The sequence below is a fragment of the Olleya sp. Ti.3.14 genome (assembly GCF_038154885.1).
Lineage (GTDB): Bacteria > Bacteroidota > Bacteroidia > Flavobacteriales > Flavobacteriaceae > Olleya.
The window spans coordinates 115343-173013 of the sequence record NZ_JBAKAO010000004.1 but is presented as its reverse complement, the minus strand read 5'-3'; the positions used below and the strand labels follow the sequence as shown (position 1 = coordinate 173013).

The 57671-nt window shown below is 30.3% G+C and carries 58 protein-coding genes (2 of these 58 running past the window's edge); 53 read left to right on the top strand and 5 right to left on the bottom strand.

Annotated features, from left to right (window positions below; all coding sequences use genetic code 11):
• The 3 genes in view from V6251_RS08145 to V6251_RS08135 are tightly spaced (at most 37 nt apart) and all read left to right on the top strand, a layout consistent with a single transcriptional unit that may run on beyond the window.
• Nucleotides 1–885 carry the 3' portion of a phosphoglycerate kinase gene (locus tag V6251_RS08145; RefSeq protein WP_341587818.1) on the top strand. The gene continues 303 nt to the left of window position 1, outside the view, so only the last 885 of its 1188 coding nucleotides appear in the window; its start codon lies beyond the left edge, outside the window; it ends in the stop codon at nt 883–885.
• A gap of 37 nt (nt 886–922) precedes the next feature.
• Nucleotides 923–2506, top strand: a complete 1584-nt coding sequence (locus tag V6251_RS08140) for a lytic transglycosylase domain-containing protein (protein ID WP_341587817.1) — start codon at nt 923–925, stop codon at nt 2504–2506.
• Nucleotides 2507–2531: 25 nt separating this feature from the next.
• Nucleotides 2532–3509, top strand: a complete 978-nt coding sequence (locus tag V6251_RS08135) for a DUF4837 family protein (protein ID WP_341587816.1) — start codon at nt 2532–2534, stop codon at nt 3507–3509.
• A 66-nt stretch (nt 3510–3575) separates the two neighbouring features.
• Here V6251_RS08135 and tatA read toward each other — a convergent pair whose 3' ends face one another.
• On the bottom strand, nt 3576–3752 hold the full coding sequence (tatA, locus tag V6251_RS08130) for a twin-arginine translocase TatA/TatE family subunit (RefSeq protein WP_341587815.1): 177 nt from the start codon (nt 3750–3752) through the stop codon (nt 3576–3578).
• Between the two features lie 116 nt (nt 3753–3868).
• Between tatA and V6251_RS08125 the strand changes: the two genes are divergently transcribed.
• From V6251_RS08125 to V6251_RS07980, 30 genes are all read left to right on the top strand, one after another.
• Nucleotides 3869–4738 (top strand): M23 family metallopeptidase, encoded by an 870-nt coding sequence (locus tag V6251_RS08125; protein WP_341587814.1) that lies wholly within the window; start codon nt 3869–3871, stop codon nt 4736–4738.
• The gene (locus tag V6251_RS08120; RefSeq protein WP_341587813.1) at nt 4738–6240 is read left to right on the top strand and encodes a GH3 auxin-responsive promoter family protein; all 1503 of its coding nucleotides are present in this window, start codon (nt 4738–4740) and stop codon (nt 6238–6240) included. The genes V6251_RS08125 and V6251_RS08120 overlap by 1 nt, the downstream gene beginning before the upstream one ends.
• A gap of 28 nt (nt 6241–6268) precedes the next feature.
• On the top strand, nt 6269–7960 hold the full coding sequence (locus V6251_RS08115; protein ID WP_145004939.1) for a DUF6909 family protein: 1692 nt from the start codon (nt 6269–6271) through the stop codon (nt 7958–7960).
• A gap of 13 nt (nt 7961–7973) precedes the next feature.
• Nucleotides 7974–9029, top strand: coding sequence for a hypothetical protein (locus tag V6251_RS08110; protein ID WP_341587812.1), 1056 nt, complete (start codon nt 7974–7976; stop codon nt 9027–9029).
• A 25-nt stretch (nt 9030–9054) separates the two neighbouring features.
• Entirely contained in the window at nt 9055–10113 is a 1059-nt protein-coding gene (locus V6251_RS08105) for a hypothetical protein (RefSeq protein ID WP_341587811.1), read from the top strand.
• Nucleotides 10103–11113 (top strand): dTDP-glucose 4,6-dehydratase, encoded by a 1011-nt coding sequence (gene rfbB, locus V6251_RS08100; protein ID WP_341587810.1) that lies wholly within the window; start codon nt 10103–10105, stop codon nt 11111–11113. The genes V6251_RS08105 and rfbB overlap by 11 nt, the downstream gene beginning before the upstream one ends.
• A 20-nt stretch (nt 11114–11133) precedes the next feature.
• Nucleotides 11134–11997, top strand: coding sequence for a glucose-1-phosphate thymidylyltransferase RfbA (gene rfbA, locus V6251_RS08095; RefSeq protein ID WP_292948139.1), 864 nt, complete (start codon nt 11134–11136; stop codon nt 11995–11997).
• Nucleotides 11998–12000: 3 nt separating this feature from the next.
• Complete coding sequence (rfbC, locus tag V6251_RS08090; RefSeq protein WP_341587809.1) at nt 12001–12546, top strand: dTDP-4-dehydrorhamnose 3,5-epimerase; 546 nt, start codon at nt 12001–12003, stop codon at nt 12544–12546.
• Complete coding sequence (rfbD, locus tag V6251_RS08085; protein ID WP_341587808.1) at nt 12543–13400, top strand: dTDP-4-dehydrorhamnose reductase; 858 nt, start codon at nt 12543–12545, stop codon at nt 13398–13400. Before rfbC ends, rfbD begins: the two co-directional genes overlap by 4 nt.
• A 128-nt stretch (nt 13401–13528) precedes the next feature.
• Complete coding sequence (locus V6251_RS08080; protein WP_341587807.1) at nt 13529–14800, top strand: nucleotide sugar dehydrogenase; 1272 nt, start codon at nt 13529–13531, stop codon at nt 14798–14800.
• Nucleotide 14801: 1 nt separating this feature from the next.
• On the top strand, nt 14802–15809 hold the full coding sequence (locus V6251_RS08075; RefSeq protein ID WP_341587806.1) for an SDR family oxidoreductase: 1008 nt from the start codon (nt 14802–14804) through the stop codon (nt 15807–15809).
• Between the two features lie 5 nt (nt 15810–15814).
• Entirely contained in the window at nt 15815–17134 is a 1320-nt protein-coding gene (locus tag V6251_RS08070) for an O-antigen ligase family protein (protein WP_341587805.1), read from the top strand.
• Nucleotides 17125–18285 (top strand): hypothetical protein, encoded by a 1161-nt coding sequence (locus V6251_RS08065; RefSeq protein WP_341587804.1) that lies wholly within the window; start codon nt 17125–17127, stop codon nt 18283–18285. The genes V6251_RS08070 and V6251_RS08065 overlap by 10 nt, the downstream gene beginning before the upstream one ends.
• Nucleotides 18272–19732, top strand: coding sequence for a lipopolysaccharide biosynthesis protein (locus tag V6251_RS08060; protein WP_341587803.1), 1461 nt, complete (start codon nt 18272–18274; stop codon nt 19730–19732). The genes V6251_RS08065 and V6251_RS08060 overlap by 14 nt, the downstream gene beginning before the upstream one ends.
• Nucleotides 19723–20691: a glycosyltransferase gene (locus V6251_RS08055; RefSeq protein ID WP_341587802.1), complete on the top strand. Its 969-nt coding sequence runs from the start codon at nt 19723–19725 to the stop codon at nt 20689–20691. Before V6251_RS08060 ends, V6251_RS08055 begins: the two co-directional genes overlap by 10 nt.
• A 2-nt stretch (nt 20692–20693) precedes the next feature.
• The gene (locus V6251_RS08050) at nt 20694–22070 is read left to right on the top strand and encodes a phenylacetate--CoA ligase family protein (RefSeq protein WP_341587800.1); all 1377 of its coding nucleotides are present in this window, start codon (nt 20694–20696) and stop codon (nt 22068–22070) included.
• Nucleotides 22071–22148: 78 nt separating this feature from the next.
• Nucleotides 22149–22661 (top strand): hypothetical protein, encoded by a 513-nt coding sequence (locus V6251_RS08045; RefSeq protein ID WP_341587798.1) that lies wholly within the window; start codon nt 22149–22151, stop codon nt 22659–22661.
• 56 nt (nt 22662–22717) lie between these two features.
• Nucleotides 22718–23839 (top strand): hypothetical protein, encoded by a 1122-nt coding sequence (locus V6251_RS08040; RefSeq protein ID WP_341587796.1) that lies wholly within the window; start codon nt 22718–22720, stop codon nt 23837–23839.
• Entirely contained in the window at nt 23820–24974 is a 1155-nt protein-coding gene (locus V6251_RS08035; protein WP_341587794.1) for a glycosyltransferase family 4 protein, read from the top strand. Before V6251_RS08040 ends, V6251_RS08035 begins: the two co-directional genes overlap by 20 nt.
• Entirely contained in the window at nt 24967–25569 is a 603-nt protein-coding gene (locus V6251_RS08030) for a sugar transferase (protein WP_341587793.1), read from the top strand. The genes V6251_RS08035 and V6251_RS08030 overlap by 8 nt, the downstream gene beginning before the upstream one ends.
• Before the next feature lie 6 nt (nt 25570–25575).
• On the top strand, nt 25576–26217 hold the full coding sequence (locus tag V6251_RS08025; RefSeq protein WP_341587791.1) for an acetyltransferase: 642 nt from the start codon (nt 25576–25578) through the stop codon (nt 26215–26217).
• Between the two features lie 4 nt (nt 26218–26221).
• Nucleotides 26222–27349, top strand: coding sequence for a DegT/DnrJ/EryC1/StrS family aminotransferase (locus tag V6251_RS08020; protein ID WP_341587789.1), 1128 nt, complete (start codon nt 26222–26224; stop codon nt 27347–27349).
• A 98-nt stretch (nt 27350–27447) separates the two neighbouring features.
• Nucleotides 27448–29409, top strand: coding sequence for a polysaccharide biosynthesis protein (locus tag V6251_RS08015; RefSeq protein ID WP_341587787.1), 1962 nt, complete (start codon nt 27448–27450; stop codon nt 29407–29409).
• Nucleotides 29410–29423: 14 nt separating this feature from the next.
• Nucleotides 29424–30722, top strand: a complete 1299-nt coding sequence (locus V6251_RS08010) for a UDP-glucose dehydrogenase family protein (protein ID WP_341587785.1) — start codon at nt 29424–29426, stop codon at nt 30720–30722.
• Nucleotides 30723–31712, top strand: a complete 990-nt coding sequence (locus tag V6251_RS08005) for a UDP-glucuronic acid decarboxylase family protein (RefSeq protein ID WP_341587783.1) — start codon at nt 30723–30725, stop codon at nt 31710–31712.
• Between the two features lie 6 nt (nt 31713–31718).
• Nucleotides 31719–33128 carry an exopolysaccharide biosynthesis polyprenyl glycosylphosphotransferase gene (locus V6251_RS08000; RefSeq protein WP_341587781.1) on the top strand — a complete coding sequence of 470 codons (1410 nt, stop codon included), beginning with the start codon at nt 31719–31721 and terminating at the stop codon, nt 33126–33128.
• 2 nt (nt 33129–33130) lie between these two features.
• Nucleotides 33131–33907 carry a glycosyltransferase family 2 protein gene (locus V6251_RS07995; protein WP_341587779.1) on the top strand — a complete coding sequence of 259 codons (777 nt, stop codon included), beginning with the start codon at nt 33131–33133 and terminating at the stop codon, nt 33905–33907.
• Nucleotides 33908–34256: 349 nt separating this feature from the next.
• Nucleotides 34257–34556, top strand: a complete 300-nt coding sequence (locus V6251_RS07990) for a hypothetical protein (RefSeq protein WP_341587777.1) — start codon at nt 34257–34259, stop codon at nt 34554–34556.
• 66 nt (nt 34557–34622) lie between these two features.
• The gene (locus V6251_RS07985) at nt 34623–35456 is read left to right on the top strand and encodes a GLPGLI family protein (protein ID WP_341587775.1); all 834 of its coding nucleotides are present in this window, start codon (nt 34623–34625) and stop codon (nt 35454–35456) included.
• Between the two features lie 2 nt (nt 35457–35458).
• Nucleotides 35459–38116 carry a carboxypeptidase-like regulatory domain-containing protein gene (locus V6251_RS07980; protein ID WP_341587773.1) on the top strand — a complete coding sequence of 886 codons (2658 nt, stop codon included), beginning with the start codon at nt 35459–35461 and terminating at the stop codon, nt 38114–38116.
• Nucleotide 38117: 1 nt separating this feature from the next.
• On the opposite strand, the gene V6251_RS07975 is transcribed toward V6251_RS07980, so the two are convergent.
• Nucleotides 38118–39425 (bottom strand): phenylacetate--CoA ligase family protein, encoded by a 1308-nt coding sequence (locus tag V6251_RS07975; protein ID WP_341587771.1) that lies wholly within the window; start codon nt 39423–39425, stop codon nt 38118–38120.
• A 112-nt stretch (nt 39426–39537) separates the two neighbouring features.
• On the opposite strand from V6251_RS07975, the gene purD reads away from it, so the two are divergent.
• The gene (gene purD, locus V6251_RS07970; RefSeq protein WP_341587769.1) at nt 39538–40809 is read left to right on the top strand and encodes a phosphoribosylamine--glycine ligase; all 1272 of its coding nucleotides are present in this window, start codon (nt 39538–39540) and stop codon (nt 40807–40809) included.
• Nucleotides 40810–40812: 3 nt separating this feature from the next.
• Here the strand turns inward: purD and V6251_RS07965 are convergent, their stop codons facing one another.
• Nucleotides 40813–41040 carry a DUF6341 family protein gene (locus tag V6251_RS07965; protein WP_341587768.1) on the bottom strand — a complete coding sequence of 76 codons (228 nt, stop codon included), beginning with the start codon at nt 41038–41040 and terminating at the stop codon, nt 40813–40815.
• 46 nt (nt 41041–41086) lie between these two features.
• Here V6251_RS07965 and V6251_RS07960 point away from each other — a divergent pair, with 46 nt between their 5' ends.
• Complete coding sequence (locus V6251_RS07960; RefSeq protein ID WP_341587767.1) at nt 41087–42010, top strand: DUF6427 family protein; 924 nt, start codon at nt 41087–41089, stop codon at nt 42008–42010.
• Here the strand turns inward: V6251_RS07960 and upp are convergent.
• On the bottom strand, nt 41999–42658 hold the full coding sequence (gene upp, locus V6251_RS07955; RefSeq protein ID WP_341587765.1) for a uracil phosphoribosyltransferase: 660 nt from the start codon (nt 42656–42658) through the stop codon (nt 41999–42001). The genes V6251_RS07960 and upp overlap by 12 nt on opposite strands.
• A 111-nt stretch (nt 42659–42769) precedes the next feature.
• Here upp and V6251_RS07950 point away from each other — a divergent pair, with 111 nt between their 5' ends.
• Both V6251_RS07950 and V6251_RS07945 read left to right on the top strand, forming a co-directional pair.
• Nucleotides 42770–43378, top strand: a complete 609-nt coding sequence (locus tag V6251_RS07950; protein WP_341587764.1) for a DUF4254 domain-containing protein — start codon at nt 42770–42772, stop codon at nt 43376–43378.
• 36 nt (nt 43379–43414) lie between these two features.
• Nucleotides 43415–44440: a glycosyltransferase family 9 protein gene (locus V6251_RS07945; protein ID WP_341587762.1), complete on the top strand. Its 1026-nt coding sequence runs from the start codon at nt 43415–43417 to the stop codon at nt 44438–44440.
• 197 nt (nt 44441–44637) lie between these two features.
• Here V6251_RS07945 and V6251_RS07940 read toward each other — a convergent pair whose 3' ends face one another.
• Complete coding sequence (locus V6251_RS07940; protein ID WP_341587760.1) at nt 44638–45693, bottom strand: ferredoxin--NADP reductase; 1056 nt, start codon at nt 45691–45693, stop codon at nt 44638–44640.
• A gap of 110 nt (nt 45694–45803) precedes the next feature.
• Between V6251_RS07940 and V6251_RS07935 the strand changes: the two genes are divergently transcribed.
• From V6251_RS07935 to atpH, 16 genes are all read left to right on the top strand, one after another.
• On the top strand, nt 45804–46142 hold the full coding sequence (locus V6251_RS07935) for a PadR family transcriptional regulator (RefSeq protein WP_028282474.1): 339 nt from the start codon (nt 45804–45806) through the stop codon (nt 46140–46142).
• A 1-nt stretch (nt 46143) separates the two neighbouring features.
• The gene (locus tag V6251_RS07930) at nt 46144–46794 is read left to right on the top strand and encodes a hypothetical protein (RefSeq protein ID WP_341587758.1); all 651 of its coding nucleotides are present in this window, start codon (nt 46144–46146) and stop codon (nt 46792–46794) included.
• A 2-nt stretch (nt 46795–46796) separates the two neighbouring features.
• Nucleotides 46797–47420 carry a hypothetical protein gene (locus V6251_RS07925; RefSeq protein WP_341587756.1) on the top strand — a complete coding sequence of 208 codons (624 nt, stop codon included), beginning with the start codon at nt 46797–46799 and terminating at the stop codon, nt 47418–47420.
• Nucleotides 47421–47423: 3 nt separating this feature from the next.
• Nucleotides 47424–48104 carry a hypothetical protein gene (locus tag V6251_RS07920; RefSeq protein ID WP_341587754.1) on the top strand — a complete coding sequence of 227 codons (681 nt, stop codon included), beginning with the start codon at nt 47424–47426 and terminating at the stop codon, nt 48102–48104.
• Nucleotides 48105–48110: 6 nt separating this feature from the next.
• On the top strand, nt 48111–48827 hold the full coding sequence (locus V6251_RS07915) for a hypothetical protein (RefSeq protein WP_341587753.1): 717 nt from the start codon (nt 48111–48113) through the stop codon (nt 48825–48827).
• Nucleotides 48824–49513: a hypothetical protein gene (locus V6251_RS07910; RefSeq protein ID WP_341587751.1), complete on the top strand. Its 690-nt coding sequence runs from the start codon at nt 48824–48826 to the stop codon at nt 49511–49513. The genes V6251_RS07915 and V6251_RS07910 overlap by 4 nt, the downstream gene beginning before the upstream one ends.
• A gap of 53 nt (nt 49514–49566) precedes the next feature.
• Nucleotides 49567–51045 carry a DUF5687 family protein gene (locus tag V6251_RS07905; RefSeq protein WP_341587749.1) on the top strand — a complete coding sequence of 493 codons (1479 nt, stop codon included), beginning with the start codon at nt 49567–49569 and terminating at the stop codon, nt 51043–51045.
• Nucleotides 51046–51066: 21 nt separating this feature from the next.
• Nucleotides 51067–51777, top strand: coding sequence for an ABC transporter ATP-binding protein (locus tag V6251_RS07900; protein WP_341587748.1), 711 nt, complete (start codon nt 51067–51069; stop codon nt 51775–51777).
• Between the two features lie 146 nt (nt 51778–51923).
• Nucleotides 51924–54470 (top strand): type IX secretion system periplasmic lipoprotein PorW/SprE, encoded by a 2547-nt coding sequence (gene porW / locus V6251_RS07895; RefSeq protein WP_341587746.1) that lies wholly within the window; start codon nt 51924–51926, stop codon nt 54468–54470.
• A gap of 11 nt (nt 54471–54481) precedes the next feature.
• Entirely contained in the window at nt 54482–54868 is a 387-nt protein-coding gene (locus V6251_RS07890) for a bactofilin family protein (RefSeq protein WP_145004814.1), read from the top strand.
• A complete protein-coding gene (locus tag V6251_RS07885; RefSeq protein ID WP_145004811.1) occupies nt 54837–55079 on the top strand; it encodes an AtpZ/AtpI family protein in 243 nt (80 codons plus the stop codon). The genes V6251_RS07890 and V6251_RS07885 overlap by 32 nt, the downstream gene beginning before the upstream one ends.
• Nucleotides 55072–55443, top strand: a complete 372-nt coding sequence (locus V6251_RS07880; RefSeq protein WP_339807553.1) for a DUF6168 family protein — start codon at nt 55072–55074, stop codon at nt 55441–55443. The genes V6251_RS07885 and V6251_RS07880 overlap by 8 nt, the downstream gene beginning before the upstream one ends.
• Nucleotides 55444–55578: 135 nt before the next feature.
• On the top strand, nt 55579–56694 hold the full coding sequence (atpB, locus tag V6251_RS07875) for a F0F1 ATP synthase subunit A (RefSeq protein WP_341587742.1): 1116 nt from the start codon (nt 55579–55581) through the stop codon (nt 56692–56694).
• 40 nt (nt 56695–56734) lie between these two features.
• Complete coding sequence (atpE, locus tag V6251_RS07870) at nt 56735–56923, top strand: ATP synthase F0 subunit C (RefSeq protein ID WP_090837241.1); 189 nt, start codon at nt 56735–56737, stop codon at nt 56921–56923.
• Nucleotides 56924–57015: 92 nt separating this feature from the next.
• Complete coding sequence (locus V6251_RS07865) at nt 57016–57516, top strand: F0F1 ATP synthase subunit B (protein ID WP_145004803.1); 501 nt, start codon at nt 57016–57018, stop codon at nt 57514–57516.
• 9 nt (nt 57517–57525) lie between these two features.
• Nucleotides 57526–57671, top strand: partial view of an ATP synthase F1 subunit delta gene (gene atpH, locus V6251_RS07860; RefSeq protein ID WP_341587737.1) — the start only. 391 nt of this gene lie beyond the right edge of the window; only the first 146 of its 537 coding nucleotides appear in the window; it begins with the start codon at nt 57526–57528; its stop codon lies beyond the right edge, outside the window.

The following is a 57671-nucleotide window of genomic DNA, read 5'->3' as shown; positions in this document are numbered from 1 at the left end:
GCTAACCTTGAACCAGGAAAAATACTTATTTTAGAAAATTTACGTTTTCATGAAGAAGAGTCTAAAGGCGATGTCGCTTTCGCGGAAAAACTAGCCAAACTAGGAGACATATATGTAAATGATGCGTTTGGTACAGCACACAGAGCGCATGCGTCTACAACAATAATCGCACAGTTTTTTCCAGAAAAAAAATGTTTTGGTTACTTATTAGAGCAAGAAATTAAAAGTATTGATAAAGTAATGAAAACTGGCGAAAAACCAGTATTAGCAGTGCTTGGAGGTGCAAAAGTATCCTCTAAAATTACTATAATAGAAAACGTTTTAGACAAAGTAGATCACTTAATTATTGGAGGAGGTATGACTTTTACCTTTGTTAAGGCACAAGGAGGTAGTGTGGGAGATTCCATTTGCGAAGATGATAAAATGGACTTAGCATTAGACATTTTAAAACAAGCTAAAGCAAAAAACGTACAGATACATTTACCAGTAGATGTTTTGGCAGCAAATGCGTTTAGCAACGAGGCAGACACCCAAGTTGTGGATGTTAATAAAATACCTGACGGATGGCAAGGTTTAGATGCTGGTCCAAAATCCAAAGCTATATTCCATGATGTTGTAATGCAATGCAAAACAATACTTTGGAATGGTCCTTTAGGTGTTTTTGAAATGGAAAATTTTGCAAACGGAACGATAGAGTTAGGTAACTCCATTGCAGAAGCTACTAAAAATGGAGCATTCTCTTTAGTTGGAGGTGGTGACTCTGTTGCTGCAGTTAAGCAATTTGGTTTTGAAAACAAAGTAAGTTACGTAAGTACAGGAGGAGGAGCAATGCTAGAAAGTTTAGAAGGTAAAACCCTTCCAGGAATTGCTGCAATTTTAGACTAAAAGTAAACGTTACAGCATAAAATCAAACAAATAATAAATGCAGCATTTAAAAACATATATTTCCTTTTTATTAGTCCTATTTGGCTTTACATTTAGTGTGGCTCAAGACACATTACAAGCGCAAACAAGATTAACTCAGGATAAACTGATAGAAGGAGAAAACTACGTTATTGATACAATAATTGATGGTCAAGCTTACTTTAAAAAAACAGTAGAAGGATTACAACCTTTACCACAAGTTTTAGAAGATCACGAATTTGCTTCTAAAATTGATAAAAAATGGCTTGAAGAGTTATACAGTAACACACTTTATGATACTATTTATAGAGACGTTTCAGGATTAAAATATGATGCAGTTTATTATCCAGAGTTGACTACAGATACTTTAAAAGCTAGGCTTTCTCGCTTAAACGCAAGAACACCTTTTAATGTTGAATATAATCCTGGTTTAGAAAGCGTTATTAAGTCCTTTTTAAAAAATCGTCATCATTCATTTGAGCGCTTAATGGGTTTAAGTAATTATTACTTCCCTATGTTTGAGCGCGAACTTGATAATTACGACATTCCTTTAGAAATGAAATATTTAGCAATTGTAGAGTCTGCTTTAAAACCAAGAGCTAGATCTAGAGTTGGAGCAACCGGTTTATGGCAGTTTATGTTTGCAACAGGTAAGGAATATGGTTTGGATGTAAGTAGTTATGTGGATGAGCGTAGTGATCCTATTAAAGCGACTATTGCTGCTTCACAATATTTATCAAAGTTATATAAATTATTTGGAGATTGGGATTTAGCATTAGCTGCATATAATTCTGGTCCAGGTAATGTTAGCAAGGCTATTAGACGCTCTGGTGGTTATCAAAACTATTGGAATATTAGACCTAATTTACCTAGAGAAACTGCTGGTTATGTGCCAGCTTTTTTAGCCACTATGTATATTTTTGAATACGCAAAGGAGCATGGCTTTGTACAACATAAACCAGAGTTTCATTTAATAGAAACAGATACAATTCACGTTAAACAAATGATTACTCTAGACCAAGTGTCAGAGTATACAGGTGTGGAGATAGAGACACTTCAGTTTTTAAATCCAGCATACAAATTAGACGTTATACCTTATATAAAAGGAAAAAATTACACACTACGTTTACCACGAAATATTATTGGAGCTTTTGTAAACAACGAGGACCAATTGTATGCTCATGCAAAAGCAGAATTGGATAAACGAGAAAAACCTTTACCTCAATTTCAGGATTCTGATACCAAAACACGATATAGGGTAAAACAAGGAGATTATCTAGGTAAAATAGCCAGGAAATTTGGCGTTAGAGTAAGTCAAATTAAGCAATGGAACGGGATGCGCAACAATAACCTTAAAATAGGTCAGCGATTAACCATATATCCTAGAAACGGAGTGCCAGTAAGCCAATCTAAAGCTGTAGCTTCGGCTAAAAAAAGTACTAAGCCAGTAAACGGAAAAACATATACTGTGCAACAAGGCGATAGTCTATGGAGTATCTCTCAAAAGTTTTCTGGTATTTCTGTCCAAAATATTAAAGATTGGAACGATATTAGTGGTACTAAATTAAAACCAGGAATGAAACTTTTAGTTTCTAAAGGGTAAGTAATCATTTAAATAGCATAATAAAATGAAAAAATTAGCTGTATTAATTGTATTAGTATGCACAATATTATCGTGCAACGAAGGGACAAAACAAAATCAGCGTATGGTCCCAAAATCTTCAGGAAACTTATATAACGTTAGTGTTGTTGTAGATAACGAGTTATGGAAAGGTAGTGTTGGAGACGCTATTAGAGACGTATTAACTACTGTTGTACCTGGATTACCACAACCAGAGCCTATGTTTGATATTAATCAAATTCCGCCACAAGTTTTTTCGGGATTTGCTGCAAAAAATAGAATTGTTTTAAAAATAGAAAAAAGCGACAAGTCTGAGATTAAAATAGCAACAGATGCCTATGCACAACCACAAAAAGTTATAGTTATATCTGGACCAAATGATACTAAGCTAATTGAGGTATTAAAGGCTAATAAAGATAAAATTTTAGATACGTTTAAAAACCAAGAAATTGAAGCACGTCAAGCGTTGACAAGCAACTCACTGCACACAAATAATAATATAGAAAAAAAATTAGGAATCTCTGTTAAGTTTCCATCTATCTATAGAATAGCTAAAGAGGATGGTGATTTTTTCTGGGTTAGAAAAAATTTAACAACAGGAACTAATAATTTTATGGTGTACCAAGTACCATTAGATGCTATAGATAAAGAAGGTGATATTACACAGCAAATTATAACCATTAGAGATAGTGTTGGTAAAAAGTATATTCCTGGGCCAATAGATGGCTCATACATGAAAACCGAAGAAGCTTACACACCCTTTCTATTCACAACTATAATTGATAATAAACCAACTTATGAAGTAAGAAGCACTTGGGATATTGAAGGCACATATAATGCAGGACCATTTGTTAACTACATGGTAGAAGATAAAATTAATAACCGTTATGTAGTATTAGAAGGTTTTACCTTTGCACCATCAGTTAATAAGCGTGATTATATATTAGAGCTAGAATCTATTATTAAATCCTTGAAAATTAACTAAAGCAGTTTTAAGTCATAAAAAAAACCAATGCATTGCATTGGTTTTTTTTATATGATAAAGTAAAATTTACTTTTTCTCTTCGTTTTCTTCTTTGCTAGCGTCTTTAAACTCTTTAATTCCGCTACCTAGTCCACGCATTAATTCTGGAATTTTCTTTCCTCCAAATAATAATAAAACCAAAACCACTACAATTGCGATTTGCCAAGGTCCAATCATACCTAAAAATATACTTGCTGAAATCATAACTAAAAATTTAGACCACAAAGTTAATAATTAAACTTTAATAATAACGTTAAAACACTAACTTTAGCTTTAGCTAAAGATGTTAGCACAATTTTTTATTTACTTTTGTTTTTAATATGGTAAAATCTGAAAAAAAATCTAAAAAAATTAAGAAGAAACTACTTCACAAGTACCGTTTAGTTATTTTAAACGATGATACTTTTGAAGAACGTCTTTCACTTAATTTAACACGATTAAACGTGTTTATACTTGGAACAATATCTGCTATTTTATTAATTGTTTTAACTACTATTTTAATAGCCTTCACACCCTTAAAGGAATATATTCCAGGATATTCATCCACAACGCTTAAAAAGAAAGCTGTTAAATTAAGTTTTCAAACAGATTCTTTACAACGTACAATTGATTTAAACGAAAAATATTTTGCGTCTATAAAACAAGTGTTACAAGGCGAAGTAAGTTCGGTTAAGTTTAATAAAGATTCTATCATACAGGCTGCTAAATTAGAAGCCAGTCAAGTTGATTTAAATCCAATTAAAGAAGATTCGATTCTTAGACAAAAAGTAGATAAAGAAGATAAATATAGCTTGTTTGAAACCGCTACATCCAAAGCAAACTTTGTTTTATTTCCACCAGTAAATGGTACAATTAGCGAAAACTATAACGTTAAAACTAAACACTACGCTGTGGATGTTGTCGTTGCTAAAGACACGCCTATAAAATCTACTGCAGATGGAACTGTAATTTTTGCCGAGTGGACTGCTCAAACTGGTCACGTTATTATAATCGAACATAGTCAAGGTCTAATATCTGTGTACAAACACAACGCTTCTTTAACTAAAGCGCAAGGCGATTTGGTTAAAGCAGGAGAAGTGATTGCTACTGCAGGAAATACAGGCGAGTTATCTACAGGTCCACACCTTCATTTTGAATTATGGAGTGACGGTTATCCAGTAAACCCAACTAATTTTATAGATTTTAAATAATGCCATCAATTAAAGCAGCTTTAGCTAAACCATTTGCAAAACGCATTTATAAAAAAGTGCAAAAATGGGCCAATAACCCAATTCAAACACAAGATAAAGTGTTTAAAGATCTTATTAGCCAAGCCTCAAGTACAACCTTTGGTATTGATCACGATTTTATTAGTATTAATAATTATCAAGACTTTGTAAAACGTGTACCAATTAGGGATTATGAAGACCTTAAACCTTATGTGGACAAGGTTGTGGCTGGTCAAGAGAATATTTTGTGGCCAGGAAAACCATTATATTTTGCAAAAACGTCAGGTACAACTTCAGGCGCAAAATATATTCCGTTAACTAAAGACAGTATGCCAAACCATGTAAACGCAGCTAGAAATGCTATTTTACTTTACATACATGAAACAGGAAACGCCAAGTTTGTAGACGGAAAAATGATTTTTTTACAAGGAAGCCCAGTTTTAAAAGAACAAAATGGGATACAACTAGGTCGACTATCTGGTATTGTAGCGCACTTTGTCCCTAAATATCTTCAAAAAAATAGAATGCCATCATGGGAAACTAATTGTATTGAGGATTGGGAAACTAAAGTAGAAGCGATTGTCGAGGAGACAGTTAATCAAGACATGTCAATAATATCCGGAATACCTTCGTGGGTACAAATGTATTTTGAAAAACTGCAACAAAAAACAGGTAAAAAAGTAGGAGACATATTTAAAAATTTCAACCTATTTATTTTTGGAGGTGTTAACTATGAACCTTATCGTGCAAAATTTGAAAACTTAATAGGTCGAAAAGTGGATAGTATTGAGTTGTATCCAGCAAGTGAAGGATTTTTTGCTTTTCAGGACAAACAAAATGTAAAAGGAATGTTATTGCAACTTGATTCTGGAATGTTTTACGAGTTTGTAAAAGCTGATCAGTTTTTTGATAACAATCCAAAACGTATTACAATTAAAGATGTGGAGGTTGGCGTTAATTATGTAATGATTATATCTACTAATGCTGGTTTATGGGCTTATAATATTGGAGATACTATAATGTTTACAGACACAAAACCCTATAGAGTAATTGTATCTGGTAGGATAAAACATTTTATTTCGGCTTTTGGAGAACATGTTATTGGTAAAGAGGTCGAACAAGCCATGAAAGAGGCTACACAAGGGACAGATATAAGAATAAATGAGTTTACAGTTGCGCCACAAATTAATCCGGAAGTAGGATTACCATATCATGAATGGTTTGTAGAATTTGAAAACGCACCAAAAGACATTTCTGCTTTAGCAAAAAAAATAGACGCTTCGTTGCAAAAACAAAACAGTTATTACTTAGATTTGATAGAGGGAAAAGTATTACAACCTTTAAAAATTAGTAAGGTTAATAAAAATGGATTTCAAAATTACATGAAATCTATTGGTAAATTAGGAGGTCAAAATAAAATACCACGTCTAGCTAATGACCGCAAAATAGCTGACGCTTTAAAACCACACATTTTAGCTAAATAATATTATCTTTGGCCATTAAACACATTACATGAGTAGTATGATAAAACAACATGAAAGAACGAGAGCTCAAGAAAGCTCAAATGCAATAGAACGTATGTATATTACTATGCGTCACTTGTTTAATAGAGGGTTTTACAAGCCAATGGGTGTGTCTGGAGAGACACTTCGTGAAGCATTATTAGTGCTTAGACCAGAAATTTATGGGTCTATATCTGAAGAAAAAGCAGAGCTTGAAGGGTTACTTTACGTAATTGATAGATTGCCTCATGGTATTGAAGAGTGTCGATTTATTAATCTAACTAGTGATGAAGGCTATAAGGATTCTCATTTTGAAGCTATAATTCCTCCAAAACGAAGAAGAAACTGCTATCGTATTGATGATGAGCAAATGAATATTGAAATCACTAGAGGTCGCTCTGAGATTTATGATATATTAACGCATTTAACCTTTTTATTTGTCGAATCTCATAAAATTAGTAAGCGAGTTATTATTGATGAAAATGGCGCAACAACAAGAGATTGGCAAAAGCTAGAAGCAGCAGTATTAAACAAGAAAAAATTAACGCAAAAAGAACGTGAAATTGCGATCACGCATACCGCAAATATTTTAGGACGCACGTTTAAAGAGCTGTCTACCGTTTATAACGTTTTTGCATTGCCAAATAAACCAGAGCGTTTATTACATATTGTATATTGGTTAGGTAAATTAGCAATTGATGAGGTTGTTAATAATAATAAACGTACTGTAACATTTAGTCCAGTGTTAAGAGAACGATTAGGTCACCATATCCATGGTGAAATCTGGGCTAACACGATAAAAAATACACTTAAAAAAGAAGGTCTTTTAGAAAGACCAATCCATATTATTAGTGCCAATTTACATAGTGTCATGAATACACTATACTCTCCAATTGCATTAAAAGCCGAAACCTCTAAAACCGAAATTTTTAAAGTGTACGAAGCCTTAAGCCAAAGCGATAATAAAGCATTGCGTAATAAGGTCACCCAAAAGGCGTTGCAACAAGGTATGATTTTTATTCCAGACACTTCTGGAACAAATATAGATGTTCAGATTTTTGATACTGCTAAGCTTGACTTATCAAAGACAGACTTAAACTTACCAAAACAAGATAAAAATTCTGAAGCACCTGTGCTTTTTGTTATGGATTATGCTTTTGGAGAACAAGCGTATGAAACAATTGACGAGTTTTTAAAACCGTTTAGAGAAGGAGACACCAAAACACATCTAAATATCGAGTCTATATCAATAATGGGTAAAGCAGGTATATTAGAAGGCGCAAAAGGAGATATAATGATACCTTCGGCACATATTTTTGAAGGAACAGCAGATAATTATCCTTTTGAAAATGAGTTAAACAAGTCTGATTTAGAAAATCAAGGTGTTGCAGTATATGAAGGAAGTATGATTACCGTTTTAGGAACATCACTTCAAAATAAGGATATATTAAAGTTTTTTTATAATTCTACTTGGAATGTAATTGGACTTGAAATGGAAGGTGCGCATTATCAAAAAGCAATACAAGCAGCATCTAAAGTTAGAGGTAGTATAAATCCAAACGTAAAAGTAAGATACGCATACTATGCTAGTGATAATCCATTGGAATCTGGTGGAACATTAGCTTCTGGTGGACTAGGTACTTCAGGTGTAAAACCAACCTATTTAATTACTAGGAAAATTTTACAACAAATATTTAATTAAATATATAAAAAGTATGAGTAAAGAGTTACAACCTGAAAAAAACAATAAGGACGACGTGGATTTAATTGTTTTTTTCAATTTAATTGGAAATACGATTAATAAATTATTGGTTTTTGTCAAATCAATTTTTGTTGGTATTTATGGTCTGTTTATAGCATTAATTAGAGCCATATTTATTAATATAAAAATTATACTTGCAGTTGCTGTTGTGGCAATAATTATAGGTTATGTATTAGATACACAAAAAGAAAAGGTGTATTATTCTGAAATGTTTGTAGTACCTAAATTTCAATCAAAATATGAATTGATAAACAGTATAAAATATTACAACTCGTTGATTGCAGTTGGCGACACAGAAGAATTAACATCCCAGTTTGGAATAAATGAAACAGAAGCAAAATCTCTTATAGGTTTTGAAGCAGAGATAGGTCCAGAGTCAAAAAACGAACAATTAGAAAGCTTTAATGGGTTTTTAAAAACCTTAGATAGTACAACAAAGACTAAAATTACTTTTGAAGACTATATAGATAATAGAAATATTTATACTGCCAATGTATTTTTGTTAAGAGCGCGTTCCCACAATTATAAGATATTTAAAAAGTTGGAAGGTGGTTTGTCTAAATCTATAAACAACGTGTTTTCTGATATAGAAAAGAAAAAAAGAGACTCTGTTTTAATTTTAGAAAAAGAAAACTTAGAGTTATCTTTAGTTGAAGTTAGAAAGATGAAAGATGCGTACTTGGATGTATTACAAAAAGAATCAGAAAAAAATATAGTATCTTCCAATCTAGGCAGTTCTTTAGGTTTTCAAGTAGAGAAAACAGAAACAAAAGAGGACCAATTATTGACAAAAGAATTGGACATCTTAAAACAGTTAAATGGACTTAAAAAAGAGCTGGTAGTTAATGACGAAATATTTGAAAAAATTTCTTCATTTAAAGAAAAAGGACTTTTAGAAAACATTTGGTATAAAAAATATAAAATAATAATTCCCCTTATAGCATTAGTTTTACTAGCTTTAGTAGGCTCTTTTATAAAGTTTTATAAGCATGTAGTCAATTATAAATAGGTGTTAAATAGTACAATATTTTACAATGAGTGAAAATAATAAAGAAATAAAATCAAACAACGAAGAAGTAGATTTAGTTGTTTTTTTTAACCTAATAGGTAATGCTTTTAATAAATTATTAAACAATATATTTAGAATACTTAAATATATATTTTCAGTATTAATTTTTACGCTTAGGTTTTTTATTACTAAATGGAAAATTATTTTAGGTATTGTGCTATTAGCTGCTGTCATTGGATATGCTTTAGAGAAAACTAAACCTACTGCTTTTCAAGCAGAGATGTTGGTAGAGCCTTATTTTAACTCTAAGTTTCAATTGGTTAATAATATTGATTATTTTAACGCATTAATAGCTAGTGGTGACACGCAATCTTTACAAAAAATATTTAAGATTGATAAAGAAACAGTAGGTGCTATTAATGGGTTTAGTATAGAGCCTGGACCTGAAACAGAAAATGACAAGCTGTTGCAATACGAGAAATTTATAGCGCAATTAGACAGTGTAAGATCTCAAGAATATTCTTTTGATGACTTTATCAGTAATAGAAGTGAGTATGCAGGAAAGTTCTTTTTAATTAAGGCATATGCCTCAAAAGCTAATGTATTTAAAGATTTGGAAGATGGTATATTAACTTCTTTTGTAAATAATTATTCAAACAAAGCCATGAAAAGGCGTGATGATTTAATTAATATTCAAAAAGAAAATCTTGAAGATCAATTACAACAAGTAAAAGATTTACAAAATATTTATATTAATGTAATAGAAAGAGAGTCTAATAATAAAGAAAAAAGCTTTAAAATTGGCGACATATCTATATCAGGTAGTGATGGTCAAAAAACTAGAGAATACGAGCTATTACAAGAAGAACAAAGAATAAGAAACGAGTTAAAAAAGTTAGAGGAACAAAAAATAGAAGAAGATGTTGTATTTGAGGTAATATCTAGCTTTCAGGAAGTTGGTAACATATCAAGTCATTGGAAAGAAAAATATTCAATTATTTTCCCAATACTATCTTTAGTAATACTGATATTATTTTTCATGATTAAAAAAATAATCACTTTTACTTTAAATTATGAAGAATAAAACCATACTTGTTACAGGAGGAGCAGGTTTTATTGGTTCTAATTTTATATCGTATTATTTAAATGAAAACCCTAACGTAAATCTGGTAAATTTAGACAACTTAACCTATGCTGGTGATTTATCTAATTTAGATGAAGTTGAAAATAATCCTAATTATACTTTTGTAAAAGGTGACATTTGCGATAGAGGTTTAATTGAGCAGTTGTTTAATACGCATCAATTTGATGGTGTTATACATTTTGCAGCAGAATCTCATGTGGATAATTCAATTACTAATCCAGGAGCTTTTATAGATACTAATATTACAGGAACCTTTAATTTAATAGATGTAGCAAAATCTTATTGGATGTCAGCTCCTTTTCAATTTAAAAAAGGAAAAGAAAATAATAGATTCCATCATATATCTACGGATGAGGTTTATGGCTCTTTGGGTGATACAGGTTTATTTAAAGAGGATACACCATACGCACCAAATAGTCCGTATAGCGCCTCAAAAGCAGCCTCAGATTTTATAGTTAGAAGCTATTTTCATACATATGGTCTTAATGTTGTTACAACAAATTGTTCTAATAATTATGGACCTAAACAACACAATGAAAAATTAATTCCAACAATAATTAGAAAAGCGCTTTCAGGAGAAAATATTCCTATCTATGGAGATGGTAAAAATATTAGAGACTGGTTGTATGTTCTAGACCACTGCAAAGGTATTGCTTTAGTTTTTACACAAGGTAAATCTGGTGAGACTTACAATATAGGAGGTAGAAATGAGCGTAACAATTTAACTATTGTGGATACTATATGTTCAATTTTGGACAATATTAAGCCAGCAAATAAATCTTATAAAGAGCAAATTACCTTTGTAAAAGATAGACCAGGTCACGATTTAAGATATGCTATTGATGCTACAAAAATTGAAAACGATCTAGGCTGGAAAGCAGACGAGAATTTTGAGTCCGGAATTAGAAAAACCATTGACTGGTATTTAAAAAAAATATAATAGTTAATAAATTATCATTAATGAAAGGAATTATATTAGCAGGTGGATCAGGTACAAGGTTACATCCTTTAACCAAAGTATTAAGTAAGCAATTAATGCCTATTTATGATAAACCAATGATATATTATCCTTTATCCACGTTAATCCATGCAGGTATAAGAGAAATTTTAATTATATCTACACCAGACCATTTGCCTTTATTTAAACAATTGTTAGGTGATGGTAGCCAATTAGGATGTAATTTTGAATATGAAGTGCAAAAGGCTCCTAACGGATTAGCCGAAGCTTTTATTATAGGAAAAAATTTTATCGGAAAAGATAAAGTAGCATTAATATTAGGAGATAATATATTTTATGGAACAGGTCTATCGGATTTATTAAAATCAAATATCAATCCAGATGGTGGTATTGTGTATGCTTATCATGTTACAGATCCTGAGCGTTATGGTGTTGTAAACTTTGATCAAGAAGGTAAAGCATTATCCATTGAAGAGAAACCAGAAAAACCAAAATCAAATTACGCAGTTCCTGGAATTTATTTTTACGATAACAATGTAATCCAAATTGCAGAAAACATTAAACCAAGTCATAGAGGTGAATTGGAAATTACAGATGTAAATAAAGCATATCTAGAACAGGGTAAATTACAAGTATCTATTCTGGATAAAGGTACCGCTTGGTTGGATACAGGGACATTTAACTCGTTGATGCAAGCATCACAGTTTGTTCAAGTGATAGAAGAGCGTCAAGGTTTAAAAATAGGAGCAATAGAAGAGGCTGCATATAGTAGTGGTTTTATTTCTAAACAACAATTAATAGATTTAGCAACACCATTACTAAAAAGTGGTTATGGTGAGCATTTAATTAGTTTAGTAAATCAATAATAAATGAATATTGTCAATACAAAACTTAAAGATTGTTTCATTTTTGAACCAACCATTTTTGGTGATACTCGAGGCTATTTTTTTGAAAGCTATAATAAAAGTAAATTTGAATCATTAATAGGTAAAGCAATTGATTTTATTCAAGACAACGAGGCTTTCTCTAATAAAGGAGCGTTAAGAGGGCTTCATTTTCAGGAAGGTGAATTTGCCCAAGCTAAATTAGTTAGGGTGACACAAGGCTTAGTATTGGACGTAGCAGTAGATTTACGACCAGATTCCGAAACCTTTTTACAACATATAGCTGTTGAGTTATCTTCGGATAATAAAAAACAACTTTTTGTACCCAGAGGATTTGCACATGGTTATATAGTACTAAGTCAGACAGCAGTATTTAATTATAAATGTGATAATGTATATAATAAAGACTCTGAAAACGGTGTAATATACAATGATAAAGACTTAAATATAGATTGGAAACTTAGTCCTGATCAATTTATAGTTTCAGAAAAAGATAAGATTCTTCCAACTATAAAAGCACTTTACAAATGAAAAAAATCCTTGTAACAGGTTCAAACGGACAACTAGGATCATGTTTAAAAATAAAATCTAAAGAACAAGACACTTTAGATTTTGTTTTTTTAGATAGTAAAGGGTTAGATGTTACTAATGTCAACCAGATTAACAAAGTTTTTAGTGAAAACAATTTTGATTACTGTATTAATTGTGCTGCATATACAGCAGTTGACCAAGCAGAAGAAGATAGTGATATAGCTTATAATATAAATACTTTAGGAGCTAAAAATTTAGCTGAAGCTTCTAAAAAATTTAAAGTAATTTTAATTCATATTTCAACAGATTTTGTTTTTAACGGTAAAGCGGAAACGCCATACAAAGAAACAGATATAACAAACCCTTTAGGTGTTTACGGAACAACTAAATTGCAAGGAGAACATGAAATTCAATCTATATTAACCGACTATTATGTAATTAGAACTTCTTGGTTATATTCTGAATTTAAAAATAATTTTGTAAAAACGATGCTAAATCTAGCATCAAAAAGAAGTGAATTAAGTATTGTTAATGATCAAAAAGGGACTCCTACAAATGCAAACGATTTATCAAAAGCTATTGTAAAGGTAATTAATAGCGATAAAAATGCATTTGGGCTATATCATTTTAGTAACTTAGGTGAAACAACGTGGTTTAATTTTGCGAATAAGATATTTGAATTAACTAATACCAAAATCAAACTTATACCAGTAAGCTCTTTGGAATATGTAACCAAAGCACTTAGGCCAAAGTACAGTGTAATGGATAAAACAAAAATAATAGACACCTTTGATTTAAAGGTTTTAGATTGGGAAAAAAGTTTAAAAAATCATTTAAATAACCATGGATCTTAAAGTTTGAAAAACTTTAATTATAGGAATTTAATTACGTAAGATATATCAATAAGCTATATTTGTGTCCTAAATTTGAAAATAATAGATAAATAAATTAACTCTATTTAGAGTCCTTAATAAAAAGTAACATGAATAATAAAATCGCAATTATAGGTTTAGGATACGTTGGTCTTCCATTAGCAGTAGAGTTTGCTAAAAAATATAAAGTTGTAGGATTTGACATAAATAAAGACAGAGTCAATAGTCTAAATAATGGACATGATTCCACTTTAGAGGTTAGTGATGACAACCTAAAACATGTTCTTAAATCAGATTCAGATAAGGGTTTAAAGTTAAGTTTTGATTATAATGCAATAGCCGATTGTAATATTTATATAGTGACAGTTCCAACACCTGTTGATAAAAACAATAGACCTATTTTAACACCATTAATCAAATCTTCAGAAACTGTCGGAAAATTATTAAAAAAGGATGATATCGTAATTTATGAGTCAACCGTTTATCCAGGAGTAACAGAAGACGAGTGTGTCCCTATTCTTGAAAAAGAAAGTGGATTAAAATTTAATAAAGATTTTTTCTGTGGTTACTCGCCAGAGCGTATTAATCCAGGAGATAAGCAACATACCGTAGCAAATATTTTAAAAGTTACCTCTGGGTCTACTCCAGAAATAGGTATTAAAGTTAATGACCTATATGCATCAATTATAACAGCAGGAACACATTTAGCACCAACAATTAAAGTTGCGGAAGCTGCTAAAGTAATTGAAAATGCACAAAGAGATATAAATATTGCATTTGTAAACGAACTAGCTAAGATTTTTAATAAATTAGATATTGATACACACGCTGTTTTAGAAGCAGCAGGTACAAAATGGAACTTTTTACCATTTAAACCAGGTTTAGTAGGAGGACACTGTATTGGTGTTGATCCTTTTTATTTAGCTCAAAAAGCACAAGAAGTTGGTTACCATCCTGAGATTATTTTAGCAGGAAGACGATTAAACGATAGTATGGGAGAATATGTGGCTACTGAAGTTTTAAAACTAATGGTAACTAATGATATTACTATCAAAAACGCAAAAGTTTTAATGTTGGGTATAACCTTTAAAGAGAATTGCCCAGATATTAGAAATACAAAAGCAATTGATGTTTATAATGCTTTAACAAACTTTAATATGAATGTTGATGTCTATGATCCGTGGGCAAATACAGATGAGGTTAAAAGCGAGTACGGAATTAATACCATTGAAACACTTTCAGGAGAATATGATGCTATAGTCCATGTTGTAGCACATAAAGAGTTTTCAGAAATTAATTTAGACAGCTTAAAGCATCGTAACTCAATAGTGTATGATGTTAAAGGTAGCTTAGATATAAATAAAATAAATAAAAGATTATAAAATGCTGTATCAAAACAAATATCATAATCAAGACTTATCAAAATTTACATTTCTAGTAACAGGAGGAGCAGGTTTTATTGGTTCTAATTTAGTTGAATATCTTTTAAAGTATGATGCTAAAAAAGTAATTGTGTTAGATAACCTATCTAATGGTCACAAAAAAAATATTGATCAATTTTTAAGCGCTCCTAATTTTGAATTTATTGAAGGAGATATTAGGGATTTAAACGTTTGTAATAAGGCCATGTTAGGTGTTGATTTTGTTTTACATCAAGCAGCATTAGGATCTGTTCCAAGATCTATTGCTGACCCATTAACATCTAATGAAGTTAATGTGAATGGGTTTTTAAATATAATGCAAACAGCAAAAGAATCTAAAACTGTTAAAAAAATGGTTTATGCTGCATCTTCAAGTACTTATGGTGATAGTCAAACACTACCTAAAGTTGAAAATGTTATAGGAAAACCCTTATCGCCATATGCTATAACAAAATACGTAAACGAGTTGTATGCAGATATCTATTCGCAAACGTATAATTTTCATACAGTAGGATTAAGATACTTTAATGTCTTCGGCCCTAAACAAGACCCAAATGGCGCATATGCAGCTGTAATACCTTTATTTATGGATGCAGCTGTTAAAGGAAATCCAATTAAAATTAATGGTGATGGAGAACAAACCAGAGACTTTACTTTTATTGAAAATGTAGTTCAGGCAAATATTAAATCATTGTTTTCAAATTTTGACAAACATGAGGTGTTTAATGTTGCTGTTGGAGACAGAATTAGTGTAAACGGATTATGTCAAAACATTAAAACATTAGCTAATTCTAATAACGAAGTCATTTATGGAGAAAACAGAGCTGGAGATGTAAGGGACTCGTTAGCGGATATTAGTAAAGCTAATAAACTCATTGGTTATAGTCCTTTATATAAATTTAAAGATGGCTTAAAAATTACTTTTGATTGGTTTATAAAAAATAAAGACTTTTTATCATTGGAAAAGTAATTTCTATGATTTCTGAAAAAATTAAATATATAAAACGACCAGAAAATTTACTGTTTCTTTTAGTTTTTTTTCCGGTATTACCCTTTGGAGTATCTACTATTTTAGTAATACTATTTGTGGTTGCTTCTTTAATTTTTAACTATAAAAATATTAATGAGAATTATAACAATGGAGCTTTAATACCTTTTCTAAAACATACAATATTTGTTCTAGTCCTAATTTTTTCTTTAATATATTCAAGTAACTTTAGTAAAGGTATTGAAGAAATTAGAAAAATATTACCATTAATCCTTCTGCCATTTGTCTTTTTTTTTTGTTACAAAAATCAAATTAAAAAGAAAATTCCTGTCATATTAAATACGTTTGTGTTTGCAAACCTTATTTATATAATTTATTTATATAATTTTATTGTTTTAAAACTTTCGCCATATAAAGAGTTTGGTTTTAGAAATGAGATTTACCCTGTTAAGTTTGTAAAATCTTTTTTTATTCCTTTTAATAAAATTTTACTAAAAGCAATACATGTCCAGTACCAACCGCCTTCTTTAATGTTTCATAAGGCGTATATGTCTATGTTTGTTTTATTCTCAATATTTATATTAGTTTATCAATTTTCTAAAACAAAAAAGAAGATGTTTAAACTGGTTTCTGTTTTACTTATATTTCTTTTTTTAGTTGTATTGATACATTGGTTTTCAATGCCTAATATTTTTGTTTTAGGGCTAATGTCCGTATTATTTGTATTTAAATTTTTAAATAAAAAAATTATCTTTATCGGAGCATTGGTAGTGTCTGGAATACTTTTAATAGCAAGTCCTTTTATCAAAAGTAAATTAAATTCAAATTCTATTTTTAATGTAAATTATAATCAGGTTACACAATTTATAAAAAACACTTTTAGTGATTCTGACAAAGATTTAAGTGGAAGAGCAGCAATTAATAAATGTAGTATAAAATTAGTAAAAGATAGTCCTTTACTTGGTTATGGATTGGGTGCTGCAAATGACGTTTTATTGGATTGTTATGAAGATAGTAATTTTACAAGTGAGTTAAAAGGTAAACTAAACAGCCATAATAATTATTTTCATTTATATCTATCAGGAGGTATTTTAGCACTTTTGGCTTTTATATACTTAATAATTAACGGTATATCTGTATCAAAAAACAGTTTTTTATATCTCTCTTTTTTAGTTGTTATAGTTGTAAACATGGGTTTTGAAAACATTTTATATCGTTCGCATGGTATTTTGTTTTTTTCAATCTTTAATACGATGCTCTACTTTTTTGTAAAAGAGGAAAATCAAAATAATTATAAATGGAATTAGTTTATTTATTATATAGTTTTATTTTAAAAATAAGTTTACTTCTATTTGTATTTACTTATGGTTACATAAAACGAAGTAGCTACCTTATTAGTAATACAAAATTTATATTACTATTCATTATACATTTTGGAATGTGTATTGTTAGTTGGATGTTATCCCGAGAATCTAGTGATGCAATTACATATTATAATACAGCAATGTCTAGCGGTAGTTGGTCTTCCTTATTTGGGACAGGAGCAAGTTTTATAAAATTTATAATTTATCCGTTTGTAAAATATTTAAAGTTTGATTTTTTACTTTTATTTATCCTTTTTTCATCTATATCATTTTATGGGTTTTTAATATTCAATAAAATTTTAATGAAATTAAAGTCTAGTAAGCCTATATCTATTTTAGGTATAAACATAGCTACTATAGTTTTGTTTTTACCAGGATTCCACTTGTGGACCTCACCAATGGGAAAGGATAGTTTGACCTTATTTTTGACAATGGCTCTTTTTTATAAAATGATATTTTTAAACAAACAAAAAATAATTAGTATCGTATTGATATTAGTGGGTTTGTTTTTTATTAGATTTTATATTGTTGTATATTTATTTTTAGGTCTGACGCTTTATTACGCGATTAACGCTTTAAAAAAAACCAAGTATTTTTTGTGGTTTATAGGTTTTGTTATCATAATTACAGCCATATATTTTATCGCTAAGTATAAGTTTAATATTGATGTATTTGAATACATTGAAAACAAACTTAATTTTGTAACTAGATATGCAGTCAGAAAAATAGATTTAGGATCCTACATTAACCCTAAGGATTATAATATATTTCAAAAAATAATTATTTATTTATTTGGACCAGATTTAATCTCTGCACAAAACTTGATTCAAAGATATGTAGCTATAGAAAATATATTGTTATTAATAATAATTATAAAGGGTGCGTTTTCATTCTCGTTTAAACAAATTTTTAAAAACGTAACAATGACTGTTTTATTCTTTTATAGTATTATCTTTTTATTTGTTAATGCTTATTTTATCTATAATTTAGGGTTAGCAAACAGGCAAAAATTTATGATAATACCAGTAATTATTATCATATTAACTTATAGTAATTTAAAAAAGCAAAGCTTTAAGCCAAATGAATATAAATAAAGATTCAGATCTTATAGCTGATATTAATAATAAAACCAAGAAAGGATTTAAATGGATTTTAATTATTAATATTATTGCTGCGCCTGTACAATTTTTAATTAGTTTAATGTTAGGTAGGATATCACCAGAGCTTTTGGGTAAGTATGGTTTTCTTGAAATACTTTTAAATCTTGTTATTACTGTAGGTATGTTTGGAGGTCCTAATTTGATGATCAGATATATTCCTTCTATTAGTCAAGATAAAATAGCGCTGTTTATTTCAAAATATATTAAATACTCGTTTTTACTATTAATTGGTATTTTTCTATTTTTTATACTACTTAGTCAATTTTCTATATTTGATTTAGAGTTTTTACTTGGTAAAAGTACACCACCATTATATTTTATAAAATGGATTATACTATGGTCTGTACTTTATTTATTGTATTATATATTAAATAGTAGTCAAAGTGCATTATTAAGGCTAAAAGATTTTGCTATTGCTTCTAAGATGTATTTTTTCATCTTATTTATAATGCTTGTCATATTTTACTTTTTTGGTGTAAGAAGTTGGGAGCTAATTTTTTTCAGTTCTATTGTAGCAATTATTTTTTCTATCACTTTTATCTTAAAAAAGAACAGTAAAGATTTTATTGTTTTCAACACAAAAGGATACAATTTTCCAAAAGGATTTTGGAGATATTCATTTTTAATGTATATCTCTACATTTTTAACATTCTTGTATGAAAAATTAGATCAAATCATTATTCTATTTGTTTATGATTTAAAATATTTAGGTATATATTTTGGGATAATGAAAATTGCCTTCGTGTCTAAAATGATACCACAAATTATTAACAGAGGGTTAATATCAAGCTTATCAAGCTTAATCCACATAAATGCAGTAGATCAAATTAAAGTATATTACAGAAAAATTATTAACGCTAATTACTTAATATGTGCTTTAATTTCTATTGTAATTATATTGTTTAGTGATTTAATTTTAAATTTATTTGGCTCAACTTTTAGCGAATACAGATTTTTATTATTACTTTTTATAATTACTGCTTTTATTGATTTTTATGACACCTTAAATGTAAATATTTTAATAGTTAAAGGAGAAGATAAAAAAGTACTAACAAATACAATTTTAAAAAACATAACGTTTCTTATTAGTGCCTTTTTGTTACTACCATTATATGATTTAGAAGGATTGGTTATTGCAAGAATTATATCTTTAGTATTTGGTGTTATTTATACCAAATACGCTTTAAATACAGTTAAATATCATTTTGTATTACCAATTAAAACCATTATTATTATTGCATTAATAATACTTGTATATTATGCAGGCACTATTAATTTCGTGGTTGAGGGATTGACCGGTATTATTGCTATTACTACAATATTGGTCTTTAATAAAGTAGAATTATTAAACATTCTTAAAAAATTTAAAATTTGGAAATAAGTGTAGTAATAATTGGAAGAAACTGTGAAACCCTGTTAACAAATAATTACGTTAATAGACCACATGATGAGTTGTCTTTTGCAAAAGAAATAATTTATGTCGATTCCAACTCTCAGGATAATAGTATTGCTATTGCAAAACAATTAAATTGGAAAGTAATTAGCCTATCGTCAAATAGTAGATTGTCTGCAGCAGCAGGTAGAAATGTTGGCGCTAAACATGCAAATGGAGACTACATATTATTTATGGATTGTGACATGGTGTTAAACCTTGAAAAAAGCATCACTATTAACGACTTAATCAATAAACACATAGAAGGACCTACAGTAGGTATTGGAGGTCTTACATTAGATATATTTGATAATGGAGATGAGCGTTTAAGGTTGAAAAGAAACAATGATGGTGAAAAATCAGACACTTTTGGAGGATTTGTATTATTGCAAAAAAAGGCTCTGTTGGAAATAGGAAATTGGAATCCAAATGTAATTGCAAACGAGGAAAACGAACTATACGCACGACTATTAAAAAACAATTATAATGTAGTCTTGTCCCGACAAATGTTAAATCAACATTATACAGATAATCCAAAACTATCTATTCAGTTATTAAATTTGTACTTACCGTTAACGTCTAAAGCAAAAAAATTTTATGGCGCACCAGGTATGGGTTTAAAATCAGCTGTAAAGCATGGTTCTGCTTATCAATATTTATATTATTTTAATAGCGAAACGATTTTAAGTTTTATTGTTTTTTTATTGGCAATAACAACGCTATTTTTAAAAATAGCCTTAGGATATAAGTTATTAATAATTTTGTTAATGCTAGGCTTTTTAGTTTTTTGGACTCTTAAAAAACGTAGTATATTTTTTTTATTACTGTGCCCATCATATTTTATGCAATTAATAATTGGATACTTTAAATATCAAGACAAAGAGGTAATTTATAAAGTTTTAAATTAAGTATGGAAAAGTTGTTTTTTAATTTACCAAATTTTTTACAAAATTCAATAATTGCCCTGTATAATAGTTACTTATATAGTAAACGTTATGGTGGTAAATACAAGTACTATAAAAAAGAGTTTCTAAAACAACAAAGTTTTAGTTTATCTCAGCTTAAAGCTTATCAAAATACTCAATTTATTAATTTTGTTAACTACGCTAAAGCAAATTCAGTATACTACAAAACCGCGTATAAGGATATTGATGTTGCCAACTTTAAAGATGTTTCAGACATCAAAAGACTACCAATTTTAAATAAAGAAAATTTAAGAACTCAAATAGAAAGTGTCTATACAATAAAAGCATCGGATGGAATAGTTTCTAAAACAGGCGGAACAACTGGAAAACCCCTAAAAGTTTTATTTACTAAAGATGATACTAATAAAAGATATGGCTATTTGGATAATTTTAGAAACAACTATGGCTATAGTTTAGGAAAAAAAACAGCATGGTTTAGTGGAAAAAAATTATTGACAAATAAAGACATTAATAAAAATAGATTTTGGAAGTATGATTACTTAAATAAAGTAAGATACTATTCAACATTTCATATCAACGATGCATACCTAGAGTTTTATTTAAAAGATTTAATTAATTATAAACCAGAGTTTTTTGTGGGATTTCCTTCCACATTACTAGAAATAGCCAATTTTGGTAAGCGTAATAATATAGAGTTTCCATCTAATACTGTAAAGGCTATTTTTCCGACTGCCGAAACAGTAACAGAAGAAACAGCCTTAGTTTTATCAAAGTATTTTAAAACAACTGTTTTGGATCAATACGCGTCTTCAGAAGGTGCTCCTTTTATTTTTCAATGTCAAAAAGGGAATTATCATTTAGATATTAGAACTGGTGTCTTTGAAATTTTAGATAATAATGATATTGAAGCCGAAGAGGGTAGATTGGTTGTAACATCTTTTACAACACATGGAACACCACTTATTAGGTATGATATTGGTGATAGCGTTAAAAAATCAAATAGTAACATTTGCGATTGCGGTAACCATAATCCAATTATTAAAAAAATATTAGGACGCGAAAACGATTATGTATTTTCTCAAGAAACGGGTAAAATTAATCTAGGTAACGTATCTAATACACTAAAAGGAGTTAGTGGTATTAAAAGATTTCAAGTTATACAAAAAGTCGTAGATGAAATTACCATTTTAATAGAAATTGATAGTACATTTAATTCTAAAAACGAAAACCTATTTATAAAAAACTGGAGAGACCGTCTAGGTGTAGCAATGAAAATTAATTTAAATTATGTTGATCTTATCCCAACAGAAAAAAGCGGGAAATTTAGAATAGTTAAAAACTTAATGAGTGTTAAGCACTAATTAAGACTATAAATACAATTAATTTTATAATTTTTAACTAAAACTCTACAAATCATTATCTTTGAAAAAAAATAACAAATGAAAAACGTATCAATACTTTTATTAATTTTTGTACTCGTAGGCTGTAATAACAAGAAAAAAGAAGATAGTCCTACAGAGCCTGTGGTTGAAGTTAATCATGATTTTACTGTAGTTGTAAAACTAAAAACGGATCAAGATGATAGATTTCAATTTGTAATGAAAGATATTGATGATGAGACAACTATCGATAAAACCAGTCTAAAAGCGTCTGAAGATTTTCAAGAAATTAAAGGAAAAGTTAAAGCAAAATATGATTTTGAGTTTCCAACCACATTATATTTAGGTTTGGGATATGTAAAACCTAAAACTGTTATTTTTCAAAGTTTAGAAATATCGTATAAAGGCAAGTCACACATCTTTACAGCTAATAATTTTGAAGAGTATTTTACAATAAACAAATTTGTCGAGTTTGGAGAAAATGAAGGTGAGTTAATTACTAAAGCAATAGATGGGCAACACGTTCCAATTTTAGGGTTAAATAGAAAAGGGATAGATTTGATAAAACAATAATACTACTACATATATAAGTTAAGTTTACACGTTATAAAGTAATTATCTCTTTTTAAATGAATTTAATTCTTGCAATTTTATTATTAGCAGTAATAATATATTCATTTAAAATGATGTTAGATAAAGGTTATAATTTAATAATCCTCTCTATCATTTATAGCATTCATTTTTCAACTTTTATTCTAAATTATAAATTTAATTTCGAATCTCAATTTGATAGTTATGAGTTTTATTTAAGAGCATTAAATGTAGACTCCTACCTCGTGCTTCTTAGACCAGGCACTCGTTTTATTTCTTTTTTAATATATCCTTTTGTTAATTTAGGTATAGGATATTTTATACTTTCTTTAGTTTTTGCTATCATTAGTTTATTTGGTCTTCTAAAAATTACTAGGCTATTTTTTCCTTTAAATAGTAAAATAAAAATGATAGGCGTTTGTTTTATGTTCGTTCCATCTTTACATTTCTGGACCTCTGGTCTAACTAAAGAAGCGTTGCTTATTTTTTTTATGGCGTTAATTTTAGAACAATTAGTAAAACATAAAACATTAAGTAAAATTACCTTAATATCACTAATTATAATATTGTTTATAAGACCTTATGTTTTTATATTTATATTAATTGGTTTATGCTTTAAGTTTTTAATATTCGAAAATTTTTCCAGAAAAAAACTCTTAAATAATTTAAGTTCTTTTTTAATTTTAGGAATAATATCAATTCCAATCTTAAAATATTTTCTCAACATAAAGATTTATAGCATTGCAGAAATAGATAAGCTTATTAATAAAATTAATATATATAGTACCACAACAGGAAACAGTAGTTTAGCTTTGGCGGATACCAATTATTTGGATAGAATAATTATAGTTTTATTTAGACCCTTATTTTTTGATTCAAATAATTTGTATCAATTTGTAATCTCACTAGAAAATTTTTGCTTTTTATTATTTATAATTTTTATAATTTTTTACTCAATAAAAACAAAAGTTAAAATAGATAGTATTACTTTGTATTTATTAGTGACTAGTCTATTAATTATACTGTTTTTGAGTATATATATGTATAACTTAGGTTTAGCCTCTAGAATGAGGGTGATGTTTTTTCCATTTTTAGTCTTGGCAATGGTTTTAATGTTCAATCCAAATAACCCGTCTATAAATGAAAAAAAAAATAATTAGAGTAACAACTATACCTTTATCCTTAGAAAAGCTATTAGGCGGTCAGATGTCTTACATGAAAACGTTTTATAACGTAATTGCTGTATCATCAGACAAAGAGAAGCTTGAGGAAGTTGGAGTGACGGAAGGCGTTGATACTTATTATATCCAGCTTACGAGAAAAATCACACCAATTAAAGACTTAGCAGCTGTCTGGAAAATGTATACTTTTTTAAAAAAAGAAAAACCATTTATAATACATTCTCACACACCTAAAGCAGGATTAGTGTCTATGTTGGCAGCAAAGCTAGCAGGAGTCCCAAACCGACTGCATACAGTAGCAGGATTACCATTGCTAGAAAGCACTGGTCTAAAAAGAGTTGTTTTAGACTTTGTAGAAAAGCTTACCTATAAGTGCGCTACCAAGGTATACCCAAATTCTAATGCACTTAAAAATATTATAATCGATAATAAATTAGCAAAGCAAAATAAACTTAAAGTTATTGGTTACGGTAGTTCAAACGGGATTAATTTAGATTACTTTAACCCTAAAAATTTTACTGATGAAGAAGTTTTATCTTTAAAAAAACAATTAGGAATAAAAAGTGAAAACTATGTATATATTTTTGTTGGTAGAATAGTAAAAGATAAGGGTATTAATGAAGTAATAGAAAGTTTTGTTCAAGTAAATCTTGAGAATCCTAATACAAAACTAGTCTTAGTTGGACCCTTTGAAGCAGATTTGGATCCAATTAAACCCGAAAATTTTAAAGAAATAAAAACCAATAAAAATATTATTGAAATAGGGTATGTAAATGATGTTAGACCTTATTTTTTAATAGCAAATACATTAGTTTTTCCAAGTTACAGAGAGGGTTTTCCAAATGTAGTTATGCAAGCAGGTGCAATGGGATTGCCTAGTATAGTAAGTAATATTAATGGGTGTAATGAAATTATTGAAGACAAAAAAAACGGACTTATAATACCAGTTAAAGACGCTGTAAGCTTAACTGTTAGCATGAAAGAGTTGCTTTTAAATCAAGATTTATATCTAAAACTTAAAGAAAACTCAAGAGTAAGTATCCAAGACAGGTATGAGCAAAACTTTATTTGGCAAGAAATCTTAAAAGAATATAAACAACTAGAAGATGTATAAACTATTTTTCAAACGTATTATTGATTTCTTAACCGCATTTGCAGGTTTAATTTTAGCAAGTCCAATACTTCTTGTGTTAATAGTGATTTTATCAATAAGTAACAGAGGGTCTTGTTTTTTCTTTCAAAAAAGACCTGGGAAAAAAGGAAAAATATTTAAAGTCATCAAGTTTAAAACGATGAATGACAAAAGGGATGAACAAGGAAAATTGCTGTCGGATGAAAAAAGATTAACTAATTTAGGTAAATTTGTAAGAAAAACATCACTAGATGAGTTACCACAATTAATTAATGTTTTAAAGGGAGACATGAGCTTAATAGGTCCTAGACCATTATTGCCAGAGTATTTACCATTGTACGATTCAATACAAAGTAAGAGGCACGATGTAAAACCAGGAATAACAGGTTGGGCTCAAGTAAATGGTCGAAATGCTATTAGTTGGGAGAAAAAATTTGATTTAGATGTGTGGTATGTAGAGCATGTTAGCTTTAAATTAGATGTAAAGATTTTATTCAAAACAATATTGAAAGTGATTAATTCAGAAGGAATAAATACTGAAAATCAAGCAACTACAACAAAATTTACAGGAAAATAGTTTCAAATGGAAAAAATCGCAATAATAGGAGCAGGAGGCTTTGGAAGAGAGGTTAAAACCTTAGTTGATAGTATTAATGAATCGTCAAATCAATATGATTTAATAGGGTTTTTTGATGATAATATTGATAAAGGGACTATAGTTAATGGTTTAAAAGTTTTAGGAGGATTATCTGATTTGAACAAAATAGACTATAAGCTAAGTGTAGCTTTAGGTATTGGTGTTCCTGCTATTAAACAAAAAATAATTGCCAGTATTAATAATGTAAATATTAGTTTTCCCAATTTAGTTCATCCATCTGTGATAATTTCAAAAGATGACATAACACTAGGAAAAGGGAATATTATTTGTGCCGGAAATATTTTAACATGTAATATAATTATAGAAGATTATATAACTCTTAATTTATGTTGTACAGTTGGTCATGATACTAAAATAGGTGCCTTTAGTTCTTTTATGCCTAGTGTAAATATTTCAGGAGAGGTTGATGTTAATCAGTCTGTGTATGTTGGTACTGGTGCAAAAATTATTAATCAATTAAGTATTGGAGAAAATACTATTGTTGGCGCAGGAGCAGTAGTTGCAAAAACATTACCTGCAAATTGCACTGCAGTTGGTATTCCAGCTAAACCAATTAAATTTCATTAACATTATGAACACAAAAATATGGCTATCCTCTCCACACATGGGAGGAACAGAGCAAAATTATATAAAAGAAGCATTTGATACTAATTGGGTAGCACCATTAGGTCCTAATGTAAATGGTTTTGAAAAAGACCTAGAAACCTATTTAGGTCAAGACAAAAAAGTAGCATGTTTATCTTCTGGTACAGCAGCGATCCATTTAGCTTTAGTACAACTTGGTGTAGTATTAAATGATGAAGTAATTTGTCAAACCTTTACTTTTTGTGGATCATCAAATCCAATAGCCTATCAAGGTGCAATACCAGTTTTTGTAGATAGTGAAGCAGAAACATGGAATATGTGTCCAAAGCACCTAGAAGAAGCAATAAAAGACAGAATAGCCAACGGTAAAAAACCAAAAGCTATAATTATAGTCCATTTGTATGGTATGCCGTCTAAAATAGACCAATTGTTAGCGGTCGCTAAAAAATATCAAATACCTGTAGTTGAAGATGCTGCAGAAGCTTTAGGATCCACATATAAAGGTAGACAATGCGGAACATTTGGGGACTTTTCAATTTTATCCTTTAACGGTAATAAAATTATTACAACTTCCGGTGGAGGAGCAATGGTTTGCAATACAAGTGAAGATAAGGACCAAACTATTTTTTATGCTACCCAAGCAAGGGACAATGCACCACATTACGAACATTCTAAAATTGGTTATAATTACAGAATGAGTAATATTTCAGCTGGTATTGGACGTGGACAAATGGAGGTTTTAGATAAGCACATTGGATTAAGACGTGACATGAATGCGTTTTACACTAATCTTTTTAAAGATATAAAAGGTGTCGAAGTTCAAAAACAGCCAAATGAAGATTTTTATTCAAATTTTTGGTTAAGTTGTATCTTAATTCATGAAGACGCACCTTTTACACAAGCACAATTCCAAGAAGCTATGGATACAGAGAACATAGAAACAAGACCTTTATGGAAACCTATGCATATGCAACCAATTTTTAAAAACGCGCTATACTTTGGTGATCATTTAAGTAAAACCCTGTTTGAAAAAGGATTGTGTTTACCAAGTGGATCAAATTTACAGCAAGTAGATTTAGATAGAATAAAAAAAGCAGTAAATAAGCTTTTATAAATTATTACATAAACTAGAGTTGTAAAGGCTTTAAATATAATTTTGATTACATTGTAATTATATTTTAAGATATTTGTTAACTTTTATTAAAGATCCAAATGTTTAAACAATTAAAACAAGCTTTATTTCAAGTTTTAGAATCTAGTCAGAAAAAGATAGATTTTAAAAATGTAAATTACTTACCAAGGTGGGCAATACTTTGTTTTGATAGTTTCATTTTAGTAATTTCTTTATTTTTTACTAAGATTATTGTAAGCAAAATTAAAAATGCAGCTTTTTTTAATTTAGGGTTTTCAAATGAGGAGCTTTTAATAGTTGTAATTAATGTCTTATTTTTTATACTATTTAGGACTTATGCTGGGCTTATTAGGCACTCAACCTTTATTGATGCTGCTAAGTTTTTCCTAGCGTCTTTAGCTACATTGCTTTCATCCTTAGCATTATACTACGGTTATTTTTATTTGGTTGGTGACGAGTTGTTTTCAATTCCTCAACTGTTTATATATTCCATCGTATCTTTTTGTGGTTTATTTTTATTCAGGATTTTGGTTAAACAAGTCTTTGAAGTTTACCAACGTTACAATGATGAAGAAGCAAGACTAAATGTTTTAATTTATGGTACCAGTGAAAATGCAATAGCAATAGCAAGTGCATTAAAATCGGAAAAACCTTCGCGATACAAGGTTTTAGGATTTATTGATAAGGATGGTAAAAATAAAAGTAAAGAAATATTAGGTCTACCAATTATTTATTTAAAACGTAAAACCGCAGTATTACTTAGGATATATAATGCACAAGCACTTATTATAGCAGATAGCTCCTTAACAAAAGAGGAAAGTATTAAAATTGTTGATAGCTGTTTAGAGTTTAACTACAAGGTTTTTAGAGCGCCTTTAATTTCCGATATAGAAAAAAACACTACACTTTCTAATCAAATTCAAAAAATACAAATTGAAGACATTTTAGAGAGAGAACCAATACAGTTAGATAATAAGTTAGTTGCAAAAGAAATTTTTAATAAATGTATTCTAGTTACAGGTGGAGCTGGTTCAATTGGAAGCGAAATTGTTAGACAAGTAGCTAGCTATAAACCCAGTAAACTATTAATTTTTGATCAAGCAGAATCGCCTTTATACGAAATTCAGCAAGAAATTAAACATGATTTTCCAGATCTAAACTTCGAAGCAATTATAGGAGATGTAAGAAAAGTAGATGTTTTAGAAGATGTTTTTAAAAAATATAATCCACAAGTAGTTTATCATGCAGCAGCATACAAGCATGTACCATTAATGGAAAAACACCCATCGGAAGCTATTTTTGCTAACATAATGGGATCAAAAAATGTAGCGGATTTATCTTATAAATTTAAATCAGAAAAATTTGTCATGGTCTCTACAGATAAGGCTGTTAACCCAAGTAACGTAATGGGAGCCTCAAAACGTATTGCCGAGATTTATGTCCAAGCCTTACAGGTTAAAGCTATGGCAGATCCTAAAAACAAAACTAATTTTGTAACCACTAGATTTGGAAATGTTTTGGGTAGTAATGGCTCTGTTGTACCATTATTTAAAAGACAAATTGAAGAAGGCGGACCTTTAACAATAACGCATCCAGATATTATTAGATATTTTATGACCATACCAGAAGCTTGCCAATTAGTTTTGGAAGCAGGAGCAATGGGTAATGGTGGAGAGATTTTTATCTTTGATATGGGAGAAGCTGTTAAGATAATTGACTTGGCTAAAAAAATTATTCGTTTAGCAGGTTTTGTACCTTATAAAGATATTGATATTAAAGTTGTAGGATTAAGACCAGGAGAAAAGTTGTATGAAGAATTGTTAAGCGATAAATCTACAACATTGCCTACTTATAATAGCAAAATCATGATTGCCAAAGTAGATAACTGTACACATACAGAAATTAACAAAGATGTAAATGAGTTATTTATTTTAGCTAAAGAAGACAATAAAAATGAAATCGTAAAAAAAATGAAGGATATTGTACCTGAATTTTTAAGTATGAATTCTGATTATGAGGTTTTTGATAAAAAGATAGTTTAAAAGAAAAAAAATAAATGAAAATAGCAGTAATTGGTACTGGTTACGTCGGTTTAGTAACAGGAACTTGTCTAGCCGAAACAGGAAACGAAGTACTTTGCATAGATATAGATCAGGAAAAAGTAAAACAAATGCAATCTGGAAAGGTGCCCATTTACGAGCCTCATTTAGATGTATTATTTGAAAGAAACATTAAAGCTAATAGGCTTAAATTTTCTACTAGTTTAGAAGAAGGATTGGAGCATGGAGATATCATTTTTCTTGCATTACCAACGCCAGAAGATGAAGATGGATCTGCAGATCTTAAATATATTTTAGGTGTAGCAGATAATATTGGAAAGTTAATACAGGACTATAAAGTCATCGTTGACAAAAGTACAGTACCAGTAGGTACATCTGATAAAGTAAAAGCAGCCATATCCAAAAATGCAAAAGTAGATTTTGATGTTGTTTCTAATCCAGAGTTTTTACGCGAAGGATTTGCTGTAGACGACTTTTTAAAGCCAGAGCGTATCGTTGTTGGGTCTAGTAGCGATCGTGCAACTAAGCTTATGGAAAAACTATATAAACCATATGTAAGATCTGGAAATCCAATTATTATAATGGACGAAAAGTCTGCCGAACTTACAAAATACGCTTCCAACTCGTTTTTAGCTGCCAAAATAACCTTTATGAATGAGATTGCTAACTTTTGCGAAAAAGTAGGAGCAGACGTAGATAAAGTTAGAATTGGTATGGGAACAGACTCTCGTATCGGAAAACGATTTTTATTTCCAGGGATTGGTTATGGTGGCTCATGTTTTCCTAAAGATGTAAAAGCATTACATAAGTCGGGATTAGATAATAATTACGATTTTAAAATTTTAGACGCAGTTATTAATGTTAATGCTAGACAAAAACTAGTATTAATTCCTAAGATAGAATCTCATTTTAATAACGATTTAAAAGGGAAAAATATAGCTGTTTGGGGATTAGCATTTAAACCAGAAACGGATGATATTAGAGAAGCTCCAGCATTATATATGATAGACGTATTGTTGGAAGCAGGATGTAATATTACAGCTTTTGATCCAGAGGCTATGCCAAATGTTAAACGTAAATTAGGTGATAAAATTAACTTTGCTGATAGTATGTATGAAGCATTAAACAATGCAGATGCATTAATTATTTCTACAGAATGGAGTATTTTTAGAACACCAGATTTTAGTAAAATGAAACAATTAATGTCCTCGTTTTCAATTTTTGATGGTCGTAATCTATATGACGTAAAAGATGTTGAAAATGAAGGATTTAAATATGTGTCAATAGGAAGATAAATGAGTCAAAAAAGAGTTTTAATTACTGGAGCAGCAGGATTTTTAGGATCACACTTATGTGACCGTTTTATAACTGAAGGTTATTTTGTTATTGGTATGGATAACTTCATCACAGGAGATCCTAAAAATATAGCACACCTGTCTTCAAATGCTAATTTTCTTTTTATACAACATGACGTTACAAATTTTATAAATATAGAAGGTGACCTAGATTATATTTTGCATTTTGCTTCACCTGCAAGTCCAATAGATTATCTTAAAATACCTATTCAAACACTAAAAGTAGGTAGTTTAGGGACACATAATTTATTAGGTTTAGCTAAAGCTAAAAATGCAAGGTTGCTTATTGCTTCTACTTCAGAGGTATATGGTGATCCATTAGTACATCCACAGACAGAGGATTACTATGGTAATGTTAATACCATTGGACCAAGAGGTGTATATGACGAGGCTAAACGTTTTCAAGAATCCATAACTATGGCCTATCATAGGTTTCATGGATTAGAGACACGTATTGTCCGTATTTTTAATACTTATGGACCAAGAATGCGACTTAACGATGGACGTGTAATTCCTGCTTTTATGGGACAAGCACTTCGTGGTGAAGACTTGACCGTATTTGGTGATGGTTTGCAAACGCGCTCATTTTGTTATGTTACAGACCAAGTAGAAGGGATTTATAGACTACTTTTAAGCGATTACGCAAACCCAGTTAATATTGGTAATCCACATGAAATTACCATTAAAGATTTTGCAGAAGAGATAATTAAATTAACAGGCACAACGCAAAAAGTAATTTATAAAGATCTACCTGTGGACGATCCCATGCAACGTCAACCAGACATAGCATTGGCTAAAAAGTTGTTAGGTTGGCAGCCTAAAGTAGGTCGTGCTGAAGGAATGAAAAAAACCTATGACTACTTTAAAAACTTAACGCAAGCAGAGCTTCATAAAAGCGAACACAAAGACTTTTCAAATTATAATAAGTAATTTTTTATGGAGTATAAACGCGGAAGGTACTCTTGGTTACTTAGACCTGCACTTATCATTTTTGACCTAGTTGTCATTAATGTACTTGCGTTTTACTTTTTTAACTTTAATCAATCAAGTCTTTACTATTTTGATATAGATCTATTGAATAACAAACACTTTTTGTATGTGGTGTATTCAATATTTTTCTGGATGATATCGACGTCTTTATTGCGGTTTTATGAGGTTTATCGTTACACTTCAAGTATCAATATTATATCATTAATTATAAAGCAATTTTTAGCTTTTGGTATTATCGTATATGCCTTTATAGGTGCTTTTAGAAGTATAGATACACCAGCTTTTACAACCCTAAAATACTTATTACTATCGTTTTTATTTATTAGTACTGCAAAACTAGTTAGCTATTATATTTTAAAATCGTATCGTTCCTTTTTAAAAGGTAATGTTAGACGTGTCGTTATAATTGGAAAGGATGAAGGTGCACAAGAGCTAAAACAATTATTTACTAAACGTAAAGAATTAGGGTATACCATTAAAGCGACCTTTGCAAATACAGATTCTAAAGCGTATACAGGAAATATTTCAGATAGTTTTCAATTTTTATCTAACGATAAGAGTATTGACGAGATTTATTGCGCAATTGATGAACTGACAGAGAAGCAAGTCAATGATTATGTCAAATATGCCGAGATTAACCATTGTAACATTAAGTTTATTCCAAGATCCAGCAAATTACTTACTAGTAGATTAAAAACAGATTATTATAATTACCTACCTGTATTATCAATGCCAGAGGTAACATTAAATAATGATTTTAATAAATTTATTAAACGCATTTTTGATGTTGTTTTTTCCTTACTTATTATAATTTTTATCTTATCATGGCTAGTCCCATTATTGTTTATTGTTATAAAATTAGAATCTAAAGGACCATTGTTTTATAAACATACACGTAACGGAATTAATTATAAAGAGTTTACTTGTTATAAATTTAGATCATTAAAAACTAATAAAACTATTGCAGGAACCTATATCACTCAAAATGATAAACGAGTAACTAAAATTGGTAAGTTTTTACGTAAAACTAGTTTGGACGAGTTTCCGCAATTTTACAATGTATTAAAAGGTGACATGAGTGTTGTTGGACCCAGACCACACATGCTATCTTATACAGATGATTATTCAAAAAAAATTGATAAGTACAATTTTATATTTAGACACAACGTTAAGCCTGGCGTTACTGGATTAGCCCAAGTCAAAGGTTATAGAGGTGAAATAAAAAATGACGAAGACATAATTAACCGTATTAAATATGATAATTTTTATATCGAAAATTGGTCACTAGTATTAGACATTAGAATCATTTTTCAAACCATGATAAACGTTTTTAAAGGTCAAAAAGAAGCCTACTAAACATGAAGCCATTAGTCTCTATAATAACACCAATGTATAACTCAGAAGCTTTTATAGATCAGACTATAAAAAGTATTTTAGGTCAGACCTATACTAATTGGGAGTTATGGCTAATAGACGACTGCTCAACAGATAACACCATTGCATTAGTAAAAAAATATGTTGCCATGCATGATAATATCCAATTACTATCAAATGCAACTAATGCAGGCGCAGCAATATCCAGAAATAAAGGTATTGAAGCTTCACAAGGCGATTTTATTGCTTTTTTAGATGCAGATGATTTGTGGATGCCTAATAAATTGGAAATTCAAGTTAATGTTATGCTAACCCAAAATTGTGATGTAAGTTTTAGTAGTTACAAACAGATTAATGAGGCAGGACAATCATTAAACAAGTTAGTAAAAGCATTACCACAACTCAGTTATAAAAAATATTTAAAAACTAATTACATAGGTAATCTTACCGGAATGTATAATGCCAAAGCCTTAGGTAAAATAACAGCGCCTAACCTACGCAAACGACAGGATTGGTTACTATGGTTGTCTGCCATCAAAAAGTCTGGTAAACCTGCTCTAGGTATCCAACAGCCATTAGCATATTATCGTGTCAGAGCAAACTCTATTTCTTCTAATAAATTAGAGTTATTAAAACATAACTATTGGGTGTATAAAAAAGGCTTAGGATTTTCAACAATAAAATCCATATACAGGATGGTTATTTTTATTTACGAACATTTTTTTGTTAAGTCAAGACTAATTGTATCTACTAAACAATAGTTTATGCACTGTATTTTGCTAAACATTTGATTATGTGTGGTTTTAACCACAACACAAAATGAGCGAAACATGTTGTTTTCGATAAATCGCAAAAAAAAACGATTAAAATATCAATATTTTATTTTTTAGATTTAGCTTCGGTTTGTTAATAGTATAATAGTTAAACGTTGTCAATTTTAACTACTAGCTAGAGACGCAAGATTAATCTCTAACAAGCACTTGTTTTTTTATTTTTTCGACAACTTATTACAAATTTAATAGCGACAACTATTAATTTAAATATCGACTAATAACTTAATTAATTATCAACCAGTTTAAACAATGTAACTGGTTTAATATTTTAGAAATTATGAAAAAATTAATTTTTGTTTTTGCACTTATGTTAATAACATCTTTTGCATCGGCTCATAACGATATTGTAAAATTGCCTTCTGTAGATAATTCAATAGAAAAAAATTCATTTTATGAATTTTCCTTCGATGGGATATATTTTAAAACTTGTAGCATTACTCACAACGTGGTTGATGCAGAAGGAAATTTAATAATGTCTGTTCATTATACCGTTACAATATCATCTGGAACTTGTAAAGGAGCTTCAAACGAATTAATTGACGACACTTATGAAACTTATAATGAATTATTCGGTTAATCTTTAATTAATCAGCAATGGTATATCTCATGATATACTATTGCTGTTTTAATAAATCAATCAATCATGAAAATTAAAATTTTAATTGCTTTATTATTTTCAATACAGCTTATAAGTGCACAAAATTCAGACAAAACAAGTCTGTCAGATTCGCTTAGCAACCAATACCAAATAGAATACACGGTTAATTTTAACAACTATGTACCAATTTCTAAAAAAGGAATTTTAATCCCATATTTAAAAGAAAATAAATCTAATTATTACGAAATTCCGCTTGATGAAGATCGCAAACAAAAGGATGATACTAATGATTCGGAGATAAACGAAACAATTGTTATTGGTAAAAAAAATGTTATAAAACGAAACTTTGTAAATCTTAATACACATAAGTTATCGTCTACAGAGAATATAACCTTTGATAGTAAAACGTATTTAGTAACGGAAGCACTTCCAAAACTAGATTGGGATTTAAGCCATCCAGATACCCTTAAAATTGGCACATATATGTGCAATAAAGCTACAACAAGTTTTAGAGGTCGAAATTATATAGCATGGTATACTAATGACATCCCAATAACTTTTGGACCATGGAAGTTTCATGGATTACCAGGTCTAATTTTAGATATGTATGACCAAACACATAAATACGAATGGATTGTTACTAAAATAACTAAAAAAACGATTAATGAAAAGACACTTAATCAAGACAAGCACGATGTAAACATTGGTTTAAAAGCATTTGTAGCGTTAAGAGAAGAGGTATTTAATAAAAAAATGAATAATTTAAAAAACAATCTTAAATCTAGACAAGGTAGAGGCACAACCGTTGGTTTTACCGACCATAGTAAAAGACAAGGACGAGAGTTGGTTTTTGAATGGGAGGATAACAAACAACAGTAATATTGAAACAACTACTTTTCATAACGCTTCTAGTATTGTCTCAAACCGTTTGTCGCTCACAAACAACATTGTCTGGAACTGTCTCAGATAGTAATGGCAGCTTATATTCCGTTAGCATAACTATAAAAGATACGTTATCTAATCGTGTTTTAAATTACACATATTCAGATAACAACGGAAACTATACCTTGGTTACCAAAAACCAAGGTCAGTTTAATATGGTTTTTAATGCATTAGGCTATAAAACCAAAACAATTCCATTAGTATTAGATGGTACTCAAAATAATAAAACCATAAACGTAGTTTTAGAAGAGCAACCTTTTACATTGGAAGAGGTTGTTATAAAATCAGAACGTCCAATGGTAATAAAAAAGGACACCATAACCTTTAAAACTAAATACTTTACAAGAGGAAATGAACATACAGTCGAGGATTTACTAAAAGTAATACCAGGTTTAAATATAGATAGCGAAGGCACTATAAAAGTTGGTAATAAAGAGATTGAAAAATTAATGATTGATGGTGACGATCTTTTTGAAAAAGGGTATAAAATATTATCCAAAAACATGCCTGCTTATCCTATTGAAACGGTCGAGGTGTTACAAAACTACTCCAACAACCACTTGCTAAAAGATATAGAAGTAAGCGATAAGGTAGCTTTAAACTTAAAATTAAACGAAAAATCAAAACGCATTTGGTTTGGTAATTTGGAGGCTAATATTGGTAACGATAGTTTTTATCATTATAAGGCTAATTTGATGAATTTTGGTAAAAAAAATAAATACTACTTTTTAGCCAATGCCAATAGTATTGGTTATAATGCTACAGGAGATATTCAACAATTAATTAAGCCTTTTAGACTTAATCAACCAGCAAGTACAGGCGATAATCAATCGGTAAGTAATTTAATAGGCTTATCGGTTTCCGATTCTAATTTTAAAAAAGAACGTACCAATTTTAATAATGCCGAGTTGGTGTCACTAAACGCCATATTTAATCCTTCAGATAAATTAAAAATAAAAACCTTAGGCTTTTTTAATTGGGATGAAACCTCTTTTTTTAGAAATCAAGTGGATAATATTATAACCAACACCAACAGTTTTACCAACACAGAAAATTATAAGCTGAATAATAAAAAGCAATTGGCTTTTGGAAAGGTGGATGTTATCTACAAGCCTTCTAAAACTAAAATGTTAGAGTCTACCACAAAGTACAATAGTGGTAATTATAATAATGATGCTAATTTAGTATTTAATGGTGTGTCTACACTCCAAAATTTAGAACAAAACACTACTTTTTTTGATCAAAAATTAAACTATACTAATAAATTTAAAGACCAAAAGGTAATGTTACTTACAAGTCGTTTTATTACCGAAAAAAAGCCACAAAATTACACCATAAATCAATTTTTGTATCAAGATTTATTTCCAGAGTATAGTACTGCAAATAATGTCTTTCAGGTTAGTAATAACCAAATGCAGTTTGTTGGTGTAAATGCGCATATTTTAGATCGTAAATCAAATGGACATTTATTAGAGTTGCAACTTGGTAATCAGTTTAGAGAGGATAAATTAAACACTAGTTTTACACTATTGGAAGATAACGTTCCGTTACATCAGCCAATAGAGTATCAAAACCAGACTAAATATCAGGTTAACGATTTATATTTTAAAAGCAAATACAAGATAAAACTAGATAATTTTGCACTAAGTGGTAACCTTGAAGCGCATCAGTTGTTTAATACATTAGGTAGTAACAATACGTCTACCCAACAAACTCCTTTTAATATTAATCCAAGTCTAGGTGCAGAGTGGACTATAAATAGTAATAATAAAATACAAACCACTTATAGTTACAATACGGCTAATGCCAAAGTGTTAGACGTGTACAGTAATTATGTGTTAACGGGATTTAGATCGTTTAATAAAGGAACAAATACGTTTAACCAATTAAAAGCCTCTAGTGTGATGCTTAATTATCAATTGGGTAATTGGGCAAATCGGTTTTTTGCAAACACCTTGCTGCTTTATACTAAAAATCATGATTTTTTGTCCACCAACACCCTAATTAATCAAAACTATACGCAAACACAGAAAACACTTATTAAAGACAGTCAGTTTTTAACTATTAATACCAAGTTTGATTACTATTTTAAGTTTATGTCATCTAACCTAAAATTAGATTTAGGTTACACCAAAAATGAATTTAAAAACGTCGTAAATAATTCTAATTTAAGAACAGTGGTGTCTAGTAATTATAATTATGGATTAGAGTTACGGTCTGCTTTTAAAGGGGTTTTTAATTACCATTTAGGTACTGCTTGGACAACAAATAAAATTGAAACCTTTGCCAATAGTAAGTTTACTAATAATCAATCTTTTATAGATCTTGATTTTATCTTTAATAAAAAGTTTGATGCAAAAGTAAAAACAGAACGTTATCATTTTGGGAGTTTAGATACAGATAATACCTATTATTTTTTAGATTTTGAAACGCAATACAAATTGATTGATAAAAAACTAACGCTAGGCATAACTGGTAAAAACTTATTTAATACCAAGCGTTACACTAGTTTTTCTATCAGCGATTTAGGATCTTCTACTACAGAGGTTAGATTACTACCACGTATGGTACTTTTAAAAGCAGAATATAGATTTTAATCTACAATCCAGACCTAAACTGTTTTAGTTTACCACTAACTTCCCGTTCCAAAACAGCTTTCTGTTCAAAAATCAAATTTAAATTAGGCTCAAGGTAGTTGTCAACTGCTAATTGTACTGCTTTTTGCTGCGTTTTACTTAAGGCTTCGGTAGCAACATAATCAATTTTAAAGGTATCAATTTCAATTTGTTCAATTATAAACTCTTTTACATTAGCTTCTTTGGTCATGACGGTTTTAGTCACATAATAAAAGGTTAAGCCTGCTGCAATTTTTCCGCTTCGAAGCGTAATAAAGTCACTTGTACGTCCTGTTAAGGATTCTAAAATTGGACGTTGTAATGTGCTTTTAGTGGACAACTGTCCTAAATCTCCAAGCTCATAACGTATAAAAGGGTGTGCACGATTATATAAATCGGTGACCACAATTTTACCTGGTTGACCATAAGGGACAGGTTGGTTGTTATTGTCTAAAATTTCGACATATAAATGGTTGGTATTTACTATCCAATTGTCGTCTTGGTCCTCAAAAGCAATAAGCCCTAATTCGGCTGCACCATATTCATTTACAATAGGAATATTAAATTGTGTTTCAAGCAGTTTTTTATCGTCATCAAATAGCATTTCAGAGGTGACAATACAAACAGTTAATGTTGGACAAACGTCTTTTAATACAATATTATTTCGTTTTAAAAACTTTGCAAATTGTACGATAGCACTAGTGTAACCATTAATGTAATTAAATTTTGTACGTTTAAATTTATGTAATACTTTATTTAAAGCAGCATCACTTAAATCAAATACCGAAAACCTAAAACGGTTACCTAACCAATCCTTTAAACGTTCTTTATAATACCCATTGGTATCTAACGGAATGCCATAAAAACGCGCTTGTTTTGAGGTGTTTAAATCTATATTAAACCAACTATAACGTTGCATAAACGTCACCCAAGTCATAGCATGTGCAAAATTGTCTTTAGCAAACTCAAAAGGGGTTCCGGAAGATCCTGAGGTTTTATGCTTATGTACGGTTTTTAAAGTATACTTATCGGATAATCTATTAGCTAAAGGTTGTTGCAAGTTAGCTTTGGTTAACACAGGTAAGGCACTCCAATCTTTGGTGTCAATCCCTTGACATAAAGTGTTGTAAAATGGTGTGTGTTCTAAATGAAACGCAACAATGGCTTGTAGTTGCTTACTTAGGTAATTAGCATAATCAGCTTGTGTAAACCCATCAATAATAGCTTGTGTTTTTTTAGCTTCATTAACAGGAAATCCTTTTAACCGTAAAGACCATTCAAATTGTTTCAATGCAATAGATTTTCTGTAAAATAAAGAAATAAAAAACTATTGGATTTAAAGTCAATCAAATTCTTTTAAATAATTATTTTTGTGGAAACAACAACAACACAACATTACTACAATGAATATTTTAATTTTAGGATCAGGAGGAAGAGAACATACAATTGCATGGAAGCTTAAACAAAGCCCAAAATGTAGCTCGCTTTTTGTAGCACCAGGAAACTCTGGAACAGCACAAATAGCTAAAAATGTACCTGTTAGTGTAACCGATTTTGAAGCCATAAAAGAGGTGGTTTTAAATAATAAAATTACTATGGTAGTGGTTGGTCCTGAAGATCCTTTAGTATTAGGTATTCATGATTTTTTCTTAGCAGATAACGCACTTAAAAACGTAGCGGTTATTGGACCACAACAAGCAGCTGCAACTTTAGAAGGTAGTAAAGAGTTTGCAAAAGAGTTTTTATATAGACATAACATACCAACAGCAGCTTACCAAAGCTTTAATAAAGACACTGTGGAAGATGGTTACGCGTTTTTAGAAACCTTAAATCCTCCATTTGTGCTTAAAGCAGATGGATTAGCAGCAGGTAAAGGTGTTGTTATTTTAAATGATATTGATCAGGCTAAAGCCGAATTAAAAAGCATGCTTGTGGATGCTAAGTTTGGGCAAGCAAGTACTAAAGTGGTTATCGAAGAATTTTTAGACGGAATAGAGTTAAGTTGTTTTGTGCTAACCGATGGTAAAAATTATAAAATCCTACCAACAGCTAAAGATTACAAACGTATTGGCGAAGGTGATACTGGCTTAAATACAGGCGGAATGGGAGCAGTGTCTCCAGTTCCTTTTGCTAACCAAGCCTTTTTGGATAAAGTCGAAGCGCAAGTGGTTAAACCAACGATTGCTGGTTTGCAAAAAGATAATTTACCATACAAAGGGTTTGTATTTATTGGATTGATAAAAGTAGGAGATGAGCCTAAGGTTATCGAGTACAACGTGCGTTTAGGTGATCCTGAAACGGAAGTCGTATTGCCAAGACTTAAAAACGATTTAGTAGAGGTTTTTCAAGCAATTGCTAATCAAACTTTGGATCAAATTACTATTGAGGTAGACCCAAGAGCAGCAACTACAATTATGTTAGTATCTGGTGGTTATCCTGAAGCTTATGAAAAAGGAAAAGTCATTACAGGTCTAGAAAATATTGAAGACTCTATCGTGTTTCATGCAGGAGCACAAAATAAAGATGGAGGTATTGTAACCTCAGGTGGTCGTGTTATGGCAATAACTAGTTATGGCGATACGTACCAAGAGGCCATAAAAAAATCTTACCAAAGTATAGATAAACTAAACTTTGATAAGATGAATTATAGAAAAGATATAGGTTTTGACCTATAAGTTTTATAAATATGAGTGTGAAGAGATACTTTTATCTTCTTCGTTGTTAGCTGCATAACCTTTTAATTGTAACATCCAATAAACAAACGCTACAAAACCAATGATGATAAATATCCAAGACATAAAGTTTGCTGCCCACCAGCTTTCTAGTTCTAAGGCTCTTAATGCGTCATAAGGAGCAAATAATACGTCAACAAAAAGGCTTGCTATAGCTTCAAAAAAATCTTTCATAATTATATAATAGTATATTTATAGTACAAAAATACAAAAAGAGTTAATGATTACAACAATTTTTAGCAAATCCAAACCAATTAATTTTTTAATTGTTTTTAGTATCACACTAATTGCTTTTTTATTGTTGCCTTTTAAGTACCCAAATTTGGTTAATGCTGAAACGTCCATTTGGACCAATATCGCTGTTTTTATTTTAGTGTATTTGTCTATATTACTGCTTAACTTTATAGTTACTAAAAACTTATTATCGCAACAAAATAACTACGAAATTTTATTATTTGCGCTGTTTTTTTTGGCTATTCCGCAAGCCTTTTTGGACTATAAAATTGTAGTCTCTAATTTTTTTATATTACTCACATTAAGACGTTTAATAAGTGTTAGGTCAAAAAAAGATGTAATTAAAAAGCTATTTGATTCAGGGTTTTTAATTGCTATGGCGTCGCTATTTTATTTTTGGGCTATTTTGTTTTTCCCGTTGCTGTTTATTGCTATGTTGTTGTTTTCAGAGACTAACGTAAAATATTACTTGGTTCCGTTTATTGGTTTTGCAACAGTTGTTGTTTTGACTATTAGTTTTTCGATAGTAGTTTACGATGATTATTTTTTAGCACTAAATATAAATCCAGCAGTTAATTTTGACTTTAACAGCTATAATTCGGTACAATTTATAACAGCAATAACCATGTTGTTATCTTTTGGGATCTGGTCGTCTTTGTTTTATTTAAAAGATATTAAAAAGAAAATGAGAAGTTACCGACCATCTTATAAAATCTTGTTTTTAGCTTGTATTTTTGCTAGCATTATAGCAGCATTTGCACCACAAAAAAACGGAAGCGAACTCTTATTTCTTTTTGCACCTTTAGCTGTAATAATTACCAATTACATTGAAACTATTGAAGAAAAATGGTTTAAAGAATTGTTTTTAGGATTGTTATTAGTTATTCCAATAGCCCTATTAGTGTTGTAGTTTGGCACCAAAAGCTAAATCGCCAGCATCTCCTAATCCAGGAACGATATAACCTTTATTATTTAAGCTTTTATCTATTGCAGCAATCCACAGATTAGTGTCTTCTGGTAAATTATTTTTTAAATAATCAACACCAGGTTCTGCACCAATTGCAGCTACAATATGCACGTTTTTTGGTTTTCCAAAAGGCTCTAAAGCTTTGTAAGTTGCAATTAAAGATTGTCCTGTGGCTAACATAGGATCTGCTAGTATTAATGTTTTACCAGTAAGGTCAGGACAGGCTAGATACTCGACAACTATTTCAAAAGATTCAGGATTATCTAAATGGTGTCTGTAAGCAGATATAAATGCATTTTCTGATTTATCAAAATAGTTTAGTAAACCATTATGTAATGGGACTCCAGCTCTAAGTATTGAACATAAAACCACATCGTTTTTTGGGGTTTCAGTCATTATTGTTGCTAAAGGAGTTGTTATAGATCTAGTTTCAAACTCTAAAGCCTTACTTAATTCGTAGCCTAAAATTTCTCCAATACGCTCAATATTTCTTCTAAAACGCATACTGTCGTTTTGGACAGAAACGTCTCTGATTTCAGCAATAAATTGATTTAAAATAGAATTTTGTTCAGATAGATTATGAATATGCATGATAATTTTTTCTTTAAAAAGTAAAGTTACTCTAATATTTAAAAAGCCAAAACGCGTACAGCCTAAAATTCAGTTTAAATTATGTAATTTTACAGTCTTAAAAATAACAATATGTTTACAGATACAGCAAATACAATATTCCAGGACGTTATAAAAAAGTACCATATCATTAATACGGTAGACCAACCGTTTACCAATATTTATGACAAAAGCACGCACTTATTAGAGCACCTATTGTACCGTAAATGTTGGATAGATACTGTACAATGGCATTATGAAGATATTATTCGTGATCCACAAATTGATCCAGTTGCAGCATTAACTTTAAAACGTAAAATTGATGCCTCTAACCAAGACAGAACTGATATGGTAGAATATATTGACAGCTATTTTTTAGAGCAATATAAAGATGTAACACCTAAAAGTGATGCAACTATTAATACTGAAAGTCCAGCTTGGGGAGTTGATAGATTGTCTATCCTTGCACTAAAGGTTTATCATATGGAAGAAGAAGCAACTAGAGCAGATGCATCTGAAGCGCATAAAGCTGCATGCCAAACTAAATTAGATATTTTATTAGAACAACGTGTGGATTTAAGTACTGCTATAGATACCTTATTATCAGATATCCAAAATGGTGATAAATACATGAAAGTGTATAAGCAAATGAAAATGTATAATGACGACGAGCTTAACCCTGTTTTAAGAAATCAGAAATAAAAACGTGCACTTGTAATTTTAGCACGTGTTTTTAGTATGTCCAAAATACCAAAGCATATCTTAGTAATACGTCTCTCTGCAATGGGAGACGTTGCTATGACTGTTCCTGTTTTACAAGCCTTAACGCAACATTATCCAGACCTTAAATTAACTGTTTTAACCCGTCCGTTTTTTGCTCCTTTTTTTAGAGATTTAAAAAACGTTGAGGTTTTTGCTATTGATTTAAACAAACAGCACAAAGGTGTTTTTGGATTATATAAACTATCCAAGCAACTAAAAGCATTACAAATAGATGCTGTTGCAGATTTACATAATGTTTTAAGAACTAAGATTTTAAAGCTTTTTTTCTTCGGAAAAAAATTTAAACAAATAGATAAAGGTCGAAGCGAAAAGAAAGCACTAGTTAATGGGCAAAATTTTCATCCTTTAAAAAGTACACACCAACGTTATGCAGACGTTTTTAAAGCGTTAGGTTTTAAGCTTAGTTTAGATAACCCAAGTTTTCCTGGTAAACAACCACTTCCTAATGCAATCTTAAACAAAGTAAATAACCAAAACACCAAGCAATGGATTGGTATTGCTCCTTTTGCACAATATACATCCAAAATGTATCCATTGGATCAGATGCAAGAGGTTATTAATATATTAAAGGAGAGTTATATTATTTTTCTGTTTGGTGGTAAAGCAGATCAAGCTAAACTAGACTCATTGGCAGCAAATAGTGATGCTGTAATAAATGTTGCAGGGCAACATAATTTAGACCAAGAGTTAGATTTAATATCTAACTTGGATGTAATGATAAGCATGGATTCTGGTAATGCGCACTTGGCAGCTATGCTTGGTGTTAAAGTGATTACTATTTGGGGAGTTACGCATCCATATGCAGGTTTTGCAGCATTTAATCAGCCTAAAAGCTATAATATTACACCAGACAAAATGCTGTATCCTAAATTACCGACTTCTATTTATGGTAATAAATATCCAGAAGATTATAAAAATGTGGCTGGAAGTATATTACCTAAACAAATTACAGAAAAGGTTGCTGCTGTTTTAAACGCATAAAAAAAACCTCAATTTCTTGAGGCTTTTAGATTTTAACTACTAATATAAAATTAATATCATCCCTTAAACTAACAAATTTCAGTGTTATAATCTGTGTCAAAGATATCTGATACTATACTAGTTTTATTTTTTGAAGGTCAGATTTAGATGTGATTCGGTAAAAGGTATTAAAAAAACGTTTAAATGTTTATTTTGGCTTATACATCATCATAATCAACTACCAATGTAGGTGTTGTAGGATGTGCTTGACAGGTTAAAATTAAACCTTCAGCCACTTCGGCATCTGTAAGTATGTTGTTTTGTCTCATTATTGCTTGACCATCTGTAACTCTTGCAATACAGCTACTACAAACACCACCTTGACAAGAATATGGTGCATCTAAGTCTTGTTTTAAAGCAGCTTCTAATACAGTTTGTTTTTGAGACATTGTAAAGGTCTCTGACTCGTCATCCACTGTTACTGTTATTTGTGTATTACCATCAGTTGCTTCTACAGTGGTTGTTGTATTTTGTGTAGCAGCAGTAAATAATTCAAAATGAATAGTATTTTCGGCAATATTATTTTCAACTAAAACCTCTTTTACTGTGTTAATCATTGCTTCTGGACCACAAAGGTAAAACGCGTCAATTGTTACGTGTTTATATTTGTTTTTTACAATAAGGTTAACGGTACTTTTTTCGATACGTCCAAATAAGGCGTTCTCTTCTTGAGATTGGCTATATAAAAACTGTACATAAAAACGCTCTGGATATTGATGGTGTAAGGCTAAAATATCTGCTAAAAATATAGTGTCATTAACCGTTTTGTTACCGTAAACTAATATAAAGTGGCTTTTAGGTTCTTGCTCTAATACTGTTTTTGCAATACTTAAAATTGGTGTAATTCCGCTTCCTGCTGCAAATGCTGCAATAGTACGTTCCTCGGATGCTTTTGGTTCAAAAACAAAACGTCCTTGTGGTTTTGCAACGTCTAATGTGTCACCAGCTTTTAAACTGCTGTTGGCATAAGTACTAAAGGTTCCGTTTGGTACTGCTTTAACCGCAACGGTTAGTATTCCGCTTGACGGAGAAGAACATAATGAGTAATCACGTCTTACTTCCGCGTCGTTAATTTTAGTTTTTAGTGTAATATATTGACCTGCTTTAAAGGCATAGTCTTGTTTTAAATTATCAGGTACAGCAAAAGTCAACGTAACACATTGGTCTGTTTGACGTGTGATATCCGAAATAGTTAGTGTATTAAATTGAGACATGGTTTAAATTTTTATGTAAAAATAATGAAGCTTTACCGTTTTGCCTTCTGTTTAGAAAAAAATTAATACATAAGTTTATTATGCATAAGAAAATTATGTATGTTTGTAATATGGCAAATTCAAAATTATATAAGGGTAGTCTGACCACAATTATTTTAAAGCTTTTAAATGAAAGTGAAAAAATGTACGGTTACGAAATGACGCAAAAAGTGAAAGCAATAACTAAAGGTGAACTTAATATTACCGAAGGTGCTTTGTATCCTGCTTTGCATAAGCTGGAAGCTGAGGGATTATTAGATGTCGAGGTCAAAAAAGTTGATAATCGTTTACGTAAATACTACAAGCTTACTGAAAAAGGCAATAAAGAAACGGTTAGTAAATTGGAGGAACTTAAGGATTACATTAAAACCATGGAAACGTTTATGAATCCTAAATTAAGCTTGGATTAGTATGAAGTTGAGTAAAGAAAACATACAATTTATAGATACTTATTTAGAGAATTCTGAAATCCATTTTGCAGATATTAGAATGGAAATGGTGGACCACATTGCTTCTGCATTAGAGGCTGAATTAGAGTTAAGCAATGAATTGTCTTTTTATGATGCTTTTAAAGCGTACATGATTAGTAATAAAACTAGATTATTACACGATAATGAGGGTTTTTTAAGAAACACTTACAATAGTTTATTGAAACTAATTTGGATAAATATGCTAACCATTAATAGTCTTTTAGTGTTTTTAGGTGTCATAATTAGCGCTCGTTTATTTATTAATAATTTTGGTTTTGAAACCATTGAGACTGCTGTTTTTAGTTTTCCATTACTGTCATTTATTGTCTTAGGATTTGTTTATTTAGTTGTATTAAGGGTATTTAATTATGATCGATTTTCTGGTGTAGAGCGTATTGGATTTGTATATGTGTTTTTGTTTCAAGTGGTTAATGCTTTGCATTTATTAACGAAGTATCACGCTGAATCAGAAAGTGGTCATTGGATTGCAGTAGGAGTGTTTGCAATATCTTGTACACTGATTTATACGTTTGTAAAAACAGCTGTTAGTATTATGATAAACTACAAAAAGGAATATAAAAGACTTGTTTAATAATGAAGCTAACTAAAAACCAAATAAACCAAATTGATAACTACCTAATTAAACTTAAGGTAAAGTATGTAGATGTTAGATTGGAGCTTATTGATCATTTAGCTTCAGATTTTGAAGCATCTAATAAAAACCAACAGTTAGAAGATTATCTTAAATCTAAAATAGATTTTATTCAAGATTTTGAAAAGAAACGTCAAAAAACAATCCATTGGAGTTATCAAAGAGAAATGTGGAGACGTTTGGCTATGTTTTTTTATAAGCCTAACTATCTTCCCTTTACTATAGTATTTGGATTTGCAGTGTATTGGATGCAGCAGTTTCAGCCAAATAAAGTATTTACTTTAATACTTATAGTTAGTCTGTCAATTATACATTTTTGGGCGCTTATAACGGGTTTTTCTCATCTTAAAACTTTTAAAAAGTTGCAAATGGCACAGCCTTTATATTCAATAATGGCTTTACCATCTTTATTTTTATACACTATGGGAGCAGCTAAACCATGGTTAGAAAACCAATATTTTTTTATCGCCTTTTGGTTTTTAGCAATTTTATTTAACATTGCTGGAGGCATCGAGTTGCGTAACAAAAAGAATAAGATTTTAGAGTATTCAAAAACTATTATCTAAATCATGAATTTAACCAAAGACCAAATACAATATATAGATACCTATGTTGAAAAAAGCGGTATAGAATGGTTTGATTTGAAAATCGAATTGGTGGATCATTTGGCTGACGCTACTGCTCAAATTTTAGAAGACAATCCGAAGTTGCCTTTTGAGGATGCAGTAACAAAAGCGAAAATAGCTTTTGGGACAAAAGGCTTCAGACCGTTAATAACTAATAGAACTAAGCAAATTGAAAAATCTTTTTATAAAAGGGTTTTTAAGTACCTAATATCCTTTTTTAGTTTGCCTAAAATTATTATTACAGCAGCTTTAATGTATGTATTAATCACCCTTTTTAATGTTGTTGAGGTTAAAGTATACTTTTTTAATAGTTTAGTAGGTGTATTATTTGCTTTTACTATCCTTTCATTTTGGTGGTCTTATAGACGTAAAACAATAGACAATAAAAAACATTTGTCATTAAGTTATATGCAATCCGTTTCACAGTTTGTAAACCTGTTGGCTCAGTTATTTAGTTTATCTCTAACACTTTTTAAATCAAGTTTAATTGAAGGTCAAGGCGTACTTTGGTTTATTGTTTTGTGGGTGATTTCTTTTCTATTTTGTATTGCGTCGGAAGTTGTGTCAAGATACATTTATAAAGACCAAAAAGCATTGTATTATCAATATAAAATAGCAGCATAATTTTTAATGAAGTTAACCAAAGAGCAAATACAATACATCGATAATTACCTCATTAAAAATGAGGTAAAATACTGGGATGTACGATTAGAATTGTTAGACCATATTGCATTGTCAGTAGAGGATCATATGAATATTAATGGGATGTCTTTTGATAAAGCCTTACTGGTAACCCATCAAGCGTTTGGTAACCAAACTAAAGTACATGGTATTTATCATGGTAAGTTACTGAAACAAGGTTTGTATGTCGACAACCAGGGGTTCAAGGATTTTGAAAAACAAAAGCAAAAAGACATAGGTAAAAAGTATAGACGGTTACATTGGCAAGGGTTGAAACAACTACTTAAATCGCCAAAGTTTTTACTAGAGTATGTTTTATTTTGTGTGATGTTTTACCTCTGTTTTATTTTTAATTTTAAGGCAACTTTGATCTTAGGATTTATAATTTTAACAATACCTACTTTATATAGTGGTTACCATTCGGCTATGAGTAAAATGGCAAGACGATCTTTAAATATTGTATTATCCATTGGGATAATTGGATTACCATGGAATACCTACAATTTGGTGCTGTTATTTTTTAATAGTTTTTATGATGATGAAGCCAGTAAGCCCTATTACATTTTATTTATATTAACCATTATGTTCTATCCATTAGTGCGATCAGGTTTGAAAGTATATTTAGAAATTTTTAATGATTATAAGCAACAGCATAATTTAATATGAAGTTAACCCAACCTCAAATACAAAACCTATACGCCTTTACAAGACAACACTACGTTGAGCATTATGATTTACAAACCGAGTTAGTAGATCACTTAGCAAACGATATAGAGTCTGTATGGCAAACACAACCAGATATATCGTTTGAAGAGGCTAGAGACCAAGCCTTCAAAAAATTTGGAGTCTTTGGTTTTATGGACGTGTTAGAACGTCGTCAAAAGGCAATGAATAAGCGCTACTTTAAATATCTGTGGACAGAGCTAAAGCAATGGTTTACGTTTCCTAAATTAATTACTACGCTAGCTTTGTTTTTTGGTATTTATTTAGGGTTGTCTACAATTTTTGCAAAATCGTTTTTAATTGGTCTTTTTGTAATAATATGTGTTTTTACAATCTACAAAAGCATACAACTAAAAAAACAATTTAAACAACGTAAAGCATTGTCTAATAAAAAATGGATGTTAGAAGAAATAATATTTAAACAAGCAGGAGGTTCTGCAATAGTTTTACTAACTCAGTTGCCACAATGGTATAATTTTTCTGGTAATATTTTTAGTTATCCTTACATTGTTCTGGGCTTGTCTATTTTTTCTACACTGTTTTGCCTTTGGATGTACATTAGTTTTGAAGTTATACCAAACAAAGCAGAACAACTTTTAAACCAGACCTATCCAGAATTTTGTTTGTAACATTTTTGCACATTTGTATACTTATCTATTAAACCAACCAAACAATAACAACTATGATTAGTAAATTTTTAAGCTTAGAGTGGAAGTCATTTATTCGCTCGGCAAGCTTTGGTAAAAGCTTAGCAATAAAGATTGTCATGGGCTTTTTTGCATTATACTTTATTTTAGTGTTTTTAGCATTAGGCTTTGGATTATATCCAATTTTACAGAAAACTTTTCCGGATCAAGACCCTTTTATTGTGGTTAATGGATTTATCTTTTTTTGGTTTTTAGGCGATTTATTATTGCGCTTTTTTCTTCAAAAATTACCAGTAATGAGTGTCAAACCTTTGCTGATCATACCCATTAAAAGAAGTAGTATTGTGCATTTTGTTTTAGGAAAATCTGCAGTATCCTTTTTTAATTTTTTACCCCTTTTTGCCATAATACCTTTTAGTATTATCCTTATTACTAAGGATTATCAACTAGCAACCGTAATGACTTGGGCTGCTGCTATGATTTTACTAACCCTAATTAATAATTTTTTAAATTTTATTATTGAAAGTTTTTCTGCAGAAACAGAATTGTCATTTCTACCAATAATCATATTTGCTGGTACGTTATTTGGACTTAACTATTTTAATATTATTAATATTTCAGGTGCTTTGTCTACAGCTATGTTAGCTATAGTTAACAATCCATTATTACTGCTAATTTTGATTGTAATTTTAATTGGTTTATACCTGTTTAATCATAAAATATTAATTAAAAAACTATACTTAGATAATTCACTTAAAACAAAAATTAAAGAGGTAACCACTTCAGATTTAGGATGGACCAAGCGTTTTGGTGATAGTGCACCTTTTATGCAATTAGATTTAAAATTAATTTGGAGAAACAAACGTCCAAGGTCTGCTGTTTTTATGTTGGTATTTGGATTATTATATGGTTTGTTTTTTTACCCACAACCAATATACAGAGACATGCCAATTATGTATGGTTTTATTGGTGTATTTGTGACTGGTATTTTCTTAATTAATTTTGGGCAATTTATTCCGGCTTGGGATAGTGGATATTACAAAATGTTAATGAGCCAAAATATTAAGTATGAACAATATTTAAAATCTAAATACACCTTAATGGTCCTTAGTGTTATTATCATGTTTGTACTAAGTATTCCTTATGTCTATTTTGGTTGGAAAATCTTAGTTGCACATTTTGCAGCAGCAGTGTATAACATAGGTGTTAATAGTTATGTTATAATGCTTGGTGGATCTTTTAATCGAAAAAAAATAGACTTAAATCAACGTGCAGCTTTTAACTTTCAGGGTACAGGAGCAGTACAATGGTTAATTGGTATTCCATTGTTACTTTTACCATTGGCTATTTTTGGGTTATTATCTCATTTTGTTAGTTTTTATGCAGGTATATCTGCGTTAATACTACTAGGAGTTATCGGAATTATTTTTCATCAAAAAATCATGCGCTTTATTACCAATAAATACTTAGACTCTAAGTATGAAATGATAAAAGCATTTAACCAAGACAATTAATATTTACAAAACTTTTTAACTATGATAACAACAACAAATCTTTCAAAAAAATATAGCGGAAACGAAGTTTTAAATATTTCTAATTTAGACATACCTAAAGGTCAAAGTTTTGGTCTTGTGGGTAATAATGGAGCAGGAAAAACAACGTACTTTAGTTTGTTATTGGATTTAATTAAACCTACTACTGGTTATATTAAAACTAATGGAATATTAGTTAACGAGAGCGAAGATTGGAAACCCTTTACGTCTGCTTTTATTGACGAAAGCTTTTTAATTGGCTATTTAACACCAGAAGAATATTTTTATTTTATTGGTGATTTACGTGGACAAAACAAACAAGACGTAGACAATTTAGTGTCACAGTTTGAAGACTTTTTTCATGGCGAAATTTTGGGTCAAAAAAAATACCTTCGTGATTTAAGCAAAGGTAATCAGAAAAAAGCAGGTATTGTCGCTGCGTTAATTGGTAATCCTGAGGTAATTATTTTGGATGAGCCTTTTGCTAATTTAGATCCAACAACACAAATTAGATTAAAGCAAATTATTAAGGATTTAGCAGAAAAAAAAGGAGTCACTGTTTTAGTGTCAAGTCACGATTTAATGCACGTCACAGATGTATGCGAGCGTATTGTGGTCTTAGATAAAGGTCATGTAATTAAAGATATACAAACTAGCGAAGCAACTTTAAAGGAGTTGGAAGCGCATTTTTCTGGTACAGCAAATCCAGTTTAACAGTCTCTTAGATATGTAAAACATCTAAGTTTCAGTTCATTTTTTGGCTAAAAGTAAAAAAGATGCTTATTTTTACGCACCTGTCAATAATTATAAATAATAATTATGGCATTAATTAGTTATGTATTACACTAAATACAACCGCATTGAAGATAGCATTAAAAATTTGTATAGTTTCTGGTTTGATCTTAGCAACAATTACTAGTTGTTCAAGAAAAAAAAACAGTTTTATAAATCGTAATTTTCATGCAGTTACTGCAGAGTATAATGCTTTGTTTAATGGTTACGAGGCCTTAAAACAAGGACAAAACAGTCTTAACGATGGTTACAAGGACAACTATTGGGACATTTTGCCTGTCGAGCGTATGCAAGTTAGTGATGAGATTGTTTTGCCAGGACAATCAAAAAACGAAAGTTTTACTAAAGCCGAAGAAAAAGCAGTAAAAGCCATCCAAAAACATGGGATGAATATTCAAGGTAAAGAGTATAACCCTCAAATTGATGAAGCCTATTTATTGTTAGGAGAAGCTAGATATTTTGATCAACGTTTTGTGCCTGCTCTAGAAGCTTTTAATTATATCCTTTACAAGTATCCTGCTTCAGATAAGATAAACACAGCAAAGGTTTGGAGAGAAAAAACCAATATGCGTTTGGATAATGACGAGTTGGCCATTAAAAACCTAAAACGTCTAATAGAGCAAGAAGAATTAGAAGGTCAAGAGTTAGCAGATGCGACCTCAATTTTAGCACAAGCCTACATTAATACTAAAGCTTTAGATAGCGCTTTAACACAAATCAAAATTGCAGCTAAAGCAACTAAAAACAATGACGAAAAAGGACGTTTTGGTTTTATAAAAGGACAACTATATAATGTGTTAACCTTTAAAGATAGTGCTAATATCGCATTTGACGAGGTTATAGATTTAAACCGAAAAATTCCACGTCGTTACTTAATGGCTGCACATGTTGAGAAAGCTAAAAATTTTGATTATGATAAAGGCGATAAAATTGCATTTTTAAAATACTTAAGCAAATTAGAAAAAGACCGAGAAAATCGTCCGTACCTAGATAAGATATATCACCAAATTGGCGAGTTTCATTTAACTAATAAATCGGATTCTTTAGCAGTAGTATATTACAATAAATCACTAAGAGAAAAATCTACAGATAAAATTTTAACAGCCAAAAACTACGAGACTCTAGGCGATTTTTATTTTGATAGAAACAACTATAAAGTAGCAGGAGCTTATTTTGATAGTACAATGACTAGTATGGTTGAAAACAGTAAACCTTACAGAACCATTAAGCGTAAACGCGAAAACTTAGATGATGTTATTTATTATGAAGGCGTTGCCGAAGTTAATGATAGCATACTTAAACTAGTAAACATGTCTGATGCAGATCGTGTTACATTTTTTACAGACTATACCAACAAGCTTAAGATAGAAGCTGAAAAAGAAAAAGAACGTTTAGAAATCGAAGCTAGAAAAAAAGGATTAGCAACAACAAATACGCCAACAAATAATGTCACTAAGCCAAGAGGTGGATTACCAGGTGTTGGTAGTAATTTTTATTTTTATAACCAAAGCACAGTCGCTTATGGTAAAAACGAATTTACACGTATTTGGGGAGACCGTAAAAATCAAGACGATTGGAGGTGGTCATCTGCAAGCGGAAGCGCAATTGGCAATCAATCCAATTCTGATATAGCAGCAGTTTTAGAGCAAGATCAAGAGTTTTTAGATCCGCAATTTTATATAGCGAAAATCCCTACAGCACAAAAAGAACTTGATAGTTTAAAAAAGGATCGTAATTATGCCTATTATCAGTTAGGTCTGATTTATAAAGAAAAATTTAAGGAATATAACTTGTCTAAAAGCAAGTTTTTAAACCTTTTAGCTAGTAATCCTGAACAAAAATTAATTTTACCTTCTAAGTATAACTTATATAAAATATATGAGATTTTAGGCGAAAACGACGAAGCACAAATCACCAAAACAGATATTATAGCCAACTATTCAAGTTCTAGATATGCCGAGATTTTGAAAAACCCAGAATTAGCAGCTACTAGAGACAAAAGTAGTCCGGAAAGTCTATATGAAGTAACCTATAAATTACTAGAAGAACAAGATTATGCTCAGGTAATTGAAAAGTCAAATAAATATATTAAGTTTTTTGATGGCGAATCAATAGTAGCAAAATTTGCGCTTTTAAAAGCAACAGCAAATGGTAGGTTAAATGGATATCAAGCCTACGTAGATGGACTTAATGACGTAGCATTAGCTTATGCAAACATGCCAGAGGCTATTAAAGCGGAAGCTATAGTTAATAGCTTAAAATCTGTAAGTGATAAAACGTTTAAACCAAATACTGAATCTACTTCCTTTAAAGTATTGTTCCAATTTGAAAAAAACAATTCTGAAGCGATAACTGCATTTAAAAAAATATTAGATGAGGTAACACCTAAGGTGCAATATTATAATTTGTCAACATCTGTAGATGTTTATAATCCAGAAACTTCATTTGTAGTTGTTCATGGTTTAAAAAGCGTAGATGGAGCAAAAGGGTTTGCAGAGATTTTAAAAGCAGAAGATAAATATAAAATAGATAGACCTTATTTTGGAATTTCTTCTGACAATTATAAAATACTTCAAATACATAAAAATCTAAATCAATATTTAGAAAATCAATAATTTTCCTAAAAATGAAAAAAAAGCAACAAGAGCAATTTTCTATTCAAAATATAATAGCAAAAGGCACTAAAATAGTAGGAGACTTTTTTAGCGAAGGCGACTTACGTGTGGATGGGTTAATCGAAGGTAATGTAGAGGCGTCTGGTAAAGTAGTTATTGGTAAAGAAGGCGAAATAAAAGGAACTCTTAAATGTAGTAATGCCTATTTTGAAGGTAAACTAGTAGGTGCTTTAGAGTTAACCGAAACCTTAACCTTAAAGTCCACTGCGCATATAGAAGGTGAAGTAGTCACACAAAAACTGGCTGTAGAGCCTGGAGCAACCTTTAATGTATCGTGTGTTATGAAAACGACTGTAAAAGATATAAATGGCGGATCAAAAACAAAAAAAACAGCTTAATCCATATATTAGGTTTACATCTATTGCCATACAAATGGGTTTAACCATTTGGTTAGGTAGCCAATTAGGTAATTGGTTGGATAGCAAATATGGCGATGGTAGTCAATTATATTTTAAAATAATTACATTATTATCTGTGTTTATAGCAATGTACGCTGTAATCAAGCAAGTTGTTAAAATAACTAACGATCAAAAGACTAAAAATGAATAAACGCATACTATATGTAGTTGTTATAATATTAGTATTACTAGCAGTTGCCTATAACCTTCAAAATTATCTAACAGAAGATAATCTACCTTACTCGTTACAAAAACTATATTTATTTCATGGTATAGCAGTATTGATAGTATACCTAGGTATAGAGCTTATTTACGATAAAATGCCCAATCAAATAGGTGCAGCATACCTAACAATGATGTTTTTAAAAATAGGAATTTTCATACTATTGTTTAAATCCACGATATTTACTGAGCAAGATTTAGCGATACAACATCGCTTAGGATTATTAATTCCATTTTTTTTATTTTTAATAGTAGAGGCTGTTTGTATAGCAAAATTATTAAAAAGCAAGTAAGTGCTTGAAATAAAGAATAATAGTGGTTATTAAAACCTTAAAAAAAATCTAATTAAAAAAAGCGTTTACCTTTTTAAATTATTACTTACATTTGCACAAAATTTACAGACCATAAATTTATTAGTTACAAAAAGTATGATGTTGGCAAAAAAATCTATCAATTTTATAGCGATATTAGTTCTGACTTTATTTTCCGTGTCCTCTTATGGAAGCGATGATAAGCAAGAACCAGGAAATCCGGTGAATACTGCTCAAGAAATTAAAGAGTATATCGCACATCACTTAAAGGATTCTCATGACTTTCATTTGTTTACACATAATGAGTCAGGAACGCACTACAGCTTTCCGTTGCCAGTAATCGTATGGACAAGTAATGGTTTAAAGACGTTTATGTCTTCAGCATTTCATCATGATGATAGTGGAAGCGTAATCGTAGAAAAAGGAGATACACGTTTAGTAAAGCTACATAGTAAAATTTACGAGTTAGATAATGGCGCAACAACAGTAGCTTTTGATGATGCACACCATCCAACAAATGCACATAAAGTCATAGATTTTTCAATTACAAAATCTGTTTTTGGAATGTTGTTAACAGGAGTGTTAATGTTATTAGCTTTTACAGCGTTAGCAAGAGGTTACAAAAAAGGACACTCTGTACCAAAAGGATTTAGTAGAGTTTTAGAGCCTTTAGTAATATATGTAAGAGACGATATTGCTAAACCAAATATTGGAGAGAAAAAGTACCGCAAGTTTATGGGCTTTTTGTTAACTGTATTTTTCTTTATCTGGATCTTAAACTTATTAGGATTAACGCCAATTGGGTTTAACGTAACAGGTCAGATTGCAGTAACAGCTTGTCTAGCAATTTTTACAGCAGTTATATATTTATTTAGTGGAAGTAAAGACTTTTGGAAACACACCTTATGGATGCCAGGAGTGCCAGTTATTTTACGTCCAATATTAGCAGTAATAGAGTTAATCGGTTTTGTGTTAATTAAACCATTCTCATTATTGGTGCGTTTATTTGCAAACATGACAGCAGGTCACTTTGTGGTGATGAGCTTAATAGCATTAATGATAACAATGAAAGAATCATTTGGAGCTGTTGGATCAACAGGGATGTCTTTAGTGTTAGCTTTATTTATTTCAGTAATTGAAATTTTAGTAGCCTTTTTACAAGCGTTTATTTTCACGATGTTATCATCGTTATTTATAGGAATGGCAGTCGAAGAACACGACGATCATCACTAACAAGAATTTGTTTAATTAATATTTATAAAACCAAATTAGTATGTACAATTTAATTGGAGCAGGATTAATCGTAATCGGTGGAGGAATCGGATTAGGTCAAATTGGAGGAAAAGCAATGGAAGGTATTGCTCGTCAACCAGAAGCAGCTGGAAAAATCCAAACTGCGATGATCATCATCGGAGCCTTATTAGAAGGTTTAGCATTCGGTGCGTTAATCTTAGGAGCATAATCCTAAAACAAAAAGAAACAGCTTTCTGCAACGGTTGGTTGCAGGAACTGTTTTAAATTAAACAAACAAAGAATTACAGTAATCTATATAGTATGGAAACTTTATTAAATGACTTTTCGGTAGGTTTATTCATTATGCAAGGTGTTATCTTAATAATACTAATTGTATTAATGAGAAAATTTGCATGGAAACCTATTTTAGACGCTTTACAAACTCGTGAAGACGGTATACAAAATGCATTAGACTCAGCTGAAAACGCTAAGCTAGAAATGCAAAATCTTCAAGCAGATAACGAGAAGTTATTAAAAGAAGCACGTGCAGAGCGTGAGTCTATGCTTAAAGAAGCAAGAGAGTTAAAAAACAAAATGATCGAAGACGCTAAAACGGAAGCTCAAGCTCAAGCAAACAATATGATTGCTCAAGCACAAGCAGCTATTGAAAGCGAAAAGAAATCAGCTATGGCAGAATTAAAAAATCACGTAGCAGGTTTATCTTTAGACATTGCAGAAAAAGTAGTACGTCAAGAATTATCTAACAAAGACAAACAATTAGAGTTAGTTGAGTCTATGTTAAATGATGCTAAATTAAACTAAGTTTAAGTCATGGCAGGAGAAAGAGCAGCAATACGTTACGCAAAAGCAGTTTTAAGCTTAGCTACAGATAATAATACAACAGACGTTGTAAACAATGACATGGAGCTAATTAATAATACAGTAGCGCAAAGTAAAGATTTAAAAGATATGCTTTA

Bases quoted from the DNA above. Each gene is read 5' to 3' on its own strand.
- V6251_RS07900 (WP_341587748.1), top strand. From the start codon at position 51,067: ATGATAACAACAACAAATCTTTCAAAAAAATATAGCGGAAACGAAGTT.
- V6251_RS08070 (WP_341587805.1), top strand. From the start codon at position 15,815: ATGATTTCTGAAAAAATTAAATATATAAAACGACCAGAAAATTTACTG.
- purD (WP_341587769.1), top strand. From the start codon at position 39,538: ATGAATATTTTAATTTTAGGATCAGGAGGAAGAGAACATACAATTGCA.
- V6251_RS08040 (WP_341587796.1), top strand. From the start codon at position 22,718: ATGAATTTAATTCTTGCAATTTTATTATTAGCAGTAATAATATATTCA.
- V6251_RS07960 (WP_341587767.1), top strand. From the start codon at position 41,087: ATGATTACAACAATTTTTAGCAAATCCAAACCAATTAATTTTTTAATT.
- V6251_RS07890 (WP_145004814.1), top strand. From the start codon at position 54,482: ATGAAAAAAAAGCAACAAGAGCAATTTTCTATTCAAAATATAATAGCA.
- V6251_RS08020 (WP_341587789.1), top strand. From the start codon at position 26,222: ATGAACACAAAAATATGGCTATCCTCTCCACACATGGGAGGAACAGAG.
- V6251_RS07885 (WP_145004811.1), top strand. From the start codon at position 54,837: ATGGCGGATCAAAAACAAAAAAAACAGCTTAATCCATATATTAGGTTT.
- V6251_RS07985 (WP_341587775.1), top strand. From the start codon at position 34,623: ATGAAAATTAAAATTTTAATTGCTTTATTATTTTCAATACAGCTTATA.
- V6251_RS07940 (WP_341587760.1), bottom strand. From the start codon at position 45,693: ATGTCTCAATTTAATACACTAACTATTTCGGATATCACACGTCAAACA.
- V6251_RS08065 (WP_341587804.1), top strand. From the start codon at position 17,125: ATGGAATTAGTTTATTTATTATATAGTTTTATTTTAAAAATAAGTTTA.
- V6251_RS08035 (WP_341587794.1), top strand. From the start codon at position 23,820: ATGAAAAAAAAAATAATTAGAGTAACAACTATACCTTTATCCTTAGAA.
- V6251_RS07995 (WP_341587779.1), top strand. From the start codon at position 33,131: ATGAAGCCATTAGTCTCTATAATAACACCAATGTATAACTCAGAAGCT.
- V6251_RS07920 (WP_341587754.1), top strand. From the start codon at position 47,424: ATGAATTTAACCAAAGACCAAATACAATATATAGATACCTATGTTGAA.
- V6251_RS08025 (WP_341587791.1), top strand. From the start codon at position 25,576: ATGGAAAAAATCGCAATAATAGGAGCAGGAGGCTTTGGAAGAGAGGTT.
- V6251_RS07910 (WP_341587751.1), top strand. From the start codon at position 48,824: ATGAAGTTAACCCAACCTCAAATACAAAACCTATACGCCTTTACAAGA.
- upp (WP_341587765.1), bottom strand. From the start codon at position 42,658: ATGCATATTCATAATCTATCTGAACAAAATTCTATTTTAAATCAATTT.
- rfbC (WP_341587809.1), top strand. From the start codon at position 12,001: ATGAATATTGTCAATACAAAACTTAAAGATTGTTTCATTTTTGAACCA.
- tatA (WP_341587815.1), bottom strand. From the start codon at position 3,752: ATGATTTCAGCAAGTATATTTTTAGGTATGATTGGACCTTGGCAAATC.
- V6251_RS08045 (WP_341587798.1), top strand. From the start codon at position 22,149: ATGAAAAACGTATCAATACTTTTATTAATTTTTGTACTCGTAGGCTGT.
- V6251_RS07990 (WP_341587777.1), top strand. From the start codon at position 34,257: ATGAAAAAATTAATTTTTGTTTTTGCACTTATGTTAATAACATCTTTT.
- V6251_RS08000 (WP_341587781.1), top strand. From the start codon at position 31,719: ATGGAGTATAAACGCGGAAGGTACTCTTGGTTACTTAGACCTGCACTT.
- V6251_RS08110 (WP_341587812.1), top strand. From the start codon at position 7,974: ATGAGTAAAGAGTTACAACCTGAAAAAAACAATAAGGACGACGTGGAT.
- V6251_RS08105 (WP_341587811.1), top strand. From the start codon at position 9,055: ATGAGTGAAAATAATAAAGAAATAAAATCAAACAACGAAGAAGTAGAT.
- V6251_RS08135 (WP_341587816.1), top strand. From the start codon at position 2,532: ATGAAAAAATTAGCTGTATTAATTGTATTAGTATGCACAATATTATCG.
- rfbA (WP_292948139.1), top strand. From the start codon at position 11,134: ATGAAAGGAATTATATTAGCAGGTGGATCAGGTACAAGGTTACATCCT.
- V6251_RS07880 (WP_339807553.1), top strand. From the start codon at position 55,072: ATGAATAAACGCATACTATATGTAGTTGTTATAATATTAGTATTACTA.
- V6251_RS08030 (WP_341587793.1), top strand. From the start codon at position 24,967: ATGTATAAACTATTTTTCAAACGTATTATTGATTTCTTAACCGCATTT.
- V6251_RS07950 (WP_341587764.1), top strand. From the start codon at position 42,770: ATGTTTACAGATACAGCAAATACAATATTCCAGGACGTTATAAAAAAG.
- V6251_RS08010 (WP_341587785.1), top strand. From the start codon at position 29,424: ATGAAAATAGCAGTAATTGGTACTGGTTACGTCGGTTTAGTAACAGGA.
- V6251_RS07935 (WP_028282474.1), top strand. From the start codon at position 45,804: ATGGCAAATTCAAAATTATATAAGGGTAGTCTGACCACAATTATTTTA.
- rfbB (WP_341587810.1), top strand. From the start codon at position 10,103: ATGAAGAATAAAACCATACTTGTTACAGGAGGAGCAGGTTTTATTGGT.
- V6251_RS08015 (WP_341587787.1), top strand. From the start codon at position 27,448: ATGTTTAAACAATTAAAACAAGCTTTATTTCAAGTTTTAGAATCTAGT.
- atpB (WP_341587742.1), top strand. From the start codon at position 55,579: ATGATGTTGGCAAAAAAATCTATCAATTTTATAGCGATATTAGTTCTG.
- V6251_RS08005 (WP_341587783.1), top strand. From the start codon at position 30,723: ATGAGTCAAAAAAGAGTTTTAATTACTGGAGCAGCAGGATTTTTAGGA.
- V6251_RS08120 (WP_341587813.1), top strand. From the start codon at position 4,738: ATGCCATCAATTAAAGCAGCTTTAGCTAAACCATTTGCAAAACGCATT.
- V6251_RS08080 (WP_341587807.1), top strand. From the start codon at position 13,529: ATGAATAATAAAATCGCAATTATAGGTTTAGGATACGTTGGTCTTCCA.
- V6251_RS08125 (WP_341587814.1), top strand. From the start codon at position 3,869: ATGGTAAAATCTGAAAAAAAATCTAAAAAAATTAAGAAGAAACTACTT.
- atpE (WP_090837241.1), top strand. From the start codon at position 56,735: ATGTACAATTTAATTGGAGCAGGATTAATCGTAATCGGTGGAGGAATC.
- V6251_RS07865 (WP_145004803.1), top strand. From the start codon at position 57,016: ATGGAAACTTTATTAAATGACTTTTCGGTAGGTTTATTCATTATGCAA.
- V6251_RS07905 (WP_341587749.1), top strand. From the start codon at position 49,567: ATGATTAGTAAATTTTTAAGCTTAGAGTGGAAGTCATTTATTCGCTCG.
- V6251_RS08060 (WP_341587803.1), top strand. From the start codon at position 18,272: ATGAATATAAATAAAGATTCAGATCTTATAGCTGATATTAATAATAAA.
- V6251_RS08075 (WP_341587806.1), top strand. From the start codon at position 14,802: ATGCTGTATCAAAACAAATATCATAATCAAGACTTATCAAAATTTACA.
- V6251_RS07965 (WP_341587768.1), bottom strand. From the start codon at position 41,040: ATGAAAGATTTTTTTGAAGCTATAGCAAGCCTTTTTGTTGACGTATTA.
- V6251_RS07930 (WP_341587758.1), top strand. From the start codon at position 46,144: ATGAAGTTGAGTAAAGAAAACATACAATTTATAGATACTTATTTAGAG.
- V6251_RS07915 (WP_341587753.1), top strand. From the start codon at position 48,111: ATGAAGTTAACCAAAGAGCAAATACAATACATCGATAATTACCTCATT.
- V6251_RS08140 (WP_341587817.1), top strand. From the start codon at position 923: ATGCAGCATTTAAAAACATATATTTCCTTTTTATTAGTCCTATTTGGC.
- V6251_RS08115 (WP_145004939.1), top strand. From the start codon at position 6,269: ATGAGTAGTATGATAAAACAACATGAAAGAACGAGAGCTCAAGAAAGC.
- V6251_RS07945 (WP_341587762.1), top strand. From the start codon at position 43,415: ATGTCCAAAATACCAAAGCATATCTTAGTAATACGTCTCTCTGCAATG.
- V6251_RS08050 (WP_341587800.1), top strand. From the start codon at position 20,694: ATGGAAAAGTTGTTTTTTAATTTACCAAATTTTTTACAAAATTCAATA.
- rfbD (WP_341587808.1), top strand. From the start codon at position 12,543: ATGAAAAAAATCCTTGTAACAGGTTCAAACGGACAACTAGGATCATGT.
- V6251_RS07925 (WP_341587756.1), top strand. From the start codon at position 46,797: ATGAAGCTAACTAAAAACCAAATAAACCAAATTGATAACTACCTAATT.